This window comes from Pseudomonas sp. 13B_3.2_Bac1, from assembly GCF_025466205.1.
GTDB lineage: Bacteria > Pseudomonadota > Gammaproteobacteria > Pseudomonadales > Pseudomonadaceae > Aquipseudomonas > Aquipseudomonas fluorescens_H.
In genome coordinates, this window is the sequence record NZ_JANLOG010000047.1 from 1 (window position 1) to 56475 (window position 56475).

The 56475-nt window shown below is 60.8% G+C and carries 54 protein-coding genes (1 of these 54 only partly in view); 31 read left to right on the plus strand and 23 right to left on the minus strand.

The window, feature by feature from the left end; translation table 11 throughout:
* The first annotated feature begins 427 nt into the window (after positions 1-427).
* From NTD85_RS07690 to NTD85_RS07700, 3 genes are all read left to right on the plus strand, one after another.
* Positions 428-790 (plus strand): DUF6124 family protein, encoded by a 363-nt coding sequence (locus NTD85_RS07690; protein WP_262141876.1) that lies wholly within the window; start codon positions 428-430, stop codon positions 788-790.
* 272 nt (positions 791-1062) lie between these two features.
* Positions 1063-1701, plus strand: a complete 639-nt coding sequence (locus NTD85_RS07695; protein ID WP_262141877.1) for a DUF6036 family nucleotidyltransferase — start codon at positions 1063-1065, stop codon at positions 1699-1701.
* Complete coding sequence (locus tag NTD85_RS07700; protein ID WP_007967820.1) at positions 1685-2131, plus strand: hypothetical protein; 447 nt, start codon at positions 1685-1687, stop codon at positions 2129-2131. Before NTD85_RS07695 ends, NTD85_RS07700 begins: the two co-directional genes overlap by 17 nt.
* A 51-nt stretch (positions 2132-2182) precedes the next feature.
* Here the strand turns inward: NTD85_RS07700 and nagE are convergent, their stop codons facing one another.
* From nagE to NTD85_RS07735, 7 genes are all read right to left on the minus strand, one after another.
* On the minus strand, positions 2183-3898 hold the full coding sequence (gene nagE, locus NTD85_RS07705; protein WP_262141879.1) for an N-acetylglucosamine-specific PTS transporter subunit IIBC: 1716 nt from the start codon (positions 3896-3898) through the stop codon (positions 2183-2185).
* Between the two features lie 35 nt (positions 3899-3933).
* A complete protein-coding gene (ptsP, locus tag NTD85_RS07710; RefSeq protein WP_262141880.1) occupies positions 3934-6447 on the minus strand; it encodes a phosphoenolpyruvate--protein phosphotransferase in 2514 nt (837 codons plus the stop codon).
* Positions 6448-6481: 34 nt separating this feature from the next.
* Positions 6482-7504 carry an SIS domain-containing protein gene (locus tag NTD85_RS07715; protein ID WP_262141881.1) on the minus strand — a complete coding sequence of 341 codons (1023 nt, stop codon included), beginning with the start codon at positions 7502-7504 and terminating at the stop codon, positions 6482-6484.
* Positions 7485-8591, minus strand: coding sequence for an N-acetylglucosamine-6-phosphate deacetylase (nagA, locus tag NTD85_RS07720; protein ID WP_003221954.1), 1107 nt, complete (start codon positions 8589-8591; stop codon positions 7485-7487). Before nagA ends, NTD85_RS07715 begins: the two co-directional genes overlap by 20 nt.
* 32 nt (positions 8592-8623) lie before the next feature.
* Positions 8624-9355: a GntR family transcriptional regulator gene (locus NTD85_RS07725; protein WP_045122308.1), complete on the minus strand. Its 732-nt coding sequence runs from the start codon at positions 9353-9355 to the stop codon at positions 8624-8626.
* Between the two features lie 284 nt (positions 9356-9639).
* Positions 9640-10155 carry a murein L,D-transpeptidase family protein gene (locus NTD85_RS07730; RefSeq protein WP_262141882.1) on the minus strand — a complete coding sequence of 172 codons (516 nt, stop codon included), beginning with the start codon at positions 10153-10155 and terminating at the stop codon, positions 9640-9642.
* A gap of 48 nt (positions 10156-10203) precedes the next feature.
* Positions 10204-10755, minus strand: a complete 552-nt coding sequence (locus NTD85_RS07735; RefSeq protein ID WP_103485362.1) for an NUDIX hydrolase — start codon at positions 10753-10755, stop codon at positions 10204-10206.
* Between the two features lie 146 nt (positions 10756-10901).
* On the opposite strand from NTD85_RS07735, the gene NTD85_RS07740 reads away from it, so the two are divergent.
* The 5 genes from NTD85_RS07740 (at position 10902) to purT (ending at position 14250) form a co-directional block, all read left to right on the plus strand.
* Entirely contained in the window at positions 10902-11501 is a 600-nt protein-coding gene (locus NTD85_RS07740; protein ID WP_003221960.1) for a CoA pyrophosphatase, read from the plus strand.
* Between the two features lie 45 nt (positions 11502-11546).
* A complete protein-coding gene (locus NTD85_RS07745) occupies positions 11547-12071 on the plus strand; it encodes a gamma carbonic anhydrase family protein (protein ID WP_003221962.1) in 525 nt (174 codons plus the stop codon).
* Positions 12068-12277, plus strand: coding sequence for a DUF1289 domain-containing protein (locus tag NTD85_RS07750; protein ID WP_064586112.1), 210 nt, complete (start codon positions 12068-12070; stop codon positions 12275-12277). The genes NTD85_RS07745 and NTD85_RS07750 overlap by 4 nt, the downstream gene beginning before the upstream one ends.
* Before the next feature lie 224 nt (positions 12278-12501).
* Positions 12502-12969 carry a hypothetical protein gene (locus NTD85_RS07755; RefSeq protein WP_003221966.1) on the plus strand — a complete coding sequence of 156 codons (468 nt, stop codon included), beginning with the start codon at positions 12502-12504 and terminating at the stop codon, positions 12967-12969.
* A 99-nt stretch (positions 12970-13068) separates the two neighbouring features.
* Positions 13069-14250 carry a formate-dependent phosphoribosylglycinamide formyltransferase gene (purT, locus tag NTD85_RS07760; RefSeq protein WP_262141883.1) on the plus strand — a complete coding sequence of 394 codons (1182 nt, stop codon included), beginning with the start codon at positions 13069-13071 and terminating at the stop codon, positions 14248-14250.
* Between the two features lie 105 nt (positions 14251-14355).
* Here purT and NTD85_RS07765 read toward each other — a convergent pair whose 3' ends face one another.
* From NTD85_RS07765 to NTD85_RS07775, 3 genes are all read right to left on the minus strand, one after another.
* Entirely contained in the window at positions 14356-15672 is a 1317-nt protein-coding gene (locus NTD85_RS07765; protein ID WP_262141884.1) for an MFS transporter, read from the minus strand.
* Positions 15673-16036: 364 nt separating this feature from the next.
* Positions 16037-17269: a transporter associated domain-containing protein gene (locus NTD85_RS07770; RefSeq protein ID WP_262141885.1), complete on the minus strand. Its 1233-nt coding sequence runs from the start codon at positions 17267-17269 to the stop codon at positions 16037-16039.
* A 12-nt stretch (positions 17270-17281) separates the two neighbouring features.
* Positions 17282-18094, minus strand: coding sequence for an inner membrane protein YpjD (locus tag NTD85_RS07775; protein ID WP_045122309.1), 813 nt, complete (start codon positions 18092-18094; stop codon positions 17282-17284).
* A 195-nt stretch (positions 18095-18289) separates the two neighbouring features.
* On the opposite strand from NTD85_RS07775, the gene ffh reads away from it, so the two are divergent.
* From ffh to NTD85_RS07805, 6 genes are all read left to right on the plus strand, one after another.
* A complete protein-coding gene (gene ffh, locus NTD85_RS07780) occupies positions 18290-19666 on the plus strand; it encodes a signal recognition particle protein (RefSeq protein WP_003221977.1) in 1377 nt (458 codons plus the stop codon).
* A 261-nt stretch (positions 19667-19927) separates the two neighbouring features.
* The gene (rpsP, locus tag NTD85_RS07785; RefSeq protein WP_003185073.1) at positions 19928-20179 is read left to right on the plus strand and encodes a 30S ribosomal protein S16; all 252 of its coding nucleotides are present in this window, start codon (positions 19928-19930) and stop codon (positions 20177-20179) included.
* Between the two features lie 5 nt (positions 20180-20184).
* Positions 20185-20721, plus strand: coding sequence for a ribosome maturation factor RimM (gene rimM, locus NTD85_RS07790; protein WP_003221979.1), 537 nt, complete (start codon positions 20185-20187; stop codon positions 20719-20721).
* A 3-nt stretch (positions 20722-20724) separates the two neighbouring features.
* Entirely contained in the window at positions 20725-21477 is a 753-nt protein-coding gene (gene trmD, locus NTD85_RS07795) for a tRNA (guanosine(37)-N1)-methyltransferase TrmD (RefSeq protein ID WP_003221981.1), read from the plus strand.
* 45 nt (positions 21478-21522) lie between these two features.
* Complete coding sequence (rplS, locus tag NTD85_RS07800) at positions 21523-21873, plus strand: 50S ribosomal protein L19 (RefSeq protein WP_003175895.1); 351 nt, start codon at positions 21523-21525, stop codon at positions 21871-21873.
* Between the two features lie 145 nt (positions 21874-22018).
* Positions 22019-22432, plus strand: a complete 414-nt coding sequence (locus tag NTD85_RS07805) for an acyl-CoA thioesterase (RefSeq protein WP_098967381.1) — start codon at positions 22019-22021, stop codon at positions 22430-22432.
* Between the two features lie 118 nt (positions 22433-22550).
* Here NTD85_RS07805 and NTD85_RS07810 read toward each other — a convergent pair whose 3' ends face one another.
* A complete protein-coding gene (locus tag NTD85_RS07810; RefSeq protein WP_262141886.1) occupies positions 22551-24359 on the minus strand; it encodes a cation:proton antiporter in 1809 nt (602 codons plus the stop codon).
* 108 nt (positions 24360-24467) lie between these two features.
* Between NTD85_RS07810 and xerD the strand changes: the two genes are divergently transcribed.
* The 7 genes from xerD to NTD85_RS07845 all read left to right on the plus strand — a co-directional run bounded on the left by xerD (position 24468) and on the right by NTD85_RS07845 (position 31808).
* Positions 24468-25364, plus strand: a complete 897-nt coding sequence (gene xerD / locus NTD85_RS07815; protein ID WP_003221987.1) for a site-specific tyrosine recombinase XerD — start codon at positions 24468-24470, stop codon at positions 25362-25364.
* Positions 25365-25676: 312 nt separating this feature from the next.
* Complete coding sequence (gene dsbC / locus NTD85_RS07820) at positions 25677-26408, plus strand: bifunctional protein-disulfide isomerase/oxidoreductase DsbC (protein ID WP_003221989.1); 732 nt, start codon at positions 25677-25679, stop codon at positions 26406-26408.
* 131 nt (positions 26409-26539) lie between these two features.
* Entirely contained in the window at positions 26540-27844 is a 1305-nt protein-coding gene (locus NTD85_RS07825; RefSeq protein ID WP_003221992.1) for a homoserine dehydrogenase, read from the plus strand.
* Between the two features lie 103 nt (positions 27845-27947).
* A complete protein-coding gene (gene thrC, locus NTD85_RS07830) occupies positions 27948-29357 on the plus strand; it encodes a threonine synthase (protein WP_003221994.1) in 1410 nt (469 codons plus the stop codon).
* Between the two features lie 119 nt (positions 29358-29476).
* On the plus strand, positions 29477-30829 hold the full coding sequence (locus NTD85_RS07835; RefSeq protein WP_262141887.1) for a transporter substrate-binding domain-containing protein: 1353 nt from the start codon (positions 29477-29479) through the stop codon (positions 30827-30829).
* A gap of 127 nt (positions 30830-30956) precedes the next feature.
* On the plus strand, positions 30957-31364 hold the full coding sequence (locus NTD85_RS07840; protein ID WP_262141888.1) for a response regulator: 408 nt from the start codon (positions 30957-30959) through the stop codon (positions 31362-31364).
* 162 nt (positions 31365-31526) lie between these two features.
* Positions 31527-31808, plus strand: coding sequence for a DUF3509 domain-containing protein (locus NTD85_RS07845; RefSeq protein ID WP_003221998.1), 282 nt, complete (start codon positions 31527-31529; stop codon positions 31806-31808).
* Positions 31809-31982: 174 nt separating this feature from the next.
* Here NTD85_RS07845 and NTD85_RS07850 read toward each other — a convergent pair whose 3' ends face one another.
* Entirely contained in the window at positions 31983-32942 is a 960-nt protein-coding gene (locus tag NTD85_RS07850; protein WP_177434736.1) for a TIGR02285 family protein, read from the minus strand.
* Positions 32890-34089, minus strand: coding sequence for a CaiB/BaiF CoA transferase family protein (locus NTD85_RS07855; protein ID WP_262141889.1), 1200 nt, complete (start codon positions 34087-34089; stop codon positions 32890-32892). Before NTD85_RS07855 ends, NTD85_RS07850 begins: the two co-directional genes overlap by 53 nt.
* A gap of 146 nt (positions 34090-34235) precedes the next feature.
* Between NTD85_RS07855 and NTD85_RS07860 the strand changes: the two genes are divergently transcribed.
* The 4 genes from NTD85_RS07860 (at position 34236) to NTD85_RS07875 (ending at position 38537) form a co-directional block, all read left to right on the plus strand.
* Positions 34236-34778, plus strand: a complete 543-nt coding sequence (locus NTD85_RS07860; protein ID WP_003222001.1) for a YaeQ family protein — start codon at positions 34236-34238, stop codon at positions 34776-34778.
* 55 nt (positions 34779-34833) lie between these two features.
* Positions 34834-36543: a single-stranded-DNA-specific exonuclease RecJ gene (recJ, locus tag NTD85_RS07865; protein ID WP_262141890.1), complete on the plus strand. Its 1710-nt coding sequence runs from the start codon at positions 34834-34836 to the stop codon at positions 36541-36543.
* 270 nt (positions 36544-36813) lie between these two features.
* Positions 36814-37920, plus strand: coding sequence for an NADH:flavin oxidoreductase/NADH oxidase (locus NTD85_RS07870; RefSeq protein WP_262141891.1), 1107 nt, complete (start codon positions 36814-36816; stop codon positions 37918-37920).
* 83 nt (positions 37921-38003) lie between these two features.
* Positions 38004-38537, plus strand: a complete 534-nt coding sequence (locus NTD85_RS07875; protein ID WP_262141892.1) for a GNAT family N-acetyltransferase — start codon at positions 38004-38006, stop codon at positions 38535-38537.
* Positions 38538-38696: 159 nt separating this feature from the next.
* Here NTD85_RS07875 and NTD85_RS07880 read toward each other — a convergent pair whose 3' ends face one another.
* Positions 38697-40325, minus strand: coding sequence for a glucan biosynthesis protein D (locus NTD85_RS07880; RefSeq protein ID WP_103485374.1), 1629 nt, complete (start codon positions 40323-40325; stop codon positions 38697-38699).
* Positions 40326-40718: 393 nt separating this feature from the next.
* Here NTD85_RS07880 and NTD85_RS07885 point away from each other — a divergent pair, with 393 nt between their 5' ends.
* On the plus strand, positions 40719-40904 hold the full coding sequence (locus tag NTD85_RS07885; protein ID WP_003222012.1) for a hypothetical protein: 186 nt from the start codon (positions 40719-40721) through the stop codon (positions 40902-40904).
* Positions 40905-41266: 362 nt separating this feature from the next.
* Here NTD85_RS07885 and NTD85_RS07890 read toward each other — a convergent pair whose 3' ends face one another.
* Positions 41267-41773, minus strand: coding sequence for a Bro-N domain-containing protein (locus NTD85_RS07890; RefSeq protein ID WP_262141893.1), 507 nt, complete (start codon positions 41771-41773; stop codon positions 41267-41269).
* Between the two features lie 436 nt (positions 41774-42209).
* On the opposite strand from NTD85_RS07890, the gene NTD85_RS07895 reads away from it, so the two are divergent.
* On the plus strand, positions 42210-42374 hold the full coding sequence (locus NTD85_RS07895) for a hypothetical protein (protein WP_158242603.1): 165 nt from the start codon (positions 42210-42212) through the stop codon (positions 42372-42374).
* Here NTD85_RS07895 and NTD85_RS07900 read toward each other — a convergent pair.
* The 8 genes from NTD85_RS07900 to NTD85_RS07935 all read right to left on the minus strand — a co-directional run bounded on the left by NTD85_RS07900 (position 42371) and on the right by NTD85_RS07935 (position 52433).
* A complete protein-coding gene (locus NTD85_RS07900; RefSeq protein ID WP_201135713.1) occupies positions 42371-43855 on the minus strand; it encodes an APC family permease in 1485 nt (494 codons plus the stop codon). The two genes, NTD85_RS07895 and NTD85_RS07900, sit on opposite strands and share 4 nt — an antisense overlap.
* Before the next feature lie 222 nt (positions 43856-44077).
* A complete protein-coding gene (locus NTD85_RS07905) occupies positions 44078-45502 on the minus strand; it encodes a gamma-aminobutyraldehyde dehydrogenase (protein ID WP_262141894.1) in 1425 nt (474 codons plus the stop codon).
* 166 nt (positions 45503-45668) lie between these two features.
* Entirely contained in the window at positions 45669-46478 is an 810-nt protein-coding gene (locus tag NTD85_RS07910; RefSeq protein ID WP_007967757.1) for an ABC transporter permease, read from the minus strand.
* On the minus strand, positions 46468-47403 hold the full coding sequence (locus NTD85_RS07915) for an ABC transporter permease (protein ID WP_096795795.1): 936 nt from the start codon (positions 47401-47403) through the stop codon (positions 46468-46470). Before NTD85_RS07915 ends, NTD85_RS07910 begins: the two co-directional genes overlap by 11 nt.
* 1 nt (position 47404) lies before the next feature.
* Complete coding sequence (locus NTD85_RS07920) at positions 47405-48442, minus strand: ABC transporter ATP-binding protein (RefSeq protein ID WP_262141895.1); 1038 nt, start codon at positions 48440-48442, stop codon at positions 47405-47407.
* 251 nt (positions 48443-48693) lie between these two features.
* A complete protein-coding gene (gene ydcS / locus NTD85_RS07925) occupies positions 48694-49845 on the minus strand; it encodes a putative ABC transporter substrate-binding protein YdcS (protein ID WP_262141896.1) in 1152 nt (383 codons plus the stop codon).
* Positions 49846-49930: 85 nt separating this feature from the next.
* Entirely contained in the window at positions 49931-51388 is a 1458-nt protein-coding gene (locus NTD85_RS07930) for a gamma-aminobutyraldehyde dehydrogenase (RefSeq protein ID WP_262141911.1), read from the minus strand.
* 130 nt (positions 51389-51518) lie between these two features.
* Positions 51519-52433, minus strand: coding sequence for a LysR family transcriptional regulator (locus NTD85_RS07935; protein ID WP_007967749.1), 915 nt, complete (start codon positions 52431-52433; stop codon positions 51519-51521).
* Positions 52434-52625: 192 nt separating this feature from the next.
* Here NTD85_RS07935 and NTD85_RS07940 point away from each other — a divergent pair, with 192 nt between their 5' ends.
* The 4 genes from NTD85_RS07940 to NTD85_RS07955 form a co-directional block, all read left to right on the plus strand.
* Positions 52626-53348, plus strand: a complete 723-nt coding sequence (locus tag NTD85_RS07940) for a tellurite resistance TerB family protein (RefSeq protein WP_262141897.1) — start codon at positions 52626-52628, stop codon at positions 53346-53348.
* A gap of 365 nt (positions 53349-53713) precedes the next feature.
* Positions 53714-55336, plus strand: coding sequence for a methyl-accepting chemotaxis protein (locus NTD85_RS07945; protein WP_003222034.1), 1623 nt, complete (start codon positions 53714-53716; stop codon positions 55334-55336).
* Positions 55336-55854, plus strand: coding sequence for a chemotaxis protein CheW (locus NTD85_RS07950; RefSeq protein WP_103520591.1), 519 nt, complete (start codon positions 55336-55338; stop codon positions 55852-55854). Before NTD85_RS07945 ends, NTD85_RS07950 begins: the two co-directional genes overlap by 1 nt.
* A protein-coding gene (locus NTD85_RS07955) for a CheR family methyltransferase (protein WP_262141898.1) crosses the window boundary here: on the plus strand, positions 55851-56475 show its 5' end (the start). It continues 650 nt past the right edge of the window; the window shows 625 of its 1275 coding nt (coding positions 1-625); it begins with the start codon at positions 55851-55853; its stop codon lies beyond the right edge, outside the window. Before NTD85_RS07950 ends, NTD85_RS07955 begins: the two co-directional genes overlap by 4 nt.

Sequence of the window (56475 nt, forward strand, 5' to 3'; positions counted from 1 at the left end):
CTGACAGCCGACCAATCTCTACCTGAATACACCGGGTTGAAATTGTGGGAGCCAGCCTGCTGGCGATGGGGTCAGTCCGGTCACCAAGGACATTGGGCCTGTTTAAATCTGTGTCAAATAACCAGAACCTTCCCACAAGGTTTTCAGGTTGTCCCTCGGACGCCCGGTCTCTAGGCTTTGTCTGTCGTTGCCAATTCAGCGACCGGGTGTGAGATCCCCGGCTATTCATTTGGATACTTGTGCATGTCCCTCCATAATCGCTGCCAGCTTAAACTGACGCGATTCTCTATGGCGGCTGTGTGCGGGTGGACGAACGTCCTGCCGGGTTTATCCATACCGGTGATCTCACCCCGTACATGGCTGCCACCTTTTCTTCGAGTGAGATCGGGAATAAGTGGCTCTCGCACTTATTAGAGGAAATTGAGACATGGATAAGCTAATACCCGATCCACCCCACGAAACCACAGCACCACCCGTCGACGCCATCCGGGTTGAAGACCTGACGAAAGACCGTGAAGCCATCAAGCGCGCTGTCGATTTCTACTTCACCCTGCAGCCCGCTCAGGCGCATCAGTCCAGCACAATGTTCCTGGTCAACCCAAGCATCGACACCGAAACCTTGCTGGCCCACGCCTACGAATCGTTGGCCTCTGCCAGTGCCATGGCCAGCAACTTTGCCAACGAACTCAGCGGCCTGCAACGCAGCACCGCTCTGGCGATCCAGCAAATCATCATGCTCGCCGAACTCGCGGTAAACCGGGCGCTGGACCGAGTCGATCCACAGACCTGACGAGCGCCCATCGTTCATCGCCAGCAGGCTGGTTCCCACATTTGAAATGCTTCACTGTGGAAGTGAGCTTGCTCGCGAAAGCATTTTTCTAGCTGTCGGAATACTTCCTGTACCTCATCAATTAGTAGATTTTTCCTACCGGATTTTCAGGTTGTCCCTCGGAAGCAGCCTCTCTACCTTGGGTTGTCTCTGGCAAACAGCGAACTTGGCAATAGACCGAAAACGGGCTGTTGCTCTTTCACTGAGCCGTCGCTATGACTCTGAGGTTTAAAATGGAATTGCTTCCCGTCGTTACGCCCCGTATCAACACGAACACCGCGTTGGGGCGGGCGCTGGTATCGATGTTCAAGTCAGTCGAGGCGGAACTGATTCAAGAGAACGCTGCGCCGGGGGCGGTCAAGATCATCGTGTTTGGAGGATGCGCGGTTCACCTCTACACCAATCACCGCATATCGTTGGACGTCGACGCGGAAATCTATGAGGCTTGTATTCCGGCAGGATTCGACCTGCGTACGCTGCTTGCCGAGGTGCCGGAGCCGTTTGTCGATGAGCGTTCTGCGCGAAAGATGGAGTTGAACTACGACTTGCAATACAACACTAGCTTTGGCCCGATTCACGAGGACTATTGGTCTCGAAGTATTCCCATGCCAGAGTTTTCGCGGGTGTCCCCTCTGCGTGTACATATTGCTGCGCCCGTCGACATAGCCATTACAAAACTGGGCAGGGCTACCGATCACGATATCGCCGACATCAATGCCCTTCTCAGGTTTGGATTCATACTGACCAGCGAGCTCCGGCGTCTGGCATTGCAGGCCATTGATGTATATGTTGGCAACAAAGAGCCACCAACTTCGGTTCTGACTAACATATTGCAAGACTATCTGGAGAAGGGAGGTGACGAAGGTGAATGACGCGCACGTCCTCTCATCCGCGTTGGATACTCTCGTCAGGAGCCCGCTCAATCAGGCCGATGACGTCGCGCTGGTGAACGCTGCGAAAGAAGTGTGGTACTCGAATTCCAGTGTTGAAAGCGAGGTTAAGGCGTTTCTGAAAAATCACAGTGACGATATAGAACGCCGTCGCGCGGCTTACCTGTTGGAGCGGTTTACGCGCTTCTCTTGTGTGTCTGATAGTCGCGTGCTGGAAACGCTGCATGCGTTGCAGCTTTTCGCGCACTCGACGCCGAAGCAGGATGTTGCACCTCCAAAGATGGTTTCGTTACGCAATCGCAAGGATCAATTAGCCGTCTCTTGGGGGTTAGCAGAAAGCCTTGGATTGAAGGTTCAAACGCTGATGCCATTCCAGACTCGCCATTACCAGGCAGAACAGCATTTACCCTGAGCTGAACGTATCAGCGATAAAAAACCGGCCTGAGCCGGTTTTTTGTGTTGATTAAACCTTGGCGCTGACCTCACTCCGATTAACCAACGCCTCAATCGCCCCACTCAAACTCGCCGCTTTCTCGCCAATCAACAAATGCCAGACCCCACCTTCCAACGGGCTGACACCCTGGCAACCCAACTCTTTCAACTGAGCCTCGGACAGCGCTTTACCATCGGCCAGTTGCAGGCGAATACGGGTCAGGGCGATGCAGTCCAGTTGCAGCACATTCTCGCTACCGCCCAAGGCAGTCAGCCATTGTTGGGCTTCCGGTGCTGTGACCAATACGGCTTTCGATTCCTCGACCACCACCGCAGGCGCAGCCACCAGTGCACGCCCCAGCGTCGGCATGGCGAGGCGGATTTCGTCGGCGATGCTGTCGGCCAATGGCCCAACCACCACCTGCAAGCTGCCGCCCTTGCCCGGGCGTACCACGGCCATCGCACCCAGTGCCTTCAAATCAGCATCGGAAGCCTTGTTGCGATCAACCATTTCCAGGCGCAACCGGGTAGTGCAGGCACCGACGGTGAGCAGATTCTCCGCACCACCGAGTGCCTTGATGTAAGCCGCCGCGCGCTCGTTCTCGGTGAGAACAGCCTTGTCAGCCGCCGCAACATCCTCACGCCCCGGCGTTTTCAAATTGAAGCGGCGGATACAGAAATCAAACACCGCGTAATACACCACGGCGTACGCCAGCCCGACCGGAATCACCAGCCAGCCATTGGTCGAGCGCCCCCAACCCAGCACCATGTCGATGAAGCCGCCGGAGAAGGTGAAGCCGAGGTGGATGTTCAGCGCATTGGTGATCGCCATCGACAAACCGGTCAGCAGCGCATGCAGCAGATACAGCAGCGGTGCCAAAAACATGAAGGCGAATTCGATTGGCTCGGTCACCCCGGTCAAAAACGAGGTCAGGGCCATCGACAGGAAAATCCCGCCCATCACCTTGCGCCGCTCCGGCAGCGCATTGCGGTACATCGCCAGGCACGCGGCGGGCAGGCCGAAGATCATCATCGGGAACATGCCGGTCATGAACTGGCCGCCCTTTGGATCGCCAGCGAAGTAGCGTGACAGGTCGCCGGTGACCAGTGCGCCGGTAGTCGGGTCGGTGAAGTTGCCGAACACAAACCACGCCATGTTGTTGAGGATGTGGTGCAGGCCGGTGACGATCAGCAGGCGGTTGAACACGCCGAAGACGAAGGCGCCGAAGCTGCCGCTTTCCATCATCAAGGTGCCGAAGCTGTTGATGCCGTGCTGGATCGGCGGCCAGATGTAGCCGAACACCACGCCCAGCGCGACGGCGGCGAAACCGGTGACGATCGGTACAAAACGTCGGCCACCGAAGAACGCCAGGTACTCTGGCAGCTTGATGTCTTTGAAGCGGTTGTACAGCGCGCCGGCCATCAGGCCGCTGACGATCCCGGCGAGCATGCCCATGTTGATGCTCGGGTCGAGCACTTTGAGGGTGGAGATCATCACCAGGTAACCGATCACCCCGGCGAGGCCGGCGGTGCCGTTGTTGTCCTTGGCGAACCCGACCGCGATGCCGATGGCGAAGATCATGGCCAGGTTGGCGAAGATCACTTGCCCGGCATCGTGAATGATCGCGATGTTCAGCAGGTCGGTGTCACCCAGACGCAGCAGCAGGCCGGCAATCGGCAGGATCGCGATCGGCAGCATCAGCGCACGGCCGAGGCGTTGCAGGCCTTCGATGAAGAGTTGGTACATGGTGGTTCTCCCTGCTCTTTATAGAGAGCTTGTTGTTAGTGCAGAGGCCAATGCTGGTGGCAGGCGTGACGAACCGCAGCGGCGCTGTTCAGTTTCAACAGGTCGAGGCTGAGGCGTTGGCATTCGGCCTCGTGCAACTGGCGCACGCGATCCTTGATTTCACCGATCTGCACCGGGCTCACCGACAACTCGGTCACGCCGAGGCCGATCAACACCGGCGTCGCCAGTGGGTCGGAGGCGAGGGCACCGCAGACGCCGACCCAGCGCTTGTGCACCGCCGCACCTGCGCAAGTCATGGCGATCAGCCGCAGCAACGCCGGGTGCAGGGCATCGACGCGAGCGGCCAAACCTGCGTGGTCGCGGTCCATGGCCAAGGTGTATTGCGACAGGTCGTTGGTGCCGATCGACAGGAAGTCGGCGTGCTCGGCCAGTTGTTCGGCTTGCAACGCGGCGGCGGGGACTTCGATCATCACGCCGATTTCCGGGCGCTGATTGATGCCCAACTCCAGGCACAGCGCATCGACCCGCTGGCGGATGTGCAGCAGTTCGTCGACTTCGGTGACCATCGGCAACAGGATCCGGCAACGGCGCAGCGGGCTGACTTGCAGCAATGCGCGCAGTTGTTGGTCGAGGATTTCCGGACGGGCCTGAGCCAGACGAATGCCGCGCAGGCCGAGCACCGGGTTGGCTTCGGCGGGCAGCGGCAGATAGTCGAGTTGCTTGTCGCCGCCGACGTCGATGGTACGGATGATCACCGAGTGCTCACCCATGGCATCGAGCACAGCTTGATAGGCGGCGCGCTGCTCTTCGATGTCTGGCGCGGTCTGCCGGTCGACGAACAGAAACTCGGTGCGCAGCAGGCCGACGCCATCGGCGCCGTTGGCAAAGGCGTCCGCCGCTTCATGGCTGGAGGCCACGTTGGCGACCACTTCGATCGCCACGCCATTGCGGGTTTCGGCGGGCAGATGGGCTTTGACTTGTTGCGCGTCGCGGCGTTGCTGACGCTCGATTTGCGCTTGCTGGACTTCGGCCAGGCGTTCGGCGTTCGGCGTCAGTTCGAGGCGTCCGCCATCGGCATCCAGCACCACCGCCTGACCTTGCGGCTGATCGAGCAGAGCGGCGCCCAACGCCACCAGGCATGGCAGGCCTTTGCCGCGCGCCAGAATCGCGACATGCGACGTCGCGCCACCCTCGGCCATGCACAACCCGGCGACACCCTGCGCGCTGAGTTGCAGCAGATCCGACGGCGTCAGTTCATGCGCAGCGACGATGGCGCCGGGCGGCACGTCGTAATGCCAGGCTTCACCGAGCAGGGCGCGCAGGACGCGTTGCTTGAGGTCGCGCAGGTCGTTGGCGCGTTCGGCCAGCAGCGCGCTGCCGGTGTGTTGCAGGACTTCGCACTGCACGTCGATCGACTGGCTCCACGCGTGAGTCGCCGCCGTGCCTTGGTCGATAGCATGCTGCGCAGCGTCGAGCAGGGCCGGGTCTTCGAGCAGTGCCAGGTGCGCGGCGAAGATCGCTTCTTCGTCGGCATTCTTGTGCCTCTTGGCCTCGGCCAGGGTGCCGTCGATTTCGCTGCGCACTTGATTGAGGGCGGTGTCGAGGCGTTGTCGTTGTTCGGTTGAATCATGATGGCCGGGATCGACTGGCAGGCTGATCGCGCTCAAGCGAAACAGCGGCCCGCCGACCAGTCCCGGTGCCGCGCACACACCGTGGAGCACGCCTGCCTCGGCCGGGCGTTGGCGCGGTGCGGCGCTGACCGGTGCTGCGGCGTGGTGGTCTTCGGGCAGGGCAGTCGCCAATGCATTGAGCAAGGCTTGCAGCGCGGCTTCGGCGTCCGGCCCCTGACAGCTGACTTGCACTTCATCCTGCTCGCCAACCGCCAGTCCCATCAGCCCGATCAGGCTGTTGCACGGCGCCGACTTACCAGCGAAGTGCAGCTGCGACTGGCTCTTGAAGCCTTGTGCGGTCTGCCGAATCAGTGCGGCCGGGCGTGCATGCAAGCCGCCGCGATGCGCCACCAGCACATGACCGTGAACCTCGGGTCCGTCCAGCGTTTCAGCATTTGCCACCGAACTGTTGCGCGCAACGATGTGCAGCAACGGATCGCCGACCTTTACCGGTTTGAGCGTGATCGGGCGCACCTGGAAGTCCTGGCTGTTGGTCAGGATCAGCAGGCTGACCAGGCTTTTGCATTGCTGGCCGACCTTGTCCAGGTCGTAGCGCAACAATGGTTGGCCCTTGCTGACCCGCGTACCTTCCTTGACCAGCATCGAGAAGCCTTCGCCGTTCAGTTCAACGGTGTCGAGACCCAGGTGCAGGAGGATTTCCGCGCCGTTGTCGGCACGCACGGTCAGTGCGTGGCCGGTGCGGGCGACGTGGATGATCACCCCGGCGCAGGGCGAATACAGGGTGTCGTTCAGCGGATCGATGGCGATGCCGTCGCCCATCGCGCCACTGGCGAACACCGCGTCCGGGACTTTGGCGAGCGTGAGCACCGGGCCGCTGAGCGGGGCGCTGAGGGTCAGCTCTTTATTGTTGTTGTGCATGGCTCGGTCTCATCAGGTGTGCAGTCATTCGGACTTAGTGCGTACGCGTCACTTTGCTCAGGTGGCGCGGCTGATCCGGGTCCATGCCTCGGGCCACGGCCAGGTTGGCGGCCATCACGTAGAAGCTCTGGATCGCCAGAATCGGATCAAGGGCCGGGTGTTCGGCGCGGCTCAGGGTCAGGTCGCGTTCGAGGATGTCGTCCGGCGCCGCCAGCAGCACACGGGCGCCGCGTTGACGCATCTCTGCCGCGAGGCTGATCAGGCCGGCCTGTTCGGCACCGCGCGGGGCGAACACCAGCAGCGGGTAATGCTCGTCGATCAGTGCCATCGGGCCGTGACGGACTTCGGCGCTGCTGAACGCTTCGGCCTGGATCGCCGAGGTTTCCTTGAATTTCAGCGCGGCCTCTTGGGCGATGGCAAAACCGGCACCACGGCCGATGACCATCAGGCGCTCACAATCGCGCAGCGCGTCGATGGCCGCGCTCCAGTCCTGCTGCGCCGCGTCGCGCAGGCCTTCGGGCAGGGCGTTGTGCGCTTCCAGCAGTTCGTTGTCTTCTTTCCAGTGCGCGATCAGGCGGGCGCTGGCGCTCAGGGTGGCGATAAAACTCTTGGTCGCGGCGACGCTGCTTTCGGTGCCGGCGAGCAGCGGCAGGCTGAATTCGCAGGCCGCTTCCAGTGGCGAATCGGCGGCATTGACCATCGACACACTGAGGGCGCCACGCTTGCGCAACAGACGCAGGCTGTTGACCAGATCCGGGCTTTGCCCCGATTGCGAAAAGGCGAACGCCACCTGACCGCTGACCTTCAGCGGCGCCTGCTGCATGGTCACCACCGACATCGGCAACGACGCCACCGGCACACCCAGTTGCTGCATGGTCAGGTAAGCGAAGTAGCTCGCCGCGTGGTCGGAGCTGCCGCGCGCGACGGTCATCGCCACTTGCGGCGGCTGGCGGCGCAGGCGCCCGGCGATCTCGATCATTTGCGGGTCGAGCTGTTGCAGTTGGGCTTGCACGGCCTCGAACGAGGACAGCGCCTCTTCAAGCATTTTTGAAGTCAATGTCTTCTCCTTCGACCATGACGGCGGTCAGTGTGAGTGAGCGATCCAGCCGCACGCAGTCGGCCCAGGCACCCGGTTGCAGGCGCCCGCGTTCAGTGATGCCGAGGTAGTCGGCGGGAAATTGCGACAGACGCTGCGAGGCCTCGCTGATCGGCAAACCGATCTTCACCAGGTTGCGCAGGGCCTGATCCATGGTCAGGGTGCTGCCGGCCAACGTGCCATCGGGCAGGCGCACGCCGCCCAGGCATTTGGTCACGGTGTGGCTGCCGAGCTTGTATTCACCGTCAGGCATACCGGCGGCCGCGGTCGAATCGGTGACGCAATACAGGCATGGGATCGATCGCAGGGCCACGCGGATCGCGCCGGGGTGCACGTGCAGCAGATCCGGGATCAGCTCGGCGAATTTGGCGTGGGCCAACGCGGCGCCGACGATGCCCGGTTCGCGGTGATGCAGCGGGCTCATGGCGTTGTACAAGTGAGTGAAACTGGTCGCGCCAGCCTCCAGAGCGGCGACGCCTTCCTCGTAACTGCCGAGGGTGTGGCCGATCTGCATGCGAATGCCGCGGCTGCTGAGTTCGCGGATCAACCCGTCGTGGCCGGCGATTTCCGGGGCGATGGTGATCACCCGGATCGGCGCCAGCGCCAGGTATTCCTCGACTTCGGCCATCAACGCGGTGTGGGCGAAGTTCGGTTGCGCGCCGAGTTTGCCGGGATTGATGTACGGGCCTTCGAGATGCACACCGAGTACCCGGGCGGCGCCTTGCGGACGCTGTTCGCAGAACTCGCCGACCTCTTTCAGCACGCTGGAGATCTCGGCGCTCGGCGCGGTCATGGTGGTGGCCAGCAGCGAAGTGGTGCCGAAGCGCACGTGGGTTTTGGTGATGGTCTCGAAGGCACTGGCGCCTTCCATGATGTCTTTGCCGCCACCGCCGTGGACGTGCAGGTCGATGAAACCCGGCAGCAGGTAGGGCAAGTCATTGTCGGCCGGATCGCAGGGCACGCCTTCGATCGACACGACTTTGCCGTGTTCGTGGATCAGCCGGCCGCGAACCCAGCCATGAGCGGTGAGGATGTTGTCTTCGGACATTTCGGTTCTCGCTGTTTGACGGCTTCGCCCGGTTAGCGGCGCAGCTCTGCAACAAAGTCGTAGTAGTCGTTGCGGCAATAGGTGTCGGTGACTTCGATCGGCGTGTTGTCTTCCAGATAGCCGACCCGGGTCATCAGCAGCATGGCGGTACCGGGGGCGATGCCGACCAGCGCGGCGAACTCGTCCGAGGCGTTGATCGCCTGGATGTGCTGCAGGGCGCGGACGATCGGTTTGCCGATGCCGTCGAGGTATTCGTAGAGCGAATCGCCGACCAATTGCGGCTTGGGCATGATCGAGGCGGGCAGGGTGCTCATCTCGATGGCCATCACGGTGTCGTCGGCCTTGCGCAGGCGTTTCATGCGCGCCACCTTGTCGTTCGGCGACAGGCTCAGGCGGATCAGTTCTTCGTGAGTCGGCAGGGTGATTTCGCGCTCCAGCCACTGCGAGCTGGGCACGAAACCCTTGAGGCGGAGCATTTCGCTGAAGCCCGAGAGGCGCGACAGTGGTTGTTCCAGACGGGGCGTGATGAAGGTGCCGGAACCTTGCAGGCGGCGGATCAGACCTTGATCAAGCAGCACTTCCAGCGCCTTGCGGGCGGTGACCCGGGAGATACCCAGTTGCTCGCTGAGGTTGCGCTCGGACGGCATCGCCTGCTCGGCCTTCCACTGCCCGGAATGGATCGCCGATTCCAGATTACGCGCCAGCTGCAGGTACAGCGGTGTCGGCTGGGAGTCATCTGGGCGTAGGGCCTGGAGGTCGTTCATGTAGGTCATTTCCGACGCGAGTATAGGATTGTTGTTGCTCGCTTGTGGGGCGGAAATTAATACCACTTGAATACCATGTCAACGCGTCGAATCGGGCTGTGGCCCAATGAAATGGCGGTTTTCGGGGGTTGTGGTTTGAAGTGGTATTAGGGGTGGGCTGTAAAAAACAAAAGATCGCAGCCTGCGGCAGCGCCTACAGTGGGAAGTGGTATCAACCCTGTAGGAGCTGCCGCAGGCTGCGATCTTTTGATTTATTTTTTTTTCAGGTGACCAGTGGTGGGGCGTCAAGGACGGATTTCGATCATCGTGCCGTCCGGCACCAGGCCCCAGACTTCACGCATGTCCATGTTGCGCATGGCGATGCAACCGTCGGTCCAGTCCAGGGTGTGGAACAGGTCTTCGGGCGTGTCCTCGGTGTCCGGCGTGCCGTGGATCATGATCATCCCGCCAGGCTCGACGCCTTCGCGGCGGGCGCGGGCCGAATCGCTGATGTTCGGGTAGGAAATGTGCATCGCCAGGTTGAATTTTTCGCTGACCTTGCGCCAGTCGATCCAGTACAGACCTTCCGGGGTGCGTTTGTCGCCCTCAATCAGTTTCGGACCTTTCTTCGCGCCCTTGCCCAGGGAGATGCGATAGGTCTTGAGTGCCTTGCCGTCGGAGATCAATTGCAGTTGATGCGCCGATTTGAACACCAGTATTTTGTCGATCCGGGGGCTATTCGATGGCGTCACGGTGGTCACGAATGACGCTTGGGACACGGTGACGAACGACAGGCAGAGCAGGGCAAGCAACCAGCGCATTGAAACGATTCCCCAGGAGTGATGCAGATATTTTATTTGTAGATGTTTTCAGGTGATGGCGGGCTGGGCCAGCGGCGGAATCGATTCGGAGCGAACCGGATAGGTCTCGCGGCGGCGATCAGCGAAGAAGCATTCTAAGGTACGCCCCACCGTGCGAAAAGCCAGCTCGTCCCACGGGATGTCGGCTTCGTCGAATAGTTGCACTTCGAGGCTCTCGGGGCCGGCGGCAAAGTCCAGATCGGCCAGTTCGGCACGGAAGAACACGTGCACCTGGCTGATGTGTGGCACATCGATCAGCGTATAGATGCTCAGGTTGCGCACCCGGGCGCAGGCTTCCTCGGCGGTTTCGCGGATCGCGGCCTGCTCGATGGTCTCGCCGTTTTCCATGAAACCGGCGGGTAGCGTCCAGTAGCCGAGACGGGGCTCGATGGCGCGGCGGCAGAGCAACACTTGGCTGCCCCAGGTCGCAACGCAACCGGCGACGATATTGGGGTTTTGATAGTGAATGGTCTGACAGCTGTCACAGACAAATCGCAGCCGCGAATCGCCTTCGGGAATGCGCTGGGTCACCGGGTTGCCGCACTGGCTGCAAAATTTCATGCTGGGGTTCCTGAATGCTGCGCCTATCTTGGCGTGCAGCGGTGCCGGTCGGCAAGTTGTCGTTTCGCGACATGGCCCGGTCAGGGGCTTGGGCGGCTGCCATGATTGGTGCATGATGCAGGGTAAGGCACAGATCGAGAACACTCATGCTGGACGAGCTACTGCATAGGGTAAGCAACCACACACCGCGCACGCTGGAGACCGATAAACGTTTCCCCGAGGCCGCTGTTCTGGTGCCGATCACCCGCAGTGACGAGCCCGAGCTGGTACTGACCCTGCGCGCCAGCGGCCTTTCGACCCATGGCGGCGAAGTCGCCTTCCCCGGCGGGCGCCGTGACCCGGAAGACCCCGACCTGATTTTTACCGCCCTGCGCGAAGCCGAGGAAGAAATCGGCCTGCCACCGGGGCTGGTCGAGGTCATCGGCCCGCTCAGCCCGCTGATCTCCCTGCATGGCATCAAGGTCACGCCGTATGTCGGGGTGATCCCGGACTTTGTCGAATACCAGGCCAACGATGCCGAGATTGCCGCAGTATTCAACGTGCCGCTGGAGTTCTTCCGCAAAGACCCGCGCGAACACACGCATCGTATCGACTACCAGGGTCGCAGCTGGTACGTGCCGAGTTATCGCTACGGCGAGTTCAAGATCTGGGGGTTGACGGCTATCATGATCGTCGAGCTGATCAATCTGCTCTATGACGAACAGATCAGCCTGCATCACCCGCCCAAAAGTTTTATCAATACCTGAAGCCATCGCTCGAATGGCCCGTTCGTGAGCCCTGAGGAAAACAAGATGAAATACCGCCTGGGCGACGCCCGCGTCGACACCCATCCACAGAGCTGGGTCGCGCCCAATGCCGTGCTGGTGGGCAAGGTCAAACTTGAAGAGGGCGCCAACGTCTGGTTCAACGCCGTGCTGCGCGGTGACAACGAACTGATCCTGATCGGCAAGAACAGCAATGTTCAGGATGGCACCGTGATGCACACCGATATGGGCTATCCGCTGACCATCGGCACCGGCGTGACCATCGGTCACAACGCCATGCTGCATGGCTGCACCGTCGGCGACTACAGCCTGATCGGCATCAACGCGGTGATCCTCAACGGCGCGAAAATCGGCAAGAACTGCATCATCGGCGCCAATTCGCTGATCGGCGAAGGCAAGGAAATTCCCGATGGCTCGCTGGTGATGGGCTCGCCGGGCAAAGTCGTGCGTGAACTCACCGAGCCGCAGAAGAAAATGCTCGAAGCCAGCGCCGCGCACTATGTGCATAACTCGCAGCGCTATGCGCGTGACCTGGTAGAGCAGGAAGAATGAGTACGCCTGAAAGACCCGTTGCCTCGCCGTGCGTGAATATCTGCGCCCTGGATGAGGACGATATTTGCACCGGCTGCCAGCGTACGGTCGCGGAGATCACACGCTGGGGCCGGATGACCAACGACGAGCGGCGGGTGGTGCTCGGGTTGTGCCATGAGCGGGCGAAGGCGAGCGGGTTGGTGTGGATGATCCCGGCCAAGCGCTGAGATATTGGTTGAAGTGCTTTTGTGGCGAGGGAGCTTGCTCCCGCTGGGTCGCGAAGCGGCCCTTCTTTTGCTCTTGAAAGCAGGGACTGCTGCGCAGCCCAGCGGGAGCAAGCTCCCTCGCCACAGGTAAGCCGCTTGCCATTACGGGTGTATACAATTTTCGATCGACTTGGCCGAACTCTCTGCCTCAAGTAACCTGTGCGCCAATTTGACAGGTCGCCCCCATGATTTTCCTCATCGCCTACATCAGCAGCGTCGTGCTGATCAACTTCGCTTTCTCCACCGCGCCGCACCTGGACATCATCTGGTCAGCCTGGGGCGGGTTGGTGTTCGTGTTGCGCGACATGGTGCAAACCCGTTTTGGCCACGGCGCCATCGTGGCGATGCTGGCGGCGCTGGTGCTGTCCTACGTCACCTCTGATCCGTCGATCGCCCTGGCCAGCGCCACCGCGTTCGCGATCTCCGAGTGCATCGACTGGCTGGTGTTCAGCGTCACCAAACGCCCGTTGCGTGACCGCTTGTGGATCAGTTCGGCACTGAGCATTCCCCTCGATACCTTCATCTTTTTCGGCATGATCGACCTGATGACGCCACCGGTGATCATCACCGCATTGGTCTCGAAGTTCGCTGGCGTCACTGCCGTTTGGCTGATCATGGCCTGGCGCGAGCGCAAACAGGCTGTCGCGAGCTAAGCCAAACCCTCCGGTTCATGTAAAATGCCGCGCTTTCTCCCTATGGAAAGCGCGTCTGGCGTTGCTTTCCTCGATGATCCGCTTCTTTGAGGACCTGAGATGACCCGTATCGGAACTCCATTGTCGCCAACCGCGACCCGCGTATTGCTGTGTGGCTGTGGTGAGTTGGGCAAGGAAGTGGTGATCGAGCTGCAACGCCTGGGCGTTGAAGTGATTGCCGTCGACCGTTACGCCAACGCGCCGGCCATGCAGGTTGCGCACCGCAGCCACGTGATCAACATGCTCGACGGCGCGGCCTTGCGTGCCGTCATCGAAGCCGAGAAGCCGCACTTCATCGTGCCGGAAATCGAAGCCATCGCCACCGCCACGCTGGTCGAACTGGAAGCCGAAGGCTTCACTGTGATCCCGACCGCGCGCGCCGCGCAACTGACCATGAACCGCGAAGGCATCCGTCGTCTAGCCGCTGAAGAGCTGGACCTGCCGACCTCGCCGTACCACTTTGCCGACACCTTCGAGGACTACAGCAAAGCCGTTCAGGACCTGGGTTTCCCGTGCGTGGTGAAACCGGTCATGAGCTCGTCGGGCAAAGGTCAAAGCCTGCTGCGCAGCGCCGATGACGTGCAGAAAGCCTGGGATTACGCACAAGAGGGTGGTCGCGCCGGCAAAGGTCGGGTGATCATCGAAGGCTTCATCGATTTCGACTACGAAATCACTCTGCTGACCGTGCGCCACATCGGCGGCACTACGTTCTGCGCACCGGTCGGTCACCGTCAGGAGAAGGGCGACTATCAGGAGTCGTGGCAGCCGCAGGCCATGAGCCCGATTGCCCTGGCTGAGTCCGAGCGCGTGGCCAAAGCTGTGACCGAGGCATTGGGTGGTCGCGGTCTGTTCGGCGTCGAACTGTTCATCAAGGGCGATCAGGTGTGGTTCAGCGAAGTCTCGCCGCGCCCGCATGACACCGGTCTGGTGACCCTGATTTCTCAGGATCTGTCGCAGTTCGCCCTGCACGCTCGCGCCATTCTCGGTCTGCCGGTGCCACTGATCCGTCAGTTCGGCCCTTCGGCTTCGGCAGTGATTCTGGTGGAAGGTCAGTCGACCCAGACCGCATTCGCCAACCTTGGCGCTGCATTGAGCGAGCCGGATACGGCGTTGCGTCTGTTCGGCAAGCCTGAAGCCAATGGTCAGCGCCGGATGGGCGTGGCGTTGGCGCGGGATGAGTCGATCGAAGCTGCGCGTGCCAAGGCGACCCGGGCTGCTCAGGCTGTTGTTGTAGAGCTGTAAACCGAGGCGCGGCATTCGCGAGCAAGCCCGCTCCCACATTGGATCTGTGGCGTACACAAAACCAATTGTGGGAGCGAGCTTGCTCGCGAAGCTTTTGATCTTCCGTCAGGCAACCTGATTCAGATCGTTATTGCGCGTTTCCTTCAGGCACAGCACAGCAATCAGGCTGAGCACCGCTGCCGCCGACACATACCCGCCGACATAACTCAAACCCCCCATCGCCACCAGTTTCTGCGCGAAGAACGGGGCGGCCGAGGCGCCGACGATGCCGCCCAGGTTGTAGGCCGCCGATGCGCCGGTATAGCGCACGTGCGTCGGAAACAGTTCCGGCAACAGCGCGCCCATCGGGGCAAACGTCACGCCCATCAAGAACAGCTCGATGCACAGGAACAGCGCCACGCCCCAGGTCGAACCTTGCGTCAGCAGCGGCTCCATCAGGAATCCGGACAGGATCGCCAGCACACCACCGACGATCAGCACCGGTTTGCGCCCGTAACGGTCGCTGGCCCAGGCGGACAATGGCGTTGCCGCGGCCATGAACAGCACGGCAAAACACAGCAGTCCAAGGAACGTCTCCCGGCTGTAACCCAGTGTGGATACGCCGTAGCTCAGGGAAAACACCGTCGAGATGTAAAACAGCGCATAACACACCACCATAGCCGCCGCGCCGAGCAGGGTTGGCGCCCAGTACTGGCTGAACAGCTCGACCAGTGGCACTTTCACTCGTTCCTGACGGGCAATGGCGTTGGCGAATACCGGGGTTTCGTGGAGTTTCAGGCGCACGTACAGGCCGACCATCACCAGTACCGCACTGAGCAGAAACGGAATCCGCCAGCCCCAGCTGCGGAACTGCTCGTCGTTGAGGGTCATGGCCAGGCTCAGGAACAGCCCGTTCGCCGCGAGAAAACCGATCGACGGGCCAAGCTGCGGAAACATGCCGAACCACGCCCGTTTGCCCTTGGGCGCATTCTCCGTGGCCAGCAACGCCGCGCCACCCCATTCACCACCCAATCCCAGCCCCTGACCGAAACGCAGCACGCACAGCAGAATCGGTGCCCAGGCGCCAATGCTGGCGTAACCCGGCAGCACGCCGATCAGCGTGGTGCACACGCCCATCAGAAGTAGCGAGGCGACCAGTGTCGATTTGCGCCCGATGCGGTCACCGAAATGGCCGAACAGCGCCGAACCCAGCGGGCGGGCGAGGAAGGCGATGCCGAAGGTGAGAAACGCCGAAAGCATCTGCGCGGTGCCGGACGTCTGCGGAAAGAACACCGGCCCGATCACCAGTGCGGCGGCAGTGGCGTAGACGTAGAAGTCGTAGAACTCGATGGCGGTGCCGATGAAGCTCGCCGTCGCCACGCGGGTGGCGGAGTTGGTCGGTTGGGCTGGCGCGGTGTCGCTGTAAGCAGTACTGGTCGTCATGCGGTGATCCCTGACAGTCATGAGCTCCGTTGGAGCGAATTATTATGGTCGAACACCCAGGGATGTGGGATCAGGCGCGAGCGCTGTTTCGAGTAGGAACAGTCGTCGGGGTGGTGCGGAAAATTACCGAAACCGTTGGCGTGCGGGGTAAGCACAGGGCTCGGCGGCGCTTGGGTAAGCAGCTCGATTATAGGAAGGGGGCTAACAATCAAACAAGAGCAAAGGATCGCAGCCGTTGGGCTTTCTGTGGCGAGGGAGCTTGCTCCCGCTCGGGCGCGCAGCGGCTGCTTGAATCTGTGGGTAAATCAAAAGCCAGGGCTGCTTCGCAACCCAGCGGGAGCAAGCTCCCTCTCCACAACAGCGCTTAAACCTTGGCGGGCACCGAGGTCGTATGCCAGATCAACACCTTGCTCACCCGGTTGTCTTCGGTCTCGAGAATTTCCAGCCGATAGCGGCCGATCTTGAGGCACACCGCGCTGTCGGGAATGGTCTCCAGTGCTTCGGTCACCAGGCCGTTAAGGGTCTTCGGCCCGTCGCTCGGCAAATGCCAGCCCAGGCATTTGTTCAACTCGCGGATCGACGCGGTACCATCGATCACCATGCGCCCGTCGGCCTGCGGATGGATGTGCGGATTGTCGAGGCTGTGCTCGCTTTCGAATTCGCCGACGATCTCTTCGAGAATGTCTTCCAGAGTCACGATGCCCAGCACTTCGCCGTACTCGTCCACCACCATGCCCAGCCGGCGCTGCTGCTTGTGGAAGTTCAGCAGTTGCAGTTGCAGCGGGGTGCTTTCCGGGACGAAATACGGTTCGTAGCTGGCGGCCAGCAGCGCTTCGCGGGTCAGGTTGCCATCGTTGAGCAGATGGCGGATCTGCCGGGTGTTGAGCACCGCTTCGACCTGGTTGATGTCACTGTGGAACACTGGCAGGCGTGTGCGCTTGTTCTGGCGCAGTAGTTCGATGATCTCTTCGATCGAGTCGTCAAGGTTGATACCGTCGACATCGCTGCGCGGCACCAGAATGTCGTTGACCGTGATGTTGTCCAGCGCGTGGATTCCCGAAACCGGGTGTGTGCGAGACGGGTGTTCCGGGTCGTCGTTGTGCTCAGCGGGATCTTCGTCTTCGCTCTGCTGGACCACTTGGGGCTTGCGCGCGAAGGGGCGCAGCAGCCAACCGCTGAGGCTGCTCAGCAGCCAGGCCAGCGGGTAAAGGATTTTCAGTGGAACGGTCAGCAGGGTATTGCCGAACGACAGCACCGCATCGGGATAACGCTGGGCTACGCTGCGCGGAAAGTAATCGGCAAACACCAGCAACACGGCGCCGGCGCCCAGGCAGGCAGCCCAAGGGCCGTTCTCTTCGCAAAGAAAGATCGCCAGCAGTGTGGCGATGATCACCGCGAGCGCTCGGCACAGGGTGTTGCACAGGATCAGACTATCGAGCGGAAAACTCAGCTTCGCCAGCGGCTTGTCGCTGGCACGCGAGGCCGTGCGTTGCGCCAGCAGGTGCTGCTGAGCGACTTCGACGGCAGTAAACAGCCCCGACCATAAAATCAGCAGGACAAATACCGCGAGCATCGGCCCTATGGGCAAACCGTCCATTTATGCCGCCCGTCAGATGTGCAGGATGTATTCACGAACCAGTTTGCTGCCGAAATACGCCAACATCAGCAGGCAGAAACCGGCGAGAGTCCAGCGAATCGCCTTGTGGCCACGCCAGCCGAGGCGATTGCGGCCCCACAGCAGCACGCTGAACACGATCCAGGCCAGGCACGCCAGCAAGGTCTTGTGCACCAGATGCTGGGCGAACAGGTTCTCGACGAACAGCCAGCCGGAGATCAGCGACAGCGACAGCAGCGTCCAGCCAGCCCAGAGGAAGCCGAACAACAGGCTTTCCATGGTTTGCAGCGGCGGGAAGTTCTTGATCAGGCCCGACGGGTGCTTGTGCTTGAGCTGGTGATCCTGCACCAGCAGCAACAAGGCCTGGAACACCGCGATGGTGAACATGCCGTAGGCGAGGATCGACAGCAGGATATGGGCGAGGATGCCCGGTTCTTCGTCGATGATCTGCACCGTGCCGGCCGGCGCGAACTGGGCCAGCAGCACCGTGGCCGCGCCGAGCGGAAACAGCAGCACCAAAAGGTTTTCCACCGGGATCCGCGAGCAGGCCAGCAGCGTCAGAGCGATGACGGCCGCGGCAATCAGGCTGGCGGCGCTGAAGAAGTCCAGGCCCAGGCCGATCGGCGTCAGCAGGTGAGTGAGCAGGCTGGCGCTGTGGGCGAGCACGGCGAAGATGCCGAGCGTAACCAGCAGGCGCTTGTTCGCCTTGGCGCCGGAGGCCAGGCGGGTGCCCTGATAAAGGGTCGCAGCGGCATAAAGGAGAGCGGCGGCGAGCGTGGTCAGCAAACTGGGTGACAAGGGGAGCATAAATCCTGTTAGGCAGGCCCGAAAGGCGCTGAGTTTGGCATAGAACCGCCACACCACGAAAGTGCGAGGTGTCCGCCCGACGCAGTCTTCGCTATAATCCGCGACCTGCCCACGCCGCAGGCTCGCCGAGCACATGTTGAATCCGGTCTGGGCCGCCATTATCCCGGTCTACACAGGGCCTGAAAGGATCGCGCAATGTTTGAAAACTTAACCGACCGTCTCTCGCAGACGCTGCGCCATGTCACCGGCAAGGCGAAGCTGACTGAAGACAATATCAAAGACACCCTGCGCGAAGTGCGCATGGCGTTGCTCGAAGCCGACGTCGCCCTGCCGGTGGTCAAGGACTTCGTCAATTCGGTCAAGGAGCGCGCTGTCGGCACCGAGGTGTCGCGCAGCCTGACGCCGGGCCAGGCATTCGTGAAGATCGTCCAGGCCGAACTCGAAAGCCTGATGGGCGCGGCCAACGAAGACTTGAACCTGAGCGCCGTGCCGCCCGCCGTCATTCTGATGGCCGGTCTGCAGGGCGCCGGTAAAACCACCACCGCCGGCAAACTCGCGCGCTTCCTCAAGGAGCGCAAGAAGAAGTCGGTGATGGTCGTGTCGGCGGACATCTACCGTCCTGCTGCTATCAAACAGCTGGAAACCCTGGCCAACGACATCGGCGTGACGTTCTTCCCGTCCGACCTGAGCCAGAAGCCGGTCGACATCGCGACCGCTGCTATTAAAGAAGCAAAACTGAAATTCATCGACGTGGTCATCGTCGATACCGCCGGTCGTCTGCACATCGACGAAGAGATGATGGGCGAGATCAAGGCGCTGCACGCCGCGATCAACCCGGTGGAAACCCTGTTCGTGGTCGATGCCATGACCGGTCAGGACGCGGCCAACACGGCCAAGGCCTTCGGTGATGCGCTGCCGCTGACCGGTGTGATCCTGACCAAGGTCGACGGCGATGCCCGTGGCGGTGCCGCACTGTCGGTACGCGCGATCACCGGCAAGCCGATCAAGTTCATCGGTATGGGCGAGAAGAGCGAGGCGCTCGATCCGTTCCACCCTGAGCGTATCGCTTCGCGGATCCTCGGCATGGGCGACGTGCTCAGCCTGATCGAACAGGCTGAAGCGACCCTCGACAAGGACAAGGCCGACAAACTGGCCAAGAAGCTGAAAAAGGGCAAGGGCTTCGACCTCGAAGACTTCCGCGATCAGCTGCAACAGATGAAGAACATGGGCGGCCTCGGCGGGCTCATGGACAAACTGCCGAGCATTGGCGGCGTCAACCTGTCGCAGATGGGCAATGCCCAGAACGCGGCAGAGAAGCAGTTCAAGCAGATGGAAGCCATCATCAACTCCATGACCCCGGCCGAGCGCCGCGACCCTGAGCTGATCAGCGGTTCGCGCAAACGCCGGATCGCCATGGGTTCCGGCACTCAGGTGCAGGACATCGGCCGCTTGATCAAGCAGCACAAGCAGATGCAGAAGATGATGAAGAAATTCACCGCCAAAGGCGGAATGGCGAAAATGATGCGCGGCATGGGCGGTATGTTGCCCGGCGGCGGCATGCCGAAAATGTGATTCAGGACACTAAGACTTCGCCGGTCGTCGCACCGGCGCAGACCCTGCAAGGACGCAGGATCAACAGCAAACCCGCACTCGGCGGGAGCTGACTGGCCGTTTTCATCGACGGCTCTATATGCAAATCCGCACGGCATGCCATAGGCGCCGGAAAAAGTCATTTGCAAAAGTCCGGATATTCCTTAGAATATGCGGCCTTTCGGGCACCCATGCCCGCTGTGCATTTAGATTTGCAGCACCGACTACAGGAACGATGTTCACATGCTAACAATCCGTCTTGCCCTTGGCGGCTCCAAAAAGCGCCCGTTTTACCACCTGACCGTAACCGACTCGCGTAACCCGCGTGACGGCTCCCACAAAGAACAGGTTGGCTTCTTCAACCCTGTTGCCCGTGGTCAGGAAATCCGTCTGTCCGTGAACCAAGAGCGCGTAGCCTACTGGCTGAGCGTTGGTGCACAGCCTTCTGAGCGTGTTGCTCAGTTGCTGAAGGAATCTGCCAAGGCTGCAGCCTGAGCAGTATGAGCGCGACGCCAGAAAAAGCTGATGACCTGATCGTTGTCGGCAAGATTTTTTCGGTTCACGGCGTTCGCGGCGAGGTGAAGGTCTTTTCCTTTACCGATCCGATTGAAAACCTGTTGGACTACCGCAACTGGACGCTTCGGCGCGAAGGCGTGGTGAAACAGGTCGAGCTGGTCAGCGGCCGATCCACTCAAAAGGATCTGGTTGCCAAGCTCAAAGGCCTCGACGATCGCGATGAAGCCCGTCTTCTGAGCGGTTATGAGATCTGCATCTCGCGAAGCCTTTTGCCCAACCTGACAGGCGACGAGTACTACTGGTACCAGTTGCAGGGTCTGAGCGTCATCAACCAGGACGAGCAATTGTTCGGCAAGGTTGATCACCTGTTGGAGACCGGCGCGAACGATGTATTGGTGGTCAAGCCCTGCGCGGGCAGCCTGGATGATCGCGAGCGGTTGTTGCCCTATACAGAGCAATGCGTGCTGGCCATCGACCTGGATGCAGGCGTGATGCGGGTGGAATGGGACGCGGACTTCTAAGCAATGGCCAGCCTGCGCGTAGACGTCATTACGCTGTTCCCCGAGATGTTCTCGGCCATCAGTGAGTACGGCATTACCAGTCGTGCGGTCAAACAGGGGCTGTTGCAGCTGACCTGTTGGAATCCGCGGGATTACACGACGGATCGGCATCACACTGTGGACGATCGCCCGTTTGGCGGTGGTCCGGGCATGGTGATGAAGATCAAGCCCCTGGAAGATGCTCTGGTTCAGGCCAAGGCAGCAGCCGGGGAGGCGGCGAAGGTGATTTACCTGTCCCCCCAAGGCCGTCAACTGACTCAGTCGGCGGTACGCGAGTTGGCAAAATCGGATGCATTGATCCTGATTGCCGGCCGCTATGAAGGCATTGACGAGCGCTTTATTGAGGCTCATGTCGATGAAGAGTGGTCGATTGGTGACTATGTACTGTCTGGCGGCGAGCTGCCGGCCATGGTCATGATCGATGCGGTTACACGACTGCTGCCCGGAGCTTTAGGGCATGCGGATTCCGCTGAGGAAGATTCCTTTACGGATGGTCTGCTGGATTGCCCGCACTACACCCGACCTGAGGTGTATGCGGATCAGCGTGTTCCCGACGTGTTGCTAAGTGGCAATCACGCGCATATCCGGCGTTGGCGTTTACAGCAGTCCCTTGGTAGGACCTATGAACGACGCGCCGATCTTCTGGAAAGCCGCTCGCTTTCTGGAGAAGAGAAGAAGCTGCTCGAGGAATACATCCGCGAGCGGGACGATAGTTAACAACGTATCGATGGTAGATCAGTTGATTTACCTTAGGAGCACAGCATGACCAACAAAATCATCCTTGCACTCGAAGCAGAGCAGATGACCAAAGAAATCCCTACCTTTGCCCCAGGCGACACCATTGTCGTTCAGGTGAAAGTGAAGGAAGGCGATCGTTCCCGTCTGCAAGCGTTCGAAGGCGTTGTAATCGCCAAGCGTAACCGCGGCGTGAACAGTGCGTTCACCGTTCGTAAAATCTCCAACGGTGTTGGCGTAGAACGTACTTTCCAGACCTACTCCCCGCAGATCGACAGCATGGCTGTTAAACGTCGCGGTGACGTACGTAAAGCCAAGCTGTACTACCTGCGCGACCTGTCGGGTAAAGCAGCTCGCATCAAGGAAAAACTGGCTTAAGTCCAGCTTCCGATGCAGAAAAAAGCAGCCTACGGGCTGCTTTTTTGTTGCCTGCAATAAACTGCCCCCACTGTAGGAGCTGCCGAAGGCTGCGATCTTTTGATCTTGCTTGTGTTTCGGGAGCCAGAAATCAGAGCCATTCTTCATGACCACCCGTGACCAGGAAATCGAACGCCGCACCGAACTCTCGGTGACCCGCGTGACCAAAGCCGTCTTCCCGCCGACCACCAACCACCACAACACCCTGTTCGGCGGCACCGCGCTGGCGTGGATGGATGAAGTGTCGTTCATCACCGCTACGCGTTTCTGCCGTTTGCCGCTGGTGACCGTGTCCACCGACCGCATCGACTTCAATCACGCGATCCCGGCCGGCTCCATCGTCGAACTGGTGGGCAGGGTGATCAAAGTGGGTAACACCAGCCTCAAGGTCGAGGTGGAAGTATTTGTTGAGAGCATGAGTTGCGATGGCCGCGAGAAGGCGATCCATGGGCAATTCAGCTTTGTGGCCATCGACGATGACAAGCGGCCGGTGCCGGTGCTGCCCGGATTTCCTGCCTGATCCGGAACCGAGTCGCGGCCTTCGCGAGCAAGCCCGCTCCCACAGGTTTTGTGTCGTCTACAACGTTTATGTACGACACGGACATTGTGGGAGCGGGCTTGCTCGCGAATTCGTCAGATCAGGCGCCGCTGCTCTCAGGCTGGATCAACGCCAGCAACGTCCACCCTGATCCCGGTTTCAAAGCAGTCTCCGGCGTCACCACATGCACCCAGCCGCTGTCATCGCGCATGAACAGCAGCGTCGCCCGATTGCCATGCAATGCCTGGTAGTCCTCCCAGCCAAAACCGTCCGTCAGCGTTGTGCTGTACAACTCGGCGCCATTGCTGATCAGGCTGGCCAGCTTGGCATAGGTCAGCGCCTCGCTCCCCAGCTGATTGCCGCGATGCTCGAGACTCGCCCGGTGCTTGTCGCTGCGACGACTTTCCTGACCGCTGGCCAGGCCAAACAGCCGTTGATGACCGAAGTCATGGCGAAAGCGCATCGCCGCCAAGGTATTCAGCTCGCCTGAAGGCGACAGGGCCAACAAGTGCCCCAACCCGACCAGATCCAGATGCGCATCGGCATGCTGCGAAGCCGGGTTACCAAAGTACGTCGGCAACCCCTCCATGCGCGCCGCACGAATGTTCTCCCAGCTCGAATCGGTCAACAGCACCCGGCTGCCCAATTGCTGCAACGACTTGCCCAACAGACGCGCCGGGCCGTTGGCGCCGACGATCAGGAAGCCGCTCGGCGCCGGTTCGGCGACGTTCAGCAAGCGCGCTAAGGGGCGTGCTGTTGCGCTTTGCAGCACCACGGTGCCGATGATCACGGCGAAGGTCAGCGGCACCAGCAGCAGCGCACCTTCGTGCCCGGCTTGATCCAGACGAATCGCGAAAATCGCCGAGACCGCCGCCGCCACGATCCCGCGCGGGGCGATCCAGCAAAGCAGGGCGCGTTCACGCCAGCTCAGGCTCGAACCTGCGGTGCTCAACAGCACATTCAGCGGGCGCGCGATCAGTTGAATCACCAGCAGCAGAATCAGCACCAACGGCCCGAGGCCGATCAAGGCATGCAGATCCAGCCGCGCCGCCAGCAGAATGAACAACCCGGAAATCAGCAGTACGCTGAGGTTTTCCTTGAAGTGCAGGATGTGCCGCACGTCCACGCCCTTCATGTTCGCCAGCCACATGCCCATCAGCGTCACCGCCAGCAGGCCGGACTCGTGCATCACCTGGTTGGATGCAATGAAGATCCCCAACACCGCCGCCAGCGAGGCGAGGTTATGCAGGTACTCGGGCAACCACTGGCGCCGGATGATGGTGCCCAGCACCCAGCCGCCGACCACCCCGAATACGCTGCCGCAGACAATCACGCCGCCGAAAGTCAGCAGGCTCTGTTCGAGGCCGTTGCCCTCGGACCGGGCGATGATGAAGCTGTAGACCACCACCGCGAGCAGGGCACCGATCGGGTCGATGACGATGCCTTCCCAGCGCAGGATGTTGGCGATCGAGGCTTTCGGCCGCACCACGCGCAGCATCGGCACGATCACCGTCGGCCCGGTCACCAGCGTCAGGCTGCCGAACAGAATCGCCAGCAACCAGTCGAAGCCGAGCAGGAAATGGGTCGCGACGGCAATCACCACCCAGGTCGTGAGTGCGCCGAGGGTCACCAGCCGATGCACGACGCTGCCGATTTCGCGCCATTCCGACAGATGCAGGGTCAGGCTGCCCTCAAACAGGATCAACGCCACCGCCAGCGACACCAGCGGCATCAGCAGCGGGCCGAACATTTCCTGCGGATCGAGCCAGCCCAGTACCGGGCCTGCGAGAATCCCGGTCAGCAACAGAAACAGAATCGCCGGCAGCTTCAGGCGCCACGCCAGCCACTGGCAACCCAGCGCAGCGGCGCCGATCCCGCCAAATGCCAAGAGAATTTGCTGCTCGTTCATTGAAGCTCCCTGTTCCTTGAAATTGCGGGCTATGAAAGACTAGCGGCCATTCCTACAGTTCACTCTACATTTGCGCGCAGCCCTGGAGGTTGCGTGTCTTGAGCGCCCATGCCTGCCATCGACCATCCACTGATTGACCAATTCCTCGACGCCCTGTGGCTGGAAAAAGGTCTGTCCGACAACACCCGCGGCGCCTACCGCAGCGATCTGGCGCTGTTCAACGGTTGGTTACAGGAGAAAAACCTCGAGCTGATCAATGCCGGTCGCGAGTTGATCCTCGATCACCTGTCCTGGCGTCTGGAGCAGAACTACAAACCGCGCTCCACCGCCAGATTTCTCTCCGGTGTGCGTGGCTTTTATCGCTATTTGCTGCGGGAAAAGCTGATTACGGTCGATCCGACCTTGCGCGTCGACATGCCGCAACTGGGCAGGCCGCTGCCCAAATCGTTGTCGGAAGCTGACGTCGAAGCGCTGCTCAAGGCGCCTGATCTGAGCGAAGCCATCGGCCAGCGTGACCGCGCCATGCTTGAAGTGTTGTACGCCTGCGGGCTGCGCGTGACGGAACTGGTGAGCCTGACGCTGGAGCAAGTCAATCTGCGCCAGGGCGTGTTGCGGGTGATGGGCAAGGGCAGCAAGGAGCGGCTGGTGCCGATGGGCGAAGAGGCGATCGTCTGGATCGAGCGCTATATGCGCGATGGCCGCAGCGAGCTGCTCGGCGGGCGCCCCAGCGATGTGCTGTTCCCCAGCCAGCGCGGCGAGCAGATGACCCGCCAGACCTTCTGGCACCGCATCAAGCATTGGGCCAAGGTCGCCGGGATCGGCAAATCGCTGTCGCCGCACACCCTGCGTCATGCGTTCGCCACGCACCTGCTCAACCACGGCGCCGACCTGCGGGTGGTGCAGATGCTGCTCGGCCACAGTGATTTGTCGACCACGCAGATCTACACCCATGTGGCGCGTGCGCGCTTGCAGGACCTGCACGCCAAACATCACCCTAGAGGCTGATGCAACCTTCAATGTTGGAGTCATTACCTGTGGCGAGGGGATTCATCCCCGACGGGCTGCGCAGCAGCCCCAAAAACTTTGCGTTCAATAAAATTCCAAAGTATCCATTTACGACCGCAGCGCCTGCATCGGGGATAAATCCCCTCACCACAATAATGTGTGCCAGTCAGCCTTGAGTGTCTTGTGTCAGGCGCATTCGGCCATGCGAGCCTTATGTGGTAGGCTTTGCCGGTTTGCACGATGGACGGTTATGACCCGGTGTTCCGGCTCGGGCGTTCTGACCGTTTCATTTGTCCGCCTTCAGGAGTTCTCATGCGTCTGACCCAGATTTTCGCCGCCGCCGCCATTGCGTTGGTCAGCACCTTTGCCGTCGCCGATGACGCGGCCGACAAAGCCATTCGTCAAAGCCTGGAAAAACTCGAACTCGAGGTTCCGGTAGAAAGCATCAGCGCCAGCCCGCTGCCGGGCATGTATGAAGTCAAGCTCAAGGGCAGCCGCGTGCTGTACGCCAGCGCCGACGGCCAGTACATCGTTCAGGGCTACCTGTTCCAGCTCAAGGACGGCAAGCCGGTCAACCTGACCGAGAAAGCCGAACGCGCGGGCATCTCCAAACTGATCAATGCCATTCCGGTGGCCGAAACCGTGGTGTATCCGGCCGTGGGCGAGACCAAATCGCACATCACCGTGTTCACCGACACCACCTGCCCGTACTGCCACAAGCTGCACGCCGAAGTGCCTGAGCTGAACAAGCGCGGCATCGAAGTGCGTTACGTAGCGTTCCCGCGTCAGGGCCTCGGCTCGCCGGGTGACGAGCAGCTGCAAGCGGTCTGGTGCTCGGCAGACAAGAAAGCGGCCATGGACAAAATGGTCGATGGCAAGGAAATCAAGGCCGCCAAGTGCGATAACCCGGTTTCCAAGCAGTTCGCTTTGGGTCAGTCGATCGGCGTGAACGGTACACCGGCCATCGTTTTGGCCGACGGACAGGTCATTCCGGGCTACCAGCCGGCGCCACAAGTCGCCAAACTGGCGCTGGGCGCCAAGTAATTCGCATCGTCACGGTCAGCCTTTGACGATCATGGTCCGGCGGTAACTTCGCCGGGCCATTAATAGAGAGCCGCGAACACGCGGTTGTTTTCCGGCCGACCTTGCGTCGGCCGTTTCATGGGGAGTTCACAGTGAATCCGGTCAAAGTAGGCATCTGTGGGTTAGGGACCGTCGGTGGCGGTACCTTCAACGTACTTCAGCGCAACGCCGAGGAAATTGCTCGTCGTGCCGGGCGTGGGATCGAAGTGGCACAAATTGCCACGCGCACGCCAAAGCCTCAGTTCCAGACGACCGGTATTGCGATTACCAACGATGTCTTCGAAGTGGCCACGAACCCTGAGATCGACATCGTCATAGAGCTGATGGGCGGCTACACCGTTGCCCGCGAGCTGGTACTCAAGGCCATCGAGAATGGCAAGCATGTGGTCACCGCGAACAAGGCACTGATTGCCGTTCACGGTAATGAAATTTTCGCCAAGGCACGCGAGAAAGGCGTGATCGTGGCGTTCGAAGCGGCCGTGGCCGGTGGCATTCCGGTGATCAAGGCGATCCGTGAAGGCCTGTCCGCCAACCGCATCAACTGGGTCGCCGGGATCATCAACGGCACCGGCAACTTCATCCTCACCGAAATGCGCGAGAAGGGTCGCACCTTCGAAGACGTGCTGGCCGAAGCGCAAGCGCTGGGCTACGCCGAAGCCGATCCGACCTTCGACGTCGAAGGCATCGACGCAGCGCACAAGCTGACGATTCTGGCTTCGATCGCGTTCGGCATTCCGCTGCAATTCGACAAGGCTTACACCGAAGGCATCACCAAACTGACCACCGCTGACGTGAACTACGCCGAAGCGCTGGGCTACCGCATCAAGCACCTCGGCGTCGCGCGCAGCACTGCGGCCGGCATCGAGCTGCGTGTACACCCGACGCTGATCCCGGCGGATCGTCTGATCGCCAACGTCAACGGCGTGATGAACGCCGTGATGGTCAATGGTGACGCTGCCGGTTCGACGCTGTTCTACGGTGCCGGTGCGGGCATGGAGCCGACCGCTTCGTCGGTGATCGCCGACCTGGTGGACGTGGTTCGCGCCATGACGTCCGATCCGGAAAACCGCGTGCCGCACCTGGCCTTCCAGCCGGACTCGCTGTCGGCGCATCCGATCCTGCCGATCGAAGCCTGCGAAAGCGCCTACTACCTGCGCATCCAGGCCAAGGACCATCCGGGCGTACTGGCTCAGGTGGCGAGCATCCTCTCGGAGCGCGGCATCAACATCGAGTCGATCATGCAGAAGGAAGTCGAGGAACACGACGGTCTGGTGCCGATGATCCTGCTGACCCACCGCGTGCTGGAACAGCACATGAACGATGCGATTGCCGCTCTGGAAGCCTTGGCCGGCGTCAACGGTCCGGTTGTGCGGATCCGCGTCGAGCACCTTAACTAAGCAGCGGCAAGCTACGAGCGGCAAGCGGCAAGCTAGAGGCCAGTGACACTCAGCTTGCAGCTTGAAGCTTGAAGCTCGCAGCTCAAACCGAAGGTTTGAAAACATGCGTTATATCAGTACCCGCGGCCAGGCACCGGCCTTGAATTTCGAAGACGTCCTGCTGGCCGGTCTGGCCACTGACGGCGGTCTGTACGTCCCGGAAAACCTGCCACGTTTCACCCAGGAAGAAATCGCCTCCTGGGCCGGCCTGCCGTATCACGAGTTGGCTTTCCGGGTCATGCGCCCGTTCGTCACCGGCAGCATTCCTGACGCCGATTTCAAAAAGATCCTCGAAGAAACCTACGGCGTGTTCTCGCACAGCGCCGTTGCGCCGCTGCGTCAGCTGAACGGCAACGAATGGGTGCTCGAGCTGTTCCACGGCCCGACCCTGGCGTTCAAGGACTTCGCCCTGCAACTGCTCGGTCGTCTGCTCGATTACGTGCTGGAAAAGCGCGGCGAGCGCGTGGTGATCGTCGGCGCCACCTCGGGTGACACCGGTTCGGCCGCCATTGAAGGCTGCAAGCATTGCGAAAACGTCGACATCTTCATCCTGCACCCGCACAACCGTGTGTCCGAAGTGCAGCGTCGGCAGATGACCACCATCCTCGGTGAGAACATCCACAACATCGCCATCGAAGGCAACTTCGATGACTGCCAGGAAATGGTCAAGAACAGCTTCGCCGACCAGAGCTTCCTCAAGGGCACGCGCCTGGTCGCGGTTAACTCGATCAACTGGGCGCGGATCATGGCCCAGATCGTTTACTACTTCCACGCAGCCCTGCAGTTGGGCGGCCCGGCACGTTCGGTGGCGTTCTCGGTACCGACCGGCAACTTCGGCGACATCTTCGCCGGTTACCTGGCACGCAACATGGGCCTGCCGATCAACCAGTTGATCGTCGCCACCAACCGCAACGACATCCTGCACCGCTTCATGAGCGGTAACCAGTACGTCAAGGAAACCCTGCACGCCACGCTGTCGCCGTCGATGGACATCATGGTCTCGTCGAACTTCGAACGCCTGCTGTTCGACCTGCACGGTCGCAACGGTGCGGCGATTGCCGGTTTGATGGATTCGTTCAAGCAGGGCGGCGGTTTCAGCGTCGAGCAAGAGCGCTGGACTGAAGCCCGCAAGCTGTTCGACTCGCTGGCCGTCGACGATGCGCAAACCTGCGAAACCATTGCCGAAGTCTACGCGCAGTGCGGCGAAGTGCTGGATCCACACACCGCCATCGGCGTCAAGGCCGCACGTGAATGCCGTCGCAGTCTGGACATCCCGATGGTGATCCTGGGCACGGCGCATCCGGTGAAGTTCCCGGATGCCGTAGAGAAAGCAGGTGTAGGAAAAGCTCTCGAACTGCCTGCACATCTTTCTGATTTGTTTGAGCGAAACGAGCGCTGCACCGTTTTGCCAAACGAACTGAAAGCCGTACAGGCCTTTGTCAGCCAGCATGGCAACCGCGGCAAGCCGCTGTAAGTCGAAAAAGCTGTCACATTTTGAAGCCCGTCTCCTGACGGGCTTTTTTGTTTCTGCTGCCACACTGCTCGGGTTTTCGCCCATGAAGGACGGGTGAGTCGATCACGAAGGAAGTGGCAATGCTGTTTGAAAGAGGATGGAAACACACCCTGAAGCGGGTACTTCTGTTGTGCCTGTTGTGGGGTTGGCGCGTGGGCGCGGCGGCGCACCTGGCGCATGATGAAGAGCAGTTGAACATTGGCACCGTGGTGCTGGATGAGGAAGAGCTGCAATGGATCCGGGATAACCCGACGGTGATCGTGGCAGCGGAGCAGTACCCGTTGTACCTGTTCCTGGATGAGCACGGTCACTGGAGTGGCCTTAACAGTGATGTGCTCAAACGCATCAGTGCCATGACCGGATTAAAGTTCATCTACCGGGAATCCTTCTCGACCGCGCAGATGCTCGAGCGCCTGGAAACCGGTGCAGCGGACATGAGCACGACCCTGGCGATGAATGACGAGCGCAGATCGAGTCTGGATTTCAGCCATGCCTTTGGCGGTGCCGGCTGGGTGTTTGTCGGCCGTACCGGAGAACCCGGGCTGCATTCGTTGGAGCAGTTGGCCAAACGGGTGCTGGTATTACCTGGCCGGCACGCGCTGGAGGGGATGATCCGGCGCGATTATCCGTCCATCGAATTACGTTCGGTCAAAACCTATGCCGAGGCGCGGGCGTTGGTCGAAAGCGGCGAAGCCTATGCCACCATCGAAAACGAAATCGGCGCGCAACTCTACCCTTCGGGCCTGCTGCAGGTCGGCGAACTGCTGGAGGGCAAGTGGGAGGCCGATCTTCTGGCGGTGCGCAGAGGCCTGCCGCAATTACTGAGCATTCTGAACAAGGCCCTGGAAGCATTCCCGGCCTCAGAGCTACGAGCCATTCGCCTGAAATGGCTGGGCGGCATCGGCCAGAAGCCGGCCGCCGCCGGTTGGCAGCACTGGCTCCGCTCGAGCTGCTGGGGCGTGGTTCTGGTCGGGGGCTTTTGTGTGATGTCGCTGCTATGGAATCGGCGAATGGCGGCTGTGATCAAACAGTATCGAGACGTGCAAAGCGAACTCGGCGATCAGTTGGTGTTCCAGCGTGCGTTGATTGATGCCATGCCTGATCCGGTGTTCGTTCGTGACCTGGAGGGGCGCCTGATTCTGTGCAACAAAAGTTATGAAGAGGCGTTGTCGATCCGCTTTGAACAGGTGAAAGGATGCCGCTTGATCGACGTCGATGCGCTGCCACGAGCCACTGCCGGGATGCTGCATGATGAGTTCATGATTCAGTTGAGGACACGCAGAACCCGCTTCAGCAGACGCCGCCTGCAATTCAATAATGGCAATCGGGAAATCTACCAGTGGACCGTGCCGTTCTACAGCGTGAAAGGCGAATTGCGAGGCCTGCTCGGCGGCTGGACGGACATCACCCAGCGCGACGCAACAGCGGTATGACATCGCAGTGATACAGGGAAATTTCCTATGTCACGCGCCTCCTTTTCCGATGGGGGACTGAAGGAGGCTGCCCTAAAGTGGGCGGCAACTGCGGACAAGTCCGCGATTGCCGTTTCCGAGGTCGCCCATGCGCTCGCTCAAAGTCCTGATTCTAGAACCTGATCCTTATCGAATGATGGCGTTGCACCAGATGCTCAACGCGGTCGGCATCTATGACGTACTGACGGCGCCGTCGCTGGCTTCGGCGCGCTGTTCGCTGGCGCGTCGTACCCGGGTCGACATCGCGATCTGCGATCCGCAACTGGAAGGCGGAGAAGGCCTGGCACTGATCCGGCATCTGGCGGCCCGACGGGAGGCCAGCGCCGTCATCCTGCTGGGGCGGATGGCACCGGGTCTGCTGAGCGATCTCGAAAGCATGCTGCACGCTCAGGACCTGAAGCTGCTGGGGCGCTTGCAGGCGCCAGTCTCGGCGGTACTGATGCGCGGGTTGCTGGACAGCTACCTGCACACGGCAGCCCATCCGTCGGGTGCCTGAACCGACGGTTTTGTTTCTGTCATCTTCACCGTGCATTCTTTGACAGACCGCTAACTGCTCCGGGAGCAGCGCGGTATTCAGAACTTTCTTCTCGGGCGGGTGGTCATTTATTGTGAACACGCCCCAGGCACAATGTTTTCGGACTATTGAGTGGAGATCGAGATGGAAAGTATCAGTCTATTGCTCGGTGAGGCTCTGAGCCCGTACCAGGTCACGTTGACTCCGTGTGGCGCCCATGGCGAATGCCTGGTGACGCTGAAGAACAGCAACGGGGCCATCGTGGTGGAGCGCGAATTCAATCAGGCGCAATTGACCGACAAGCGCCTGCTGACCGATGTGGTCGACGGTCTGCACCGTGATGTGCTGATCGCCGAAGGTCGACTGGAGCCCTGTGTGATCGCGGCTTTGCGCAATGCAGCGCTGGATAAGCGCGCGGCACTGTAAAGATGAAATATTTTTTGTGGGAACCTTCCTGCACTCTCGTCAGTCAGACCCCATAACAGCAGGATCAAGCATTGTGCTCCGGTGCTTGTCGCTTGCTGCTACGGGTCTTTATGTAGACCACGTTTAACCCCGAGTCGTCTCCCCACTTCTCGGGGTTTCTTTTGCCCGCAGGTTTTATTGCGCGGTCTGCTGCTCGAAAAACATCCGCGCCTGTTGCAGGTAATCCGTGCGCATCTCGGGATCCAGCCAGTCGGCGTACGATTGGTCAAGTTGCGCATGGGGCAGGGTACGCAGCAGTTGGTTGATCTCGCTGATCGCCTGACGGCCTTGGGGCGTATCGGAACATCCGACATAGCCAGACAGATACTTGCCGGTGCCGCGAATCGGGTAGAACACCAATTCATCTTCGGCAATTTGCGCCTGCTGCGCCTGATAGCGGATCTCCGGCCAGTAACCCAAAACCACTTGCAGCCGCCCCAGACGCTGCATCGACAGCAGGCTGCTCAGGGCATCGTTGCCGTAGTGCGGCGTCAGTGCGCCGCCGGGTGCCTGCTTGAGCAGATTGTCGAGAAATTCGCCGTAACTACGCTCTGCGACGACCCCGACCTTGATTTCGCCATTGGCCAGAAATGCCGTCAGATCGACTTCGCCATCGACCAGGTAAGGTGCCAGTACGTCGCGATCTTTCTGTCGCACCACCAGACCATTGCTGACAGCGCGAAATGCCGGGATAGAAAAAGCGATCCATTGCGTGCGCTCCTTGCTCCAGATCAGCGAGGGGTCGCAGGTGAAGGACGGCTCGTGCAGCATCTGCATGCCGCGGGCGCGATTGACCCGCATCAGCGTGTGTTCGTATTGCGGCATGCCGGCGATCAGCATCGGCAGCAGTTGGTCGATGACGCCTTGGCCCTTTTTCGGGCCTTCGAAGATGGTCAGGGGCGGCAGATCGCGCAGTAACCAGATCAGCGTCGGTTTTGCCTGCGCCCAGGCGGGCAGAATCAGCAGAAACAACAGGCCGAACAGCCGCCACGTCCACCAGTGGTGGGCGCGGTTGGCGTCCGATGTCTGGCGATGTTTCAGGTTAAATGGCTCCGTCTGCGCGCAGTCGGGCGATCTGCTGTTCGTCGTAGCCAAGATCGTGCAGTACCTGCGCATTGTGTTCACCGAGCTGCGGCCCGACCCATTCGGAAGTGCCCGGTGTCTCAGAGAGTTTCGGCACGATGCCCGGCATCTTGAAAGGCTTGCCGTCCGGCAGTTTCGCCTGCAGGAACATTTCCCGGGCGAGGTACTGCGGATCGCTGAACATGTCTTCGGCACTGAAGATCCGGCTGGCCGGTACATCCGCCTGATTGAGCAGGTCGAGTACATTTTGCAGCGGCAGCGAATTGACCCAGCGGTCGATCACGCCATACAACTCGTCGCGACGATTATCGCGCCCATCGTTGCTCGCCAGCGTCGGGTCGTTGGCCAGATCCTCGCGGCCGATGATCAACATGAAACGCTTGAAGATCGCGTCGCCATTGGCACCGATCTGCACGTGCTTGCCGTCGGCGCTGGTGTGGATCGATGACGGCGTGATGCCCGGCATGATGTTGCCGGTGCGCTCGCGGATGAAACCGAACACGTCGAACTCCGGCACCATGCTTTCCATCATGGCGAAAATCGCCTCGTACAGCGCCACATCGACCACTTGGCCGAGACCACCGTTAACCTCGCGATGACGCAGCGCCATCAGCGCGCCGATCACGCCCCACAGCGCGGCTATCGAGTCACCGATGGAGATCCCGGTGCGCACCGGTGGCCGGTCCTCGAAGCCGGTGATATAGCGCAAACCACCCATGGACTCGCCGACCGCGCCGAAGCCCGGTTGATCTTTCATCGGCCCGGTCTGGCCGAAACCGGAGAGGCGCACCATCACCAGTTTCGGATTCAGCGCGTGCAGGGTTTCCCAGCTCAGCCCGAGTTTTTCCAGCACGCCGGGGCGAAAGTTCTCGATCAGGATGTCGGCTTCGCCGAGGAGTTTTTTCAGGATCGCCAGACCCTCGGGGTGCTTGAGGTTCAGCGTCAGCGACTTTTTGTTGCGCGCCTGGACGAACCACCACAGCGAGGTGCCTTCATACAATTTGCGCCACTTGCGCAGCGGATCGCCGCCGTCGGGCGATTCGATCTTGATCACTTCGGCGCCGAACTCGCCGCAAATGCGCGAGGCAAACGGCCCGGCAATCAACGTACCCAATTCAATGACTTTCACACCGCTGAGCGGTTTGTTGGCGAACGGCATACTGAATCCTGTAGGACAAGGCTGAGCGGATACAGCGTTTTAACATAGCCGGCTGTCAGACGCCGCAGGTTGATCGCCATCAATTCGATGATTGCCTACGGCATCGGTTAGACTTGCCGACTTTCCTCGTATCAAGAAGCCCGTTCATGGCCCAGCCGTCTACCACGTACAAATTCGAACTGAACCTCACCGACCTCGACCGTAGCGTCTACGAGAGCGTCAAGCAGACCATCGCCCGTCACCCTTCGGAAACCGAAGAGCGCATGACCGTGCGGCTGCTGGCCTACGCCCTCTGGTACAACGAACTGCTGTCGTTTGGCCGTGGTCTGTCGGACGTGGATGAACCTGCGCTGTGGGAAAAAAGCCTGGATGACCGCGTTCTGCACTGGATCGAAGTCGGTCAGCCGGACGCCGATCGTCTGACCTGGTGCTCGCGTCGTACCGAACGCACCAGCCTGCTGGCCTACGGCAGCCTGCGCGTTTGGGAAGGCAAAGTGGTACCGGTGGCGAAGAACCTGAAAAACGTCAACATCGCCGCCGTGCCGCAAGAGGTGCTGGAAACCCTGGCCAAGGACATGCCGCGCGTCATCAAGTGGGACGTGATGATCAGCGAAGGCACGATCTTCGTCACTGACGACCGTGGTCAGCACGAAGTCCAGCTGGAATGGCTGGCCGGTGAGCGCGGCTGATCCTGCGTCGTTCACTGATTAATCCCACGTATTCAAGAGAAGTTTCCGTTACCCCATGCGTATTGATCCTCGACCGTTGCCTGCCACGCTGCCGTTTCTCGGTGACCTGCCACCTTTGCTGACGCGTTTGTACGCCGCGCGGGGCGTGCAGTCCGAGGCGGAGCTGGATAAAAGTCTGGCGCGGCTGATTCCGTTTCAGCAGCTCAAGGGCATCGAGGCGGCGGTGGACCTGCTGGTGACGGCGCTGGAGCAGCGTCAGCGGATTCTGATCGTCGGCGACTTCGACGCTGATGGCGCGACCGCCAGTACGGTCGGCGTGCTCGGCTTGCGTCTGCTGGGCGCGGCGCATGTCGATTATCTGGTGCCGAACCGCTTTGAATACGGCTATGGCCTGACCCCGGAAATCGTCGAAGTTGCCCTGACCCGCGAGCCGCAGTTGTTGATCACCGTCGACAACGGCATCTCCAGCGTCGAAGGCGTGGCCGCGGCGAAAAAGGCCGGGCTCAAGGTCTTGATCACTGACCACCACTTGCCCGGCGATGAACTGCCGCAAGCCGATGCGCTGGTCAACCCGAACCAGCCGGGCTGTGAGTTTCCGAGCAAGGCGCTGGCCGGGGTCGGGGTGATTTTCTACGTGTTGATGGCCTTGCGCGCGCGCCTGCGCAGCCTCGGCTGGTACGAGAGCAAGCCGCAGCCGAACATCGGCGAACTGCTGGATCTGGTGGCGCTGGGCAGCGTCGCCGACGTGGTGCCGCTGGATGCCAACAACCGGATTCTGGTGCATCAGGGCCTCGAGCGGATTCGCGCCGGGCGTGCCCGTCCGGGGATCAAGGCGATTCTTGAAGTCGCCAAGCGTGACGCGGCGCGGATTACCTCCACAGACCTGGGATTCATCGTCGGCCCGCGTTTGAACGCGGCGGGGCGTCTGGACGATATGAGCCTGGGCATCGAATGCCTGCTCACCGCCGACGCCAATCTGGCGCGGGAAATGGCCGCGCAACTGGACGGCATGAACCAGGATCGCAAATCCATCGAGCAGGGCATGCAGCGCGAGGCGTTGGCCCAGCTCAAGGACTTGCCGGTGGAATCGATGCCGTTCGGCTTATGCCTGTTCGATCCCGAGTGGCACCAGGGCGTGATCGGCATTCTCGCCTCGCGCATGAAAGAGCGTTATTTCCGCCCGACCATTGCCTTCGCCGATGCCGGCGATGGTTTGCTCAAGGGCTCGGGCCGTTCGGTGCAGGGTTTCCACATCCGCGATGCTTTGAGCGTGGTGGCGGCGCAGCATCCGAACCTGATCGCCAAGTACGGCGGTCACGCGATGGCGGCCGGCCTGACCTTGCCGCAAGAGAATTTTCCGTTGTTCGCCGAGGCTTTCGATGCCGAAGTGCGTCGGCAACTTCGCGAAGAAGACCTGACCGGGCGGATGCTGTCGGACGGCACGCTTGCGGTCGAGGAGTTCCACTTGGAGCTGGCTCGCGCATTGCGTCATGCCGGGCCTTGGGGCCAGCACTTCCCGGAGCCGCTGTTCCATGGCGTGTTCCAGTTGGTCGAGCAGCGAGTGGTCGGCGAGCGGCACCTGAAAGTGGTGCTGAAAAGCGAATGCGGTTCGGTGAAGCTGGATGGCATCGCTTTCGGTATCGACCGCGAAGTGTGGCCGAATCCGACCATTCAGTGGGTCGAGCTGGCCTACAAGCTCGACGTCAACGAGTTTCGTGGCAACGAGACGGTGCAACTGATGATTGCCCACATCGAACCGCGCTGACGCCATTCGCGAGCAAGCCCGCTCCCACAGGGATATGCATTCCAAAATGTGGGAGCGAGCCTGCTCACGAAAGCACCCTTTCACACACTGAATCACTCTGAACCCTCCCTCATCCCCGGTTGTCGACTAGGCTCTAAGCACTGCTTGATTGGCCTTGTGACGTCTTGTCGAATTTTTTGCCCGCGGGGGCGGGTGCTGCACCTTTTCCTGTCACTCGTCGACTTTTCAAACAGAACCCTGGAGCCTGCCCACTGATTTGAGAGGTGCCCCATGAGTCTGCTGCTCGAACCCTTTACCCTCCGCCAACTGATCCTGCCCAACCGCATCGCCGTGTCGCCGATGTGCCAGTACTCCAGCGTCGACGGTCTGGCCAACGACTGGCATCTCGTGCACCTGGGCAGCCGCGCGGTGGGCGGCGCCGGTCTGATATTCACTGAAGCCACGGCGGTCACCGCCGATGGGCGGATCACCGCCGAAGACCTCGGTTTGTGGAACGACGAACAGATCGAACCGCTGCAACGCATTACCCGCTTCATCACCGCTCAGGGCGCTGTTGCCGGCATTCAACTGGCCCACGCCGGGCGCAAGGCCAGCACTCATCGTCCATGGATCGGCAAACACGGTAGCGTCAAACCGGAGGATGGCGGCTGGACCCCGGTCGGGCCATCGCCGATTGCTTTCGATCCGCAACACACACAACCGAAACAGCTTGATGAAGGGCAGATCGCCGAGGTCGTTCAGGCCTTCGTTGCCGCCGCCAAACGCGCGTTGACCGCGGGTTTCAGCGTGGTCGAGGTACATGCCGCCCACGGTTATCTGCTGCATCAGTTTCTGTCACCGCTGAGCAATCAGCGCCGCGATCAATACGGTGGTTCGTTCGAAAACCGCATTCGTCTGGTGCTGCAAGTCACCGAGGCCGTTCGCGAGGTGTGGCCGCAAGAGCTGCCGCTGTTCGTCCGGGTCTCGGCCACCGACTGGGTTGAAGACGGCTGGAACCCGGATGAAACCGTGGAACTGGCGCGTCGCCTCAAGGCACTGGGAGCGGATCTGATCGACGTCTCCTCCGGTGGTACCGCCGCCAACGCCGAGATTCCTGTGGGGCCGGGTTATCAGACGCGCTTCGCCGAACGGGTGCGCAAGGAGTCAGGCATCGCCACCGGCACCGTGGGCATGATTACCGAGCCGGCGCAGGCCGAGCACATTCTGCGCACCTGCCAGGCTGACATCATCTTCCTCGCCCGCGAGTTGCTGCGCGATCCTTACTGGCCGCTGCACGCCGACGATGATCTCGGCGGGCGTCAGGCGGTGTGGCCGGCGCAGTATCAACGCGCGACCCATCGTGATCAGCCGATCCACGAGTCTGACCTGCGCGATTGATTTCAAACCGACGTAACGTCTATAAAACCCGCCATTGAACCGGCGGGTTTTTTCTTGTCTGCCATTTGCCAAGGAAGTCGAGCATGTTGATCGAACGAGAACTGACCGAACACGACTTGCCGCTGCTGGCGCAGATCGACCGCAGTGAGCTGGTGGAAGAGTGCTATCGCCTGGAGAACGGCGTGCTGGTGCTTTACCCGGCACGTTTCGACATGCGCGGATGGCCGGAAGGGGAGGCCGAAGAAAATGCGCGGGCGCTGGCGAAGTGCTTGCGGCGAGGTGGCTGGTTATACGGGGTTTTCGACGGGCAGGCGCTGGTCGCGGCGGTGGTTGTGGATAACCGGGTTATTCACAATCAGGGACTGAGCATGCGCCAGTTGAAGTTTCTGCACATCAGCCGCGACTACCGGGGGCAGGGGCTGGGAGCGAAGTTGTTTGCGCTGGCCTGCGAGCAGGGCCGGCGATTCGGTGCCGAGGCGTTGTATGTGTCAGCCACTGAATCGCGCAGCACCGTGGAGTTCTATCAACGTCAGGGCTGCCGGTCGGTTGATCAACCGGATCCTGAGCTGTTTGATCAAGAACCCAAAGACATTCATCTGTATTGCCCACTGATCTGACGCAGTTTCTTCAATATCCGATGTTGAATGTTCTGCCGCTTTCGCGAGCAAGCCCGCTCCCACCCTGGCTCGGTGTCGGTCACAAACTGTGTGATCGACCGAGAGCCAGGGTGGGAGCGGGCTTGCTCGCGAAGAGGCCCGCGCAGGCGCCTCAAATCATCAAGGATACTTGCGCTTGTCCGGCGCCGGCGGGAAGTACTGGTACAACCAGGTCTCGCTCAACGTGCGGTCATTGGTGCGGATGAACAGGCGCAGCTCCACCGGATCGACGCTGTCGCTGGTCGGGTACCAGTCGAACAGGATCCGGTAACCCTTGATGTCGTCGAGCACCAACACGCTGAAGTCCTGCACCTTGCCGTTGGAGCAGGTGACCACCGGTTCGATCCCGGTGCCCTGCGGCAGGCGATCGAGGCCGCCGCCGGTGAAGTCCACGGCAAAACGCCGCGCCCAGACTGGCGGGTAATGCTCGCCCGGTGCCCAGCCTTCGACGAAGCCACCCATGCCCGAACGGGTCGCATGCACTCGCGCTAGTGGCGTGCCGACCGGTGGCAGGGCGCTCCAGTAGAGCTTGTAGCCATAGTTCAGCGAATCGCCGGCGGCCACTGGCTTCTTCGGCGTCCAGAACGCGACGATGTTATCGAGCGTTTCGCCGGTGGTAGGAATTTCCAGCAGATCGATGGAGCCTTCGCCCCACGCGGTGGTCGGTTCGACCCACAGGCTCGGGCGCTTGCTGTACCAGTCGACAGTGTCCTGATAGTTGGCGAACTCGTGGTCGGTCTGCACCAGACCGAAGCCCTTCGGATCGGTGTCGGCGAACGCGTTGAACTGCAGGGTCGCCGGGTTGTTCAGCGGGCGGCAGATCCACTCGCCGTTGCCGCGCCACATCGCCAGGCGATCGGAGTCGTGAATCTGCGGGTGGATGGTGTCGCACATGCGGCGTTCGTGGGTGCCGCAGCTGAACATGCTGGTCATCGGCGCAATTCCCAGTTGTTCGATGGCGGTACGCGCATTGATGTGGGCGTCGATTTCCATCACCACGCGCTCGGCCTGGCAATCGATGTCGAAGCGGTACGCACCGGTGGCGCTCGGCGAGTCGAGCAGGGCATAGACCACGAAGCGAGTGGCATTCTGATCCGGGGTCTCGAACCAGAATTTGGTGAAGTCAGGGAATTCTTCGCGCTTCTTCGCGTAAGTGTCGACGGCCAGACCGCGAGCGGAGAGGCCATATTGGCCAGTGGCATCCACCGCGCGGAAATAGCTGGCGCCGAGGAACGACACCACGTCATGGCGATCCAGCTCCGGCGCCTTGAACAGCTTGAAACCGGCAAAGCCCAGGTCACCCTTGAGCTGCTGGGTATCGACCGAGGTGTTCTCGTAGTTGAACAGCGTCGGGCGGAAATGCACTTCGCGCGCGGTCCGGGTCTTCGGATCGACGCTGTACATGCGCACCGGTTGACGGAAACCCATGCCGACGTGGAAGAACTGCACGTCCAGCTGACCCTTGTTCTCTTTCCACAACGAATGATCGCCGTCGTAGCGGATCGCGTTGAAGTTCTGCGGGGTCATGGTCGCCAAAGTTGGCGGCAGCACCTGTTTGCTGTCCTGATAGGCCGTTCCGGCCAATTGCTTGGCTTGGCGCTTCAGCGCTTCGAAGTCGAAAGCCTGGGCCTCGCCATCGGCGGCGCCACCATTGGCTGCCCAGGCACGGGCGGCCAGCAGGCCGGAAGCCGAGAGACCGGTGTAAGCCGCAATGGCCATCGACGCTTTGAGCAAATTCCTGCGGTGCATAAATACAACCTGTCGTGAGCAATCCCGCGCCTTTCCTGGCACGTGCTGGATCAGAAATTACGGTTCGGACAAGCCTTCGGCCAAACGCAACGGACTATAAACAGATGCCGGCTAGCTTAAACGGTTCGCTCGCGTTGCAAAATTCGTTGATACACACCGACAGAGTGTCAATGAAACAAGACATGTCGGTTAAATGTCCGACGGCACTTTCTGATTTACAGGGCATTTCTGCTTTTTTCGACTAATTACTCTAAAAACCGCTTTTCAGCGCCGATTAAATTTCTATTCTATGAACATGGCCGGCACGACCGGCGGGGCACAGGCGCTGCTGTAAGGGGCAGGGCGATGTGGTGATCAAGCAATTCTTCGAAGTATCAGAGAAGGACATCGTCCATGGCAAAAATACAAGGCATCGCCGAAATGCTCGGCATCTTCCCCTGCCTCGGCAGCGGCCGTAGAAGGCGTCGTTTGAGTTCTGAAGAGCTGAAGCTGGTGGAGCGTTATCGCGAGTTGTCGGAGAGTGACCGGATTGCGATGCGGTATCTGGTGGATGCGATGCGGAGTGTTTCGCGGTTTTAACGCTGGGATTGCGATCGTGAAAGCCATTTGGCTTTTACGGTCGCCAAGTCAGTCAACTTGCCTGCGTCGGCATCAGCGATGCCGACTTTTATTGCTTCCTGGCGCATGGCTACGCTGATTTGCTTTAGGTAACACTCTGCGAAGAACTCATCGCTTGGGATAACTTCCAGAACTTGGGGCATTTCAGTGATTGGCAATCTCATCTGCAAAACAACTCGTCTAGAGGTTTAAACGCTGGACCTGTGGCGAGGGAGCTTGCTCCCGCTGGACTGCGCAGCAGTCCTCTGCTTTTTGTAGAGGGGCCGCTGCGCGACCCTGCGGGAGCAAGCTCCCTCGCCACAGGTTTTTTTATTGAATGGACTTCAGCTACACGTTCCCAAAACCGGATACGGTCGCTGTCCATGCATCAAATCCGGCACATCCCGCCATTTGACCCACGCTTGCTGTTGCCAGTGCAGCAACGGCACGGTAACGCCTGCCCAATGCATTGAGCTCAGGCTCGGGTGGTTTTCTACTGGGTCTGATTGAATTTCGCGCAGCATTGGAATGACCTCATGACTCAACCATTGGCGCAGGTTGCGGTTTTCCGGGACGAAGTGATGGACGAGCAGGGCGAACAGGCCTGACTCGCTGACCACTGCGCAATCGACGATGTCGCCGTCCTTGCGCATGAGGACGTTGCGACGCTGATCGGGATCGAGTTTCAGCGTGAGGCGTTCGTTTAGCGGGTAGCCCATCAAGCGGCCGAGATCCTGAACACAAAACCAGGCTTCATGGTTTTGCATGAACGCGTGGAGGAAGCGGTTGTGGCGGGTGAAGACGGTGGGGGTGAAGTGGGTCGACGATGAGTTTTGGATTTGTGCAGACATGTAGTGACTTCCGATTTGAGTAGGAAAGTCGCCATCAACTCTTCGACAAGTTGGGTGGCGAACCGCATGGCGTTCGAAGTCGGGATACTTCCAGTCAAACACGGAAAAGCCAGAAGGCCCGCGCCACACGGCCCGCCATAAAGCAAAACTGAAGCTACGACAGCCACAGTTCAATGGAGGGCATGCAAGCACCGCGTTGACAGTTTCCGGCTTCGACCCCGGGTCGCTGATTTGGCAGCGACGGGATAAAGCCTATCGGTCAGGCGCTTGCGGCGACAAGTCTACCCTTTCGCCGCACATCGTAGGAAATGGGGCTTTTTCAGGAAGGCTGTGTCTGTAGGAAATGCCTGTTTTTGCAGCTTCCGCTGCTAAACCATCCCTGCACCGAAGATTTTCCTTTATGAGTTAGCAATCGGGAAAAGGGAGAAGCAATTCTGTGAGCAAAGATGAAGCGAAAGGTAAAAAGAGAAAGGTGATCGATCTGGATCGCTTCGAAGCTGTTAGAGGTAAAGCCGATATCAAATGGCGTACTGATGAATTGATGGCAGTGCTTCGAGGAGACCCCGGAATCAAATCTCGATTCCGGGGTGATTCTTCTTAGCGACTCACCTTCCAAGCATCCCCAGCCGGCGCCTTCCCATGGTCATACGGCTTGCCAATCCACATGTAAACCAGCCCCAGACCAATCACGATCACCGTACTCAACACCATCGCATAGTTCACGTACCACGCCGCATCCGGCGTACGTGGCCAGGCCATGTTGATGATTGCGCCGACGCCATACACCAGCGCGCCGATGTTCACGGGCCAGCCCCAGGCGCCGAGGGTGAATTTGCCGCTGGGTTTCCAGCCTTTCATTCGCGCGTACAAAGCGGCCAGCACGATCATCTGGAACGCGAGGTAGATGCCGATGGCGGCGAAGCTGACGATGGTGGCCACGGCGTCTTGCAGGAAGAAGCCGAGGGCGATGATCAGGGCGGGCAGGACGCCGGACACGAACAGCGCGGCAACGGGCACCTGAGTGGTAGGAGAAATCTTTTTCAGCAGTCGGCTGCCGATGACCATTTCATCGCGAGCATAGGAGTACAGCAGACGACTCGCCGCAGCCTGCAGGCTGATGACGCAGGAGATGAAGGAAATCATTACCACGCCCATCACCACTTTCGAACCGACCGGGCCGAAGGCGTTGTTGAGGATGGTGGTGACCGGGTCCTTGTCGGTGCCGTTGATCACCGCTTGCATGTCCGGCACGGCGAGGATCAGCGCCAGGCAGGCGAACATCGCCGCGATGCCGCCGATGTAGATGGTCATGCGCATGGCCACCGGGATTTTCGCGCTGGGGTTCGGGGTTTCTTCGGCAACATCGCCGCAGGCCTCGAAGCCGTAGTAGAGGAACATCCCCGCCAGCGAAGCGGTGAGAAACGCCGGCAGGTACGAGCCGTCGACGCGGATGTCGAAGGTGTTGAACAGCACGCTCAGCGGCTGGTGACGCTCGAAGATCAGCAGGTACACGCCCACGATTACCGCGCCGACCAGTTCGCAGAGGAAGCCGAACATGGCGATGCGCGCGAGCACTTTGGTGCCGCTCAGATTGACCAGCGTGGCGAACAAGGTCAGCACCAGCGCGATGACGATGTTGGTGTTGTTGCTCGGTTCAAACCCGAGCATCGCCGCCAGATACGGGCCGGCACCGACGGCCACCGCCGCGATGGTCACGCACAGGGCGATGGAGTAGATCCAGCCGACCATCCACGCCCATTTCTTGCCGACCAGACGTCGCGCCCATGGATAGACGCCGCCGGAAATCGGGAACTGCGAGACCACTTCGCCGAAGATCAGGCACACCAGCAACTGGCCGCAACCGACCAGCAAGTAAGCCCAGAACATCGGTGGCCCGCCGGCGGCGAGGCACAGGCCGAACAGGGTATAAACCCCTACGACCGGTGACAGATAGGTGAACCCTAAAGCGAAGTTTTCCCACAGGCTCATGCTGCGGTTGAAGTTCGAGGTGTAGCCGAGTTTGCGCAGTTGTTCGGCATCGCTGTCGGCAACGGCGGCCGAGAGTTCGGGTGAGGCACTCATGTGTTTTGCTCCGGGAAATCGGCAGATTTCGGATGGCCGAGGCCGTGGCGGGGCTTTGCGGGCGCCGCCCGGGTCGGTAGTTATTGTTTTGGGATCCTGGTGGTGCGTAATGCCGGTTTTCTTCCTGAAACCGAGGTGACGCCTTCGCGAGCAGGCTCGCTCCCACAGGGGGAACGCATTTCAATTAATGTGGGAGCGAGCCTGCTCGCGAAGCTTTTGACCTTAGTGCTTGAACATCACATGCCGAACCGTGGTGTAGTCCTCCAGCCCGTACATGGACATGTCCTTGCCATAGCCGGACAACTTCTGACCGCCATGCGGCATTTCGCTGACGAGCATGAAGTGCGTGTTGACCCAGGTGCAGCCGTACTGCAACCGCGCGGACAAGCGATGCGCGCGTCCGACATCCGCCGTCCATACCGAGGAGGCGAGGCCGTAGTCCGAATCGTTGGCCCACTCCAGCGCCTGCGCTTCATCGGTGAATTTGGTCACCGAGACCACTGGCCCGAACACTTCGCGGCGAACGATCTCGTCATCCTGTTGTGCGTCGGCCAGCACCGTCGGTTCGAAGAAGAACCCATTGCCTTCAACAGCCTTGCCGCCGGTGATCAAGCGAATGTGCGACTGCGCTACGGCGCGCTCGACGAACGCGGCGACGCGGTCGCGATGCTGCGCGGTGATCAGCGGCCCCAGTTCGGTCGACGGATCATCCTGCAAGCCGTACTTGATGCTGCTCACCGCTGCGCCAAGCTTCTCGACGAACTGGTCGTAGATGCCTTGCTGCGCGTAGATCCGGCACGCGGCGGTGCAGTCCTGCCCGGCGTTGTAGAAACCGAACGTACGAATGCCTTCGACCGCCGCATCGATGTCGGCGTCGTCGAAGATGATCACCGGGGCCTTGCCGCCCAGCTCCATGTGCATGCGTTTGACGCTGTCGGCGGTGCTGGAAATGATGTTCGAGCCGGTGGCGATAGAGCCAGTCAGCGAGACCATGCGCACTTTCGGGTGAGTCACAAGCGGGCTGCCGACGCTAGGACCGCGACCGAACACCAGATTGAGTACACCGGCCGGGAAGATTTCCGACGCCAGTTCGGCCAGACGCAACGCGGTCAGCGGGGTCTGTTCCGACGGCTTGAGCACCACGGTGTTACCGGCGGCGAGGGCCGGAGCGATTTTCCAGGCGACCATCATCAGCGGGTAGTTCCACGGCGCGATGGAGGCGATCACGCCCACCGGGTCGCGGCGGATCATCGAGGTGTGGCCGGGCAGGTATTCGCCACCGGCCGAACCGCTCATGCAACGGCTGGCGCCGGCGAAGAAACGGAATACGTCGGCAATCGCCGGGATCTCGTCGTTCAGTGCGGCGCTATAGGGTTTACCGCAGTTGTCGGATTCGAGTTTCGCCAGTTCCTCGCCATGGGCCTCGATGGCGTCGGCGAGTTTGAGCAGCAGCAGCGAACGGTCTTTCGGCGTGGTTTGCGACCACTCGGCGAAGGCGTTGTCGGCGGCGCGCACGGCGGCGTCGACCTGGGCCTCGGAGGCTTCATTGATTTCCACGAGTACGCTGCCGAGCGCCGGGTTGAGCACCGGTTGGGCCGGGCCTTCGCCGTTGACCAGGTGGCCGTTGATCAAGAGTCTGGTTTGCATGTCTGTTGTCCTCGCTAACACTTTTATTGTTCTGGCCGAATTGAGAAACCTGTGGGAGCGAGCTTGCTCGCGAAGGCGGTGTGTCAGCCGACATCAATGTTGGATGTCATGGCCCCTTCGCGAACAAGCTCGCTCCCACAGGGGGATTTTGGTGTCTGTCAGATATTCATTTCCCGCCGCTACCGGCGACGCTCTCGCCACCCCGAGTCAGGTAATACGCGCCGAGAATCGGCAGCATGGTCACCATCATCACCAGCATGGCAACCACGTTGGTCACCGGCACATCCCGTGGGCGGCTGAGCTGGTTGAGCAGCCACAACGGCAACGTGCGCTCATGCCCGGCGGTGAAGGTGGTGACGATGATCTCGTCGAACGACAGCGCAAAGGCGAGCATGCCGCCAGCCAGCAGCGCCGAGCCGAGGTTCGGCAGGATGATGTAGCGGAAGGTCTGCCAGCCGTCGGCGCCGAGGTCCATCGAGGCTTCGATCAGGCTGTGTGACGTGCGGCGCAGGCGGGCGATGACGTTGTTGTAGACGATCACCACACAGAAGGTCGCGTGGCCGACGATGATGGTGAACATCCCCGGCTCGATCCCCAGCGTCTTGAACGTCGCCAGCAGCGCGATCCCGGTGATGATCCCCGGCAGGGCGATCGGCAAAATCAGCATCAGCGAAATGCCCTGTTTGCCGAAGAAATCGCGGCGGTACAACGCGGCTGAAGCCAGCGTGCCGAGCACCATCGCGATCAACGTGGCGATGGCGGCAATCTGCAGCGAGAGCTTGATCGCCTCCAGCACATCCGGCCGCGAAAACGCCACGCTGAACCAGTGCAGGGTGAAGCCCTTCGGCGGAAAGCTGAACGCGGCTTCCTCGGTGTTGAAGGCGTAAAGAAAGATGATCAGGATCGGGAAGTGCAGAAACACCAGCCCGCCCCAGGCGGCAATGCGCAAACCCAATGAAGCCTTTTCAGAGTGCATCGAAGGCCCCCAGACGTTTGACGATGGACAGGTAAACCGCGATCAGCACAATCGGCACCAACGTGAAGGCCGCCGCCATCGGCATGTTGCCGATCGCACCTTGCTGCGCGTAGACCATGCTGCCGACGAAGTATCCCGGCGGGCCCACCAGTTGCGGCACGATGAAATCGCCCAGGGTCAGCGAAAACGTGAAGATCGAGCCGGCAGCAATCCCCGGAATCGACAACGGCAAAATCACCTGCATGAAGGTCTGGCGCGGCCTGGCGCCGAGGTCGGCAGAGGCTTGCAGCAGTGACGGCGGCAGACGCTCCAGCGACGCCTGAATCGGCAGGATCATGAACGGCAGCCAGATGTAGACGAACACCATGAAGCGCCCCAGATGCGAGGTCGACAGGGTGCTGCCGCCCACTCCGGGAATGCCGAGGATGAACTGCAACACCGGCTCCAGTCCCAGATGCTGCACGAACCATTGCGCGACGCCGCCCTTGGCCAGCAGCAGCGTCCAGGCGTAGGCCTTGACGATATAACTGGCCCACATCGGCAGCATCACCGCGATGTAGAAAAACGCCTTGGTCTTGCCCGTGGTGTAGCGCGCCATGTAGTAGGCAATCGGGAACGCGACGATGGCGCTGGCGATCGACACGACGATGGCCATGCTCAGCGTACGCAGGATGATGTCGAAGTTCGACGGCTGGAACAGCGCGGCAAAATTCGCCAGCGTGAGGTCAGGGGTGACCGCCATGGTGAAGTCGTCAAAGGTGTAGAAACCCTGCCACAACAGCACCAGCAACGAGCCGAGGTAGATCGCGCCGAACCACAGCAACGGCGGCACCAGCAGCAGCGACAGATAAAGATTCGGCTTGCGATAGAGCAGGTTGGAAAACCGGCGCAAGGGCGGTGCCTGGGTCATTGCGAGCGTGCTCATGTCAGACCCCGCTCGCAACGGTATCGTGCAGCGGAATCATCGCTTCCCGCGCCCAGCGAGCGCTCAGGCGCTGGCCGGTCTGGTGCTGCGCGCTGTTGTCGATCCACTGATTGTTGGCGTGGCTGATGCTCAGGGTCTGGCCGTTTTCCAGGGTCAGTTCATAGCGCGTGGCGCTGCCCTGATACTGGATGTCGTGGAGCAGACCGCTGACTTCGATTTCATGGCTGGCGAGCGGGCCTTCGGCGAAACGCACGTGCTCGGGGCGAATCGAAAACGGCTGCGGATGGCCGCTGAGCTGACGCGCCAGATCGCCGCGAATCACGTTCGAAGTACCGACGAATTCGGCGACGAAGGTGGTGGTGGGTTTCATGTACAAATTGCGCGGGGTGTCGACCTGCTCGATGCGGCCCTTGTTGAACACCGCCACGCGGTCGGACATCGACAGCGCTTCGGTCTGGTCGTGGGTGACGAAGATGAAGGTGATGCCGAGCTGGCGTTGCAGCTTCTTCAGTTCGCTCTGCATCTGCTCGCGCAATTTCAGGTCGAGGGCACCCAATGGCTCATCAAGCAACAGCACGCGCGGGCGATTGACCAGGGCGCGGGCGAGGGCGACACGCTGGCGCTGACCGCCGGACAACTGCACCGGTTTGCGTGCGCCGTAGCCACCGAGGGCGACCATGTCCAACGCCTCTTCGGCGCGCTTGTGGCGCTCGGTTTTGCTCACGCCTTTGACCTTCAAGCCATAGGCGACGTTGTCCAGCACGTTCATGTGCGGGAACAGCGCGTAATCCTGGAAGACGGTGTTTACATCGCGTTGATACGGCGGCAGACCGGCGGCTTCGGCGCCGTGAATGCGGATCGAGCCGGCACTCGGTTGTTCGAACCCGGCGATCAGGCGCAGGCAGGTGGTCTTGCCCGAGCCGGAAGGGCCGAGCATGGAAAAGAACTCGCCGTCCTGGATATCGATGGAAACCCGGTCAACGGCCTTCACTTCGCCGAACTGCCGGGAAACGTTGGTGAACTGGACTGCAAGCGTCATGGTGCGGTGCTCCAAAAAGGCGCGGGCCGTCGCAGCGGCCCTGCCTGAACTTCTGAAAAAGCTGAAACATCTAACGGTGAATGCGATCCGCTTTTAGCTCCCTCTCCCTCCGGGAGAGGGCGGGGGGTGAGGGTGGCCTCATTGGCCGTCGCCCTTCAATCAAGAGCAAAGTCAAAAGCCACCCCCTCACCCCAGCCCTCTCCCCCATGGGGGAGAGGGGGAAAGGGAGTTAGACCAAGTTGTTCTCGGGCTTACCGACCGCCCATGATCGCGATGTAGTCCTGAGTCCAGCGGCTATAGGGCACGAACTTGCCGCCCTCGGCCTGCGGGGTTTTCCAGAAGGCGATCTTGTCAAACTGGTCGAAGCCATTGGTCTTGCAACCCTCGGCGCCGAGCAGTTCGCTCTCCTTGCACGCCGCCGGCACTGCTGGCAGCGAACCAAACCACGCCGCCACGTCACCCTGGACTTTCGGCTGCAACGACCAGTCCATCCACTTGTACGCGCAGTTCGGGTGCTTGGCCTCGGCGTGCAGCATGGTGGTGTCGGCCCAACCGGTAGCGCCTTCTTTCGGGATGGTCGAAGCGATCGGCTGTTTCTCGTTGATCAGGCCGTTGACCTGATACGGCCACGCGCTCGACGCCACCACACCTTCGTTCTTGAAGTCACTCATCTGAACGGTGGTGTCGTGCCAGTAGCGGTGAATCAACGGCTGCTGCGCGCGCAGCAGATCGAGCACGGCTTTGTACTGCGCTTCGGTCAGTTGATACGGATCCTTGATCCCCAATTCAGGCTTGGCGGTTTTCAGATACAACGCCGCATCGGCGATGTAGATCGGGCCGTCATAGGCCTGCACGCGGCCCTTGTTCGGTTTGCCGTCGGGGAAATTCTGCGCGTCGAACAACACGTTCCAGCTGGTCGGCGGCGTCTTGAACACGTTGGTGTTGTACATCAGCACGTTCGGGCCCCACTGGTACGGGGTGCCGTAGGTCTGGTTGTTGACCACGTACCACGGCGCATCTTTCAGCCGTGGGTCGAGGGTTTTCCAGTTCGGGATCAACGCGGTATTGATCGGTTGCACGCGCTTGCCGACGATCAGGCGCAACGAGGCATCGCCCGAGGCGGTGACCAGGTCGTAACCGCCCTTGGCCATCAGGCTGACCATCTCGTCGGAGGTGGCGGCGGTCTTGACGTTGACCTTGCAGCCGGTTTCCTTCTCGAAACCGGTCACCCAGTCGTAGGCCTTGTCGCTTTCGCCACGTTCGATGTAGCCCGGCCAGGCCACGATATCCAACTGACCTTCGCCGGCGCCGACAGCCTTCAGCGGCTCGGCCGCTTGCAGGCTGGCGCTGGCCAGCAAGGCTGTGGTGATTGCACTGAACAGTGCGGTCTTGTGCACGAACATGGTTGAACCCTCTTCTTTAAATTATGGTCGGGGCAGTTGTGAACGCGGTGAAGCCATGCCGTTTTGCGGCTTGTTATTAGCGTAGTCAGAGATGCTGGCCGTGGCGGGCCATGATGTGCCGCACCACGCTGTAGTCCTGCAGCGAATCACTGGATAAGTCTTTGCCGTATCCGGAGCGTTTCAGCCCGCCGTGGGGCATTTCGCTGACCAGCATGAAGTGGCTGTTGATCCAGGTGCAGCCGTACTGCAAACGGGCGGCGACCTGCATCGCCTTGTCCAGATTTTGCGTCCACACCGACGACGCGAGGCCGTATTCGGAGTCGTTGGCCCAGTCCACGGCTTGCGCGAGTTCGTCGAAGCGGGTCACGGTGACCACCGGGCCGAACACTTCGCGCTGGACGATTTCGTCGCTCTGTTTGCAGCCAGCGAGCAGCGTCGGTTGGTAAAAGAAACCGGCGCCGGAATGCACCGCCGCGCCGGTCACCCGCTCGATGTGCGGTTGACCGAGGGCGCGTTCGACGAAACTGGCGACGCGGTCGCGCTGGCGGGTGCTGATCAGCGGGCCGATCTCGTTGTCGGCATCGCGCTTACCGGCGAAGCGCAGACTGCTGACTGCTGCGCCGAGTTCGGCGACCAGTTTGTCGTGAATCCCGGCCTGCGCGTAGATCCGGCACGCGGCGGTGCAGTCCTGCCCGGCGTTGTAGTAACCGTAAGTGCGCACGCCGTCGACCACCGCTTGAATGTCGGCGTCGTTGCAGACGATCACCGGGGCTTTGCCGCCGAGTTCCAGATGCGTGCGCTTGAGGGTTTTTGCCGCCGCCTGAAGGATCTTCTGCCCGGTGACGATATCGCCGGTCAGCGAGACCATGCGCACCTTGGCGTGACCGACCAGATGACTGCCGACGCCTTCGCCACCGCCGCAGATGATGTTGATCACCCCGCGCGGCAGGATCTCGGCCAGTGCGGGCGCCAGCGCGAGGATCGACAGCGGCGTGTGTTCGGATGGCTTGAACACCAGGGTGTTGCCGGCGGCGAGGGCCGGAGCGATTTTCCACGCGGCCATCATGATCGGGTAGTTCCATGGCGCAATCGAGGCCACCACGCCAATCGGATCGCGGCGCACCATGCTGGTGTAGCCCGGCAGGTATTCACCGCTGAGCTGACCGGTCTGGCAGCGCACGGCGCCGGCAAAGAAGCGGAACACGTCGACGGTGGCGGTCAGATCGTCCTGCCGCGCCAGGTGCAGCGGCTTGCCGCAGTTCAGCGCTTCAAGGCGGGCTAGGTAGTCGGCGTGTTTTTCTACCGCGCTGGCGATGTCCAGCAGCAGGTTGGAGCGTTGTTGCGGCGTGGTGCGTGACCATTCGGCAAAGGCACGGTGGGCGGCGAGGATCGCGGCTTCGACCTGCTCGGTGCTGGCCTCGGCGATGTGGGTGAGGATTTCACCGGTGGCCGGGTTGAGGATCGGTTCGACAAAACCTTGCCCGGCGACCAGTTCGCCGTCGATCAACAACGCGGTACACATCGGGGTCTGCACGCCAGCCATTTTCCGCGATCTCTTTTCTTGTGTGGTCATTGCTGCTCCCGTGCCCGGGAGCCGACCGTCTTATAGATGCTGCAAGACTAGTGCGCGGCTCCGAGGTCGACAAATTCTAAATACTGAAGGTGGCATTCGATTAAATAGATGGCTTGCGTCCGCCGTGCGGCTGTTCGCGGGCCACAGTCAAAAACGGGTCGACCAGAGCGGGGCGCGCTGTCCCTCGGCGCCAGGCCAGACCGACGTCGAGGGTCTGGTTAAGGTCGGCAATCGGCCGCGCTTCAATGATGTCGCCTTCAAGTGACCATGGGCGGTAAGTCATGTCCGGTTGAATCGATACGCCCAGACCTGCTGCGACAAGGCTTCGCACGGCTTCGGTCGATGCAGTGCGCAGGGTGATCTTCGGTTGCAGGCCGGCACCGCGCCACAGGCGCTGGGCGTTGCGATCCATCTCGTCGACGTTCAGTTGAATCAGCGGTTCGCGAGCGACGTCGGCGAGGTTGATGCTGTCGTGTTCCAGCAATGGATGCTGGGCCGGCAGCCACAGTCGGTGCGGCGAGTGGGTCAGCACTTCGGTCTGCAAGGCGTGACGGTCTTCGAGGTTGGAGAGGATCAGTACGCCAACATCGATCTCGCCGCTGACCAACAGGTGCTCGATGTAGGGGCGCTCGTCCTCCATCACGCGGATTTCGACATTGGGGTAGGCGCGCTGAAAACGGGTGAGCAGATCGGCGAGGTAGTAACCGGCGACCAGACTGGTCACCCCGACGATCAACTGCCCGGCAACTTGATCGGTGCTTTGTTGCAGGCTGCGCTTGGCGTTATCCACCGTGGCCAGAATAAGGTGCGCCTGCCGCAGGAATTGATGGCCCTGGTGAGTCAGGGTCATGCCCTTGGCGTGGCGGCTGAACAGGCTGACGCCGATTTCCTCTTCCAGTTGCTGGATCGCCAGGGTCAACGTCGATTGGGAAATAAACGCGGTTTGCGCAGCGGCGGAAATCGAGCCGGTCTCGGCCACCGCGATGAAGTGACGGATCTGACGCAGTGTCATCATGAGCAGGGTACCCGGTGGGCGGTTTTTATAGATTGGCTGGAGTGTATATCTATTTTCACGAAGGGCTGTTGCCAGTGCCTGTGCAGGAAAGTGAGCAACATCTGGAAGCACACTCGCCGGCCGCTCGGGGGCACTTTCGAACTAGGCTGAGGGCCTGATAGATCCGAATAACCCCAGTTTTGGAGGCGGAACATGAACACCCGTGGATTGCTCGATCAACTACTCAAGTCCGGCCAGGATCTGTTGCAGAACAAGGCCGGTAGCGCGCAGAACAAACCGGCGGCTGGTGGCCTGGGCGGTTTGCTTGGTGGGTCTTCAGGCGCTGGTGCGCTGGGTGGCCTGCTCTCGGGGGCGGGCGGTGGCGCGTTGGCTGCCGGGGCGATGGGCCTGCTGCTCGGCAGCAAAAAGGCCCGCAAGGTCGGCGGTAAAGTTGCGGTCTACGGTGGCCTCGCTGCCCTTGGTGTGCTGGCCTATAAGGCTTACGGCAACTGGAACGCGCAAAAAGGCACCGCGCCACAAACCGAACCGCAGACGCTGGATCGACTGCCACCGGCGCAAGCCGAGCAACACAGCCAGGCGATTCTCAAAGCACTGGTCGCCGCCGCCAAGGCTGACGGCCACATTGATGACCGTGAGCGCCAGTTGATCGAAGGCGAATTCACCCGACTCGACAACGATCAGGAACTGCAACACTGGCTGCACGCCGAACTCAACAAACCCCTCGACCCAGCCGATGTCGCCCGCGCCGCCGGCACTCCGGAAATGGCCGCAGAGATGTACATCGCCAGTGTGATGCTGGTGGATGAGGAAAGCTTTATGGAAAAGGCCTATCTGGAAGAGTTGGCGAAGCAACTGAAGCTGGAGCCGGGGTTGAAGGTAGAGCTGGAGAAACAGGTACGACAGGCGTCGCTATAGAACTACCTGAACACGGTACTCATGTAGGAGCTGCGGTACGCTGCGATCTTTTGATGTTGGCTTTAAAAATCAAAAGATCGCAGCGTGCCGCAGCTCCTACAAGGTTTTGGACTGGACGCCGAAATGTGTAGGAGTGAGCCTGCTCGCGATTGCTTTCCAGCCTCACAACAACAGCAATGGCCGATCCATCGCCCCTTTTTGCCATTCCATCGCTGGCACGCCAGCCCGGGATTGTCGGACAGTCCCACCCCAGAGCCTTCCCGCGAACCACGTCGGGCGGGCCCGAGGGTTAAAAAGCGTCTTATAAATGAAACACCGCCCTCGGCTATACTCCCCGCATTTCGACTTAGGCACGAGGACTCACTGTGAAGAACTGGACGTTGCGCCAACGCATTTTGGCGAGCTTTGCGGTGATTATCGCCATCATGTTGCTGATGGTCGTTGTTTCGTATTCACGCCTGCTGAAGATCGAAGCCAGTGAAAGCAGTGTGCGTGACGACGCGGTGCCCGGCGTCTATTACAGCTCGATGATTCGTGGCGCCTGGGTCGACAGCTATCTGCAGACCCAGGAACTGCTCGGCCTCAAGGAAGGGCAGGGCATCAGCAGCGAAGACGCGGCGGACTACAAGGCGTTCGAGACGCGCCTGCAAGAGCAGATGGCCAACTACCGCAACACCGTCACCACCGATGAAGACCGGGTGGAGTTCGCCGCGTTCGAGAAAGACCACGACGTCTACATGCAGATCCAGGATCAGGTGCTCGACTTGCACAAGCGCAACCTGGAAGCCGAAGCGGTCAAGCTGTTCACCGAGAAGCTGACCCCGGCCTGGTACACCGGCCGCATGAAACTCAATGACATCATCGGCGAGAACAAGAAGGTTGCCGATCAGGCCATGGCCAACATCGACGAAGCGGTGGCAGCGGCCAAGGTCAGTATGTTCGTCTCGCTGCTGGTGGCGGTGCTGGCGGCCGGTGCCTGCGGTCTGCTGCTGATGCGCGCGATCATGGCGCCGATGAACCGCATCGTGAAAATCCTCGAAATCATGCGTACCGGCGACCTGAGCAGCCGTCTGAACCTCGACCGCAAGGACGAGTTCGGCGCGGTGGAAACCGGCTTCAACGACATGATGACCGAGCTGACTTCGCTGGTGTCCCAGGCCCAGCGCTCCTCGGTGCAGGTGACCACCTCGGTGACCGAAATCGCTGCCACCTCCAAGCAGCAACAGGCCACCGCTACCGAAACTGCGGCCACCACCACCGAGATCGGCGCGACCTCGCGGGAGATCGCCGCTACCTCGCGGGATCTGGTGCGCACCATGACCGAAGTGTCTACCGCTGCCGATCAGGCCTCGGTGCTCGCCGGTTCCGGCCAGCAAGGTCTGGCGCGGATGGAAGACACCATGCACTCGGTGATGGGCGCGGCCGATCTGGTCAACGCCAAACTGGCGATCCTCAACGAGAAGGCCGGCAACATCAATCAGGTGGTGGTGACCATCGTAAAAGTTGCCGACCAGACCAACCTGCTGTCGCTCAACGCTGCCATCGAGGCCGAGAAGGCTGGTGAATACGGTCGCGGTTTTGCCGTAGTCGCCACCGAAGTGCGGCGTCTGGCGGATCAGACCGCCGTCGCCACTTACGACATCGAACAAATGGTTCGCGAGATCCAGTCGGCGGTGTCCGCCGGCGTGATGGGCATGGACAAGTTCTCCGAAGAAGTGCGCCGTGGCATGTCCGAAGTGCAGCAGGTCGGCGAGCAACTGTCGCAGATCATCCATCAAGTGCAGGCGCTGGCGCCGCGGGTGTTGATGGTCAACGAAGGCATGCAGGCCCAGGCCACCGGTGCCGAGCAGATCAACCACGCGCTGGTGCAGTTGGGCGATGCCAGCAGCCAGACTGTCGAGTCGTTGCGTCAGGCCAGTTTCGCCATTGACGAACTGAGCCAGGTGGCCGTCGGGCTGCGCAGCGGCGTTTCGCGATTCAAAGTCTGATGAGTGAAATCACCGCCAAACGCAGCGCTGCGCCAGTGGCGAAGCAGGCGTTGTTCCTGCTGTTTCGCATCGGCAACGAACGTTACGCCTTGCGCGCCACCGAGGTGGCGGAAGTGCTGCCGCGCCTGCCGTTGAAGCCGATTGCCCAGGCACCGGACTGGGTCGCCGGGGTGTTCGCCTATCGCGGTACGGTGGTACCGGCGCTCGACCTCAGTGCGCTGACCTTCGGCCAGCCTGCCGAGGCGCGCACCAGTACGCGACTGGTGCTGGTGCATTACCGCCCGGATGAACGGCAGCCGCCGCGCTGGCTCGGGCTGATCCTTGAGCAGGCGACCGATACCCTGCGCTGCAACCCCGAAGATTTCCAGCCGTATGGTCTGGACAATCGCCAGGCGCCGTACCTTGGCCCGGTGCGCGAAGATGCCCAAGGGCTGGTGCAGTGGGTGCGGGTCAACGACTTGCTGGATGACGCGGTGCGCAGCCTGCTGTTCCCGGCGCCGCTTGAGGCGCAGTCATGAGCAGCGACCAGCGTTTTTTCGATTTCCTCAAGGAACGCATCGGTCTGGATGTCACCTCGGTGGGCCCGGCGATCATCGAGCGGGCGGTGCGTCAGCGCACCACGCTTTCGCAAGCGGCGCACAGCGATGAGTACTGGCAACTGCTGCAAGGCTCGCGTGACGAGCAGCAAGCGCTGATCGAAGCGGTGATCGTCCCCGAAACCTGGTTTTTCCGTTACCCGGAATCCTTCGCCACCCTCGGCAAGCTGGCGCGCAAGCGTCTGGACCAATTGAACAACATGCGCGCGCTGCGCATCCTCAGCTTGCCGTGCTCGACCGGCGAGGAACCCTATTCGATTGCCATGGCTTTGCTCGATGCCGGTCTCAAACCGCATCAGTTCAAGGTCGACGGCATGGACGTCAGCCCGCTGTCGGTGGACAAGGCGCGGCGGGCTCTTTACGGCAAGAACTCGTTTCGTGGTCAGGATCTGGACTATCGCGAGCGTCATTTCACCGCCGAGCCGGAGGGGCATCGGGTCAACGAAGCGGTGCGCGAGCAGGTGCGCCTGCAGGCCGGCAATGTGCTGGATCCGACGCTGCTGGCGGGTGAGCCACCGTTCGACTTCGTGTTCTGCCGCAACC

Bases quoted from the DNA above. Each gene is read 5' to 3' on its own strand.
- NTD85_RS07690 (WP_262141876.1), top strand. From the start codon at position 428: ATGGATAAGCTAATACCCGATCCACCCCACGAAACCACAGCACCACCC.
- NTD85_RS07695 (WP_262141877.1), top strand. From the start codon at position 1,063: ATGGAATTGCTTCCCGTCGTTACGCCCCGTATCAACACGAACACCGCG.
- nagE (WP_262141879.1), bottom strand. From the start codon at position 3,898: ATGTACCAACTCTTCATCGAAGGCCTGCAACGCCTCGGCCGTGCGCTG.
- ptsP (WP_262141880.1), bottom strand. From the start codon at position 6,447: ATGCACAACAACAATAAAGAGCTGACCCTCAGCGCCCCGCTCAGCGGC.
- nagA (WP_003221954.1), bottom strand. From the start codon at position 8,591: ATGTCCGAAGACAACATCCTCACCGCTCATGGCTGGGTTCGCGGCCGG.
- NTD85_RS07725 (WP_045122308.1), bottom strand. From the start codon at position 9,355: ATGAACGACCTCCAGGCCCTACGCCCAGATGACTCCCAGCCGACACCG.
- NTD85_RS07730 (WP_262141882.1), bottom strand. From the start codon at position 10,155: ATGCGCTGGTTGCTTGCCCTGCTCTGCCTGTCGTTCGTCACCGTGTCC.
- NTD85_RS07735 (WP_103485362.1), bottom strand. From the start codon at position 10,755: ATGAAATTTTGCAGCCAGTGCGGCAACCCGGTGACCCAGCGCATTCCC.
- NTD85_RS07740 (WP_003221960.1), top strand. From the start codon at position 10,902: ATGCTGGACGAGCTACTGCATAGGGTAAGCAACCACACACCGCGCACG.
- NTD85_RS07745 (WP_003221962.1), top strand. From the start codon at position 11,547: ATGAAATACCGCCTGGGCGACGCCCGCGTCGACACCCATCCACAGAGC.
- NTD85_RS07750 (WP_064586112.1), top strand. From the start codon at position 12,068: ATGAGTACGCCTGAAAGACCCGTTGCCTCGCCGTGCGTGAATATCTGC.
- NTD85_RS07755 (WP_003221966.1), top strand. From the start codon at position 12,502: ATGATTTTCCTCATCGCCTACATCAGCAGCGTCGTGCTGATCAACTTC.
- purT (WP_262141883.1), top strand. From the start codon at position 13,069: ATGACCCGTATCGGAACTCCATTGTCGCCAACCGCGACCCGCGTATTG.
- NTD85_RS07765 (WP_262141884.1), bottom strand. From the start codon at position 15,672: ATGACGACCAGTACTGCTTACAGCGACACCGCGCCAGCCCAACCGACC.
- NTD85_RS07770 (WP_262141885.1), bottom strand. From the start codon at position 17,269: ATGGACGGTTTGCCCATAGGGCCGATGCTCGCGGTATTTGTCCTGCTG.
- NTD85_RS07775 (WP_045122309.1), bottom strand. From the start codon at position 18,094: ATGCTCCCCTTGTCACCCAGTTTGCTGACCACGCTCGCCGCCGCTCTC.
- ffh (WP_003221977.1), top strand. From the start codon at position 18,290: ATGTTTGAAAACTTAACCGACCGTCTCTCGCAGACGCTGCGCCATGTC.
- rpsP (WP_003185073.1), top strand. From the start codon at position 19,928: ATGCTAACAATCCGTCTTGCCCTTGGCGGCTCCAAAAAGCGCCCGTTT.
- rimM (WP_003221979.1), top strand. From the start codon at position 20,185: ATGAGCGCGACGCCAGAAAAAGCTGATGACCTGATCGTTGTCGGCAAG.
- trmD (WP_003221981.1), top strand. From the start codon at position 20,725: ATGGCCAGCCTGCGCGTAGACGTCATTACGCTGTTCCCCGAGATGTTC.
- rplS (WP_003175895.1), top strand. From the start codon at position 21,523: ATGACCAACAAAATCATCCTTGCACTCGAAGCAGAGCAGATGACCAAA.
- NTD85_RS07805 (WP_098967381.1), top strand. From the start codon at position 22,019: ATGACCACCCGTGACCAGGAAATCGAACGCCGCACCGAACTCTCGGTG.
- NTD85_RS07810 (WP_262141886.1), bottom strand. From the start codon at position 24,359: ATGAACGAGCAGCAAATTCTCTTGGCATTTGGCGGGATCGGCGCCGCT.
- xerD (WP_003221987.1), top strand. From the start codon at position 24,468: ATGCCTGCCATCGACCATCCACTGATTGACCAATTCCTCGACGCCCTG.
- dsbC (WP_003221989.1), top strand. From the start codon at position 25,677: ATGCGTCTGACCCAGATTTTCGCCGCCGCCGCCATTGCGTTGGTCAGC.
- thrC (WP_003221994.1), top strand. From the start codon at position 27,948: ATGCGTTATATCAGTACCCGCGGCCAGGCACCGGCCTTGAATTTCGAA.
- NTD85_RS07835 (WP_262141887.1), top strand. From the start codon at position 29,477: ATGCTGTTTGAAAGAGGATGGAAACACACCCTGAAGCGGGTACTTCTG.
- NTD85_RS07840 (WP_262141888.1), top strand. From the start codon at position 30,957: ATGCGCTCGCTCAAAGTCCTGATTCTAGAACCTGATCCTTATCGAATG.
- NTD85_RS07845 (WP_003221998.1), top strand. From the start codon at position 31,527: ATGGAAAGTATCAGTCTATTGCTCGGTGAGGCTCTGAGCCCGTACCAG.
- NTD85_RS07855 (WP_262141889.1), bottom strand. From the start codon at position 34,089: ATGCCGTTCGCCAACAAACCGCTCAGCGGTGTGAAAGTCATTGAATTG.
- NTD85_RS07860 (WP_003222001.1), top strand. From the start codon at position 34,236: ATGGCCCAGCCGTCTACCACGTACAAATTCGAACTGAACCTCACCGAC.
- recJ (WP_262141890.1), top strand. From the start codon at position 34,834: ATGCGTATTGATCCTCGACCGTTGCCTGCCACGCTGCCGTTTCTCGGT.
- NTD85_RS07870 (WP_262141891.1), top strand. From the start codon at position 36,814: ATGAGTCTGCTGCTCGAACCCTTTACCCTCCGCCAACTGATCCTGCCC.
- NTD85_RS07875 (WP_262141892.1), top strand. From the start codon at position 38,004: ATGTTGATCGAACGAGAACTGACCGAACACGACTTGCCGCTGCTGGCG.
- NTD85_RS07880 (WP_103485374.1), bottom strand. From the start codon at position 40,325: ATGCACCGCAGGAATTTGCTCAAAGCGTCGATGGCCATTGCGGCTTAC.
- NTD85_RS07885 (WP_003222012.1), top strand. From the start codon at position 40,719: ATGGCAAAAATACAAGGCATCGCCGAAATGCTCGGCATCTTCCCCTGC.
- NTD85_RS07890 (WP_262141893.1), bottom strand. From the start codon at position 41,773: ATGTCTGCACAAATCCAAAACTCATCGTCGACCCACTTCACCCCCACC.
- NTD85_RS07900 (WP_201135713.1), bottom strand. From the start codon at position 43,855: ATGAGTGCCTCACCCGAACTCTCGGCCGCCGTTGCCGACAGCGATGCC.
- NTD85_RS07905 (WP_262141894.1), bottom strand. From the start codon at position 45,502: ATGCAAACCAGACTCTTGATCAACGGCCACCTGGTCAACGGCGAAGGC.
- NTD85_RS07910 (WP_007967757.1), bottom strand. From the start codon at position 46,478: ATGCACTCTGAAAAGGCTTCATTGGGTTTGCGCATTGCCGCCTGGGGC.
- NTD85_RS07915 (WP_096795795.1), bottom strand. From the start codon at position 47,403: ATGAGCACGCTCGCAATGACCCAGGCACCGCCCTTGCGCCGGTTTTCC.
- NTD85_RS07920 (WP_262141895.1), bottom strand. From the start codon at position 48,442: ATGACGCTTGCAGTCCAGTTCACCAACGTTTCCCGGCAGTTCGGCGAA.
- ydcS (WP_262141896.1), bottom strand. From the start codon at position 49,845: ATGTTCGTGCACAAGACCGCACTGTTCAGTGCAATCACCACAGCCTTG.
- NTD85_RS07930 (WP_262141911.1), bottom strand. From the start codon at position 51,388: ATGGCTGGCGTGCAGACCCCGATGTGTACCGCGTTGTTGATCGACGGC.
- NTD85_RS07935 (WP_007967749.1), bottom strand. From the start codon at position 52,433: ATGATGACACTGCGTCAGATCCGTCACTTCATCGCGGTGGCCGAGACC.
- NTD85_RS07940 (WP_262141897.1), top strand. From the start codon at position 52,626: ATGAACACCCGTGGATTGCTCGATCAACTACTCAAGTCCGGCCAGGAT.
- NTD85_RS07950 (WP_103520591.1), top strand. From the start codon at position 55,336: ATGAGTGAAATCACCGCCAAACGCAGCGCTGCGCCAGTGGCGAAGCAG.